General features: G+C 57.3%; 58 protein-coding genes (2 of these 58 cut by a window edge). 32 read left to right on the top strand and 26 right to left on the bottom strand.

All coding sequences use genetic code 11. The annotated features are described in order from the left end of the window. Nucleotides 1–197, bottom strand: partial view of a phospholipase effector Tle1 domain-containing protein gene (locus tag N879_RS13555; RefSeq protein ID WP_021447117.1) — the 5' portion only. Its footprint begins 3,559 nt before the window's first position; only the first 197 of its 3,756 coding nucleotides appear in the window; its start codon is at nt 195–197; the stop codon falls past the left edge of the window. 97 nt (nt 198–294) lie between these two features. On the opposite strand from N879_RS13555, the gene N879_RS13550 reads away from it, so the two are divergent. The 3 genes from N879_RS13550 to N879_RS13540 all read left to right on the top strand — a co-directional run bounded on the left by N879_RS13550 (nt 295) and on the right by N879_RS13540 (nt 1,949). Next, on the top strand, nt 295–642 hold the full coding sequence (locus tag N879_RS13550) for a DUF1840 domain-containing protein (RefSeq protein ID WP_009463576.1): 348 nt from the start codon (nt 295–297) through the stop codon (nt 640–642). Between the two features lie 86 nt (nt 643–728). Next, on the top strand, nt 729–1,049 hold the full coding sequence (locus N879_RS13545; RefSeq protein ID WP_009463574.1) for a hypothetical protein: 321 nt from the start codon (nt 729–731) through the stop codon (nt 1,047–1,049). Nucleotides 1,050–1,184: 135 nt separating this feature from the next. Then, nucleotides 1,185–1,949, top strand: a complete 765-nt coding sequence (locus N879_RS13540; protein ID WP_021447116.1) for a YwqG family protein — start codon at nt 1,185–1,187, stop codon at nt 1,947–1,949. 427 nt (nt 1,950–2,376) lie between these two features. Here N879_RS13540 and leuA read toward each other — a convergent pair whose 3' ends face one another. From leuA to N879_RS13530, 3 genes are all read right to left on the bottom strand, one after another. Beyond that, complete coding sequence (gene leuA, locus N879_RS13535) at nt 2,377–4,071, bottom strand: 2-isopropylmalate synthase (protein ID WP_031232806.1); 1,695 nt, start codon at nt 4,069–4,071, stop codon at nt 2,377–2,379. Nucleotides 4,072–4,209: 138 nt separating this feature from the next. After that, nucleotides 4,210–4,362, bottom strand: a complete 153-nt coding sequence (locus N879_RS20580; protein ID WP_155624357.1) for a hypothetical protein — start codon at nt 4,360–4,362, stop codon at nt 4,210–4,212. 39 nt (nt 4,363–4,401) lie between these two features. Further along, the gene (locus tag N879_RS13530) at nt 4,402–4,956 is read right to left on the bottom strand and encodes a hypothetical protein (RefSeq protein ID WP_009460264.1); all 555 of its coding nucleotides are present in this window, start codon (nt 4,954–4,956) and stop codon (nt 4,402–4,404) included. Between the two features lie 16 nt (nt 4,957–4,972). On the opposite strand from N879_RS13530, the gene rpoN reads away from it, so the two are divergent. After that, on the top strand, nt 4,973–6,358 hold the full coding sequence (gene rpoN, locus N879_RS13525) for an RNA polymerase factor sigma-54 (protein ID WP_009460262.1): 1,386 nt from the start codon (nt 4,973–4,975) through the stop codon (nt 6,356–6,358). 147 nt (nt 6,359–6,505) lie between these two features. Here the strand turns inward: rpoN and leuD are convergent, their stop codons facing one another. The 8 genes from leuD to N879_RS13485 form a co-directional block, all read right to left on the bottom strand. Next, nucleotides 6,506–7,144, bottom strand: a complete 639-nt coding sequence (leuD, locus tag N879_RS13520; RefSeq protein ID WP_009460261.1) for a 3-isopropylmalate dehydratase small subunit — start codon at nt 7,142–7,144, stop codon at nt 6,506–6,508. Next, entirely contained in the window at nt 7,141–8,553 is a 1,413-nt protein-coding gene (gene leuC, locus N879_RS13515) for a 3-isopropylmalate dehydratase large subunit (protein WP_009460260.1), read from the bottom strand. The genes leuD and leuC overlap by 4 nt, the downstream gene beginning before the upstream one ends. Continuing rightward, nucleotides 8,550–9,455 (bottom strand): hydroxymethylglutaryl-CoA lyase, encoded by a 906-nt coding sequence (locus tag N879_RS13510; protein ID WP_021447115.1) that lies wholly within the window; start codon nt 9,453–9,455, stop codon nt 8,550–8,552. The genes leuC and N879_RS13510 overlap by 4 nt, the downstream gene beginning before the upstream one ends. Continuing rightward, nucleotides 9,452–10,663 carry a CaiB/BaiF CoA transferase family protein gene (locus N879_RS13505; protein ID WP_009460258.1) on the bottom strand — a complete coding sequence of 404 codons (1,212 nt, stop codon included), beginning with the start codon at nt 10,661–10,663 and terminating at the stop codon, nt 9,452–9,454. Before N879_RS13505 ends, N879_RS13510 begins: the two co-directional genes overlap by 4 nt. A 128-nt stretch (nt 10,664–10,791) precedes the next feature. Next, on the bottom strand, nt 10,792–12,090 hold the full coding sequence (locus N879_RS13500; RefSeq protein WP_021447114.1) for a TRAP transporter large permease: 1,299 nt from the start codon (nt 12,088–12,090) through the stop codon (nt 10,792–10,794). 1 nt (nt 12,091) lies between these two features. Beyond that, a complete protein-coding gene (locus tag N879_RS13495; protein WP_009460257.1) occupies nt 12,092–12,610 on the bottom strand; it encodes a TRAP transporter small permease in 519 nt (172 codons plus the stop codon). Nucleotides 12,611–12,668: 58 nt separating this feature from the next. Further along, on the bottom strand, nt 12,669–13,670 hold the full coding sequence (locus N879_RS13490) for a TRAP transporter substrate-binding protein (RefSeq protein ID WP_009460256.1): 1,002 nt from the start codon (nt 13,668–13,670) through the stop codon (nt 12,669–12,671). A 35-nt stretch (nt 13,671–13,705) separates the two neighbouring features. Continuing rightward, on the bottom strand, nt 13,706–14,326 hold the full coding sequence (locus N879_RS13485) for an isochorismatase family protein (RefSeq protein ID WP_009460255.1): 621 nt from the start codon (nt 14,324–14,326) through the stop codon (nt 13,706–13,708). A 173-nt stretch (nt 14,327–14,499) separates the two neighbouring features. On the opposite strand from N879_RS13485, the gene N879_RS13480 reads away from it, so the two are divergent. The 3 genes from N879_RS13480 (at nt 14,500) to bfr (ending at nt 16,532) form a co-directional block, all read left to right on the top strand. After that, entirely contained in the window at nt 14,500–15,384 is an 885-nt protein-coding gene (locus N879_RS13480; RefSeq protein WP_009460254.1) for a LysR family transcriptional regulator, read from the top strand. 131 nt (nt 15,385–15,515) lie between these two features. Next, nucleotides 15,516–15,785 carry a (2Fe-2S)-binding protein gene (locus N879_RS13475; RefSeq protein ID WP_009460253.1) on the top strand — a complete coding sequence of 90 codons (270 nt, stop codon included), beginning with the start codon at nt 15,516–15,518 and terminating at the stop codon, nt 15,783–15,785. A gap of 270 nt (nt 15,786–16,055) precedes the next feature. Continuing rightward, on the top strand, nt 16,056–16,532 hold the full coding sequence (bfr, locus tag N879_RS13470) for a bacterioferritin (RefSeq protein WP_009460252.1): 477 nt from the start codon (nt 16,056–16,058) through the stop codon (nt 16,530–16,532). Nucleotides 16,533–16,667: 135 nt separating this feature from the next. Here the strand turns inward: bfr and N879_RS13465 are convergent, their stop codons facing one another. The 4 genes from N879_RS13465 to N879_RS13450 all read right to left on the bottom strand — a co-directional run bounded on the left by N879_RS13465 (nt 16,668) and on the right by N879_RS13450 (nt 21,262). After that, the gene (locus tag N879_RS13465; RefSeq protein ID WP_009460251.1) at nt 16,668–17,291 is read right to left on the bottom strand and encodes a hypothetical protein; all 624 of its coding nucleotides are present in this window, start codon (nt 17,289–17,291) and stop codon (nt 16,668–16,670) included. 108 nt (nt 17,292–17,399) lie between these two features. Continuing rightward, on the bottom strand, nt 17,400–19,013 hold the full coding sequence (locus N879_RS13460; protein ID WP_009460250.1) for a peptide chain release factor 3: 1,614 nt from the start codon (nt 19,011–19,013) through the stop codon (nt 17,400–17,402). 97 nt (nt 19,014–19,110) lie between these two features. After that, complete coding sequence (locus N879_RS13455) at nt 19,111–19,734, bottom strand: LysE family transporter (RefSeq protein WP_009460249.1); 624 nt, start codon at nt 19,732–19,734, stop codon at nt 19,111–19,113. A gap of 64 nt (nt 19,735–19,798) precedes the next feature. After that, nucleotides 19,799–21,262 (bottom strand): DEAD/DEAH box helicase, encoded by a 1,464-nt coding sequence (locus N879_RS13450; protein ID WP_009460248.1) that lies wholly within the window; start codon nt 21,260–21,262, stop codon nt 19,799–19,801. A 426-nt stretch (nt 21,263–21,688) separates the two neighbouring features. Between N879_RS13450 and N879_RS13445 the strand changes: the two genes are divergently transcribed. Genes N879_RS13445 through N879_RS13425 form a run of 5 tightly spaced genes read left to right on the top strand, consistent with a single transcriptional unit; the run spans nt 21,689 to nt 26,671 of the window. Next, the gene (locus tag N879_RS13445) at nt 21,689–22,309 is read left to right on the top strand and encodes a LemA family protein (RefSeq protein WP_009460247.1); all 621 of its coding nucleotides are present in this window, start codon (nt 21,689–21,691) and stop codon (nt 22,307–22,309) included. Between the two features lie 20 nt (nt 22,310–22,329). Further along, nucleotides 22,330–23,289 (top strand): TPM domain-containing protein, encoded by a 960-nt coding sequence (locus N879_RS13440; protein ID WP_009460245.1) that lies wholly within the window; start codon nt 22,330–22,332, stop codon nt 23,287–23,289. 17 nt (nt 23,290–23,306) lie between these two features. Then, nucleotides 23,307–23,804, top strand: coding sequence for a TPM domain-containing protein (locus tag N879_RS13435; protein ID WP_021447113.1), 498 nt, complete (start codon nt 23,307–23,309; stop codon nt 23,802–23,804). Between the two features lie 15 nt (nt 23,805–23,819). Further along, nucleotides 23,820–25,226, top strand: coding sequence for a DUF2868 domain-containing protein (locus N879_RS13430; RefSeq protein WP_021447112.1), 1,407 nt, complete (start codon nt 23,820–23,822; stop codon nt 25,224–25,226). Next, nucleotides 25,223–26,671, top strand: coding sequence for a DUF3482 domain-containing protein (locus N879_RS13425; RefSeq protein WP_021447111.1), 1,449 nt, complete (start codon nt 25,223–25,225; stop codon nt 26,669–26,671). The genes N879_RS13430 and N879_RS13425 overlap by 4 nt, the downstream gene beginning before the upstream one ends. 11 nt (nt 26,672–26,682) lie before the next feature. Here N879_RS13425 and N879_RS13420 read toward each other — a convergent pair whose 3' ends face one another. From N879_RS13420 to N879_RS13410, 3 genes are all read right to left on the bottom strand, one after another. Next, nucleotides 26,683–27,126, bottom strand: coding sequence for a DUF488 domain-containing protein (locus N879_RS13420; protein WP_009460227.1), 444 nt, complete (start codon nt 27,124–27,126; stop codon nt 26,683–26,685). Nucleotides 27,127–27,352: 226 nt separating this feature from the next. Then, on the bottom strand, nt 27,353–27,601 hold the full coding sequence (locus N879_RS13415; protein ID WP_009460226.1) for a GlsB/YeaQ/YmgE family stress response membrane protein: 249 nt from the start codon (nt 27,599–27,601) through the stop codon (nt 27,353–27,355). A 150-nt stretch (nt 27,602–27,751) separates the two neighbouring features. After that, entirely contained in the window at nt 27,752–29,320 is a 1,569-nt protein-coding gene (locus tag N879_RS13410; protein ID WP_009460225.1) for an amidase, read from the bottom strand. A 142-nt stretch (nt 29,321–29,462) separates the two neighbouring features. Here N879_RS13410 and N879_RS13405 point away from each other — a divergent pair, with 142 nt between their 5' ends. From N879_RS13405 to N879_RS13370, 8 genes are all read left to right on the top strand, one after another. Further along, the gene (locus N879_RS13405; RefSeq protein ID WP_009460224.1) at nt 29,463–30,359 is read left to right on the top strand and encodes a LysR family transcriptional regulator; all 897 of its coding nucleotides are present in this window, start codon (nt 29,463–29,465) and stop codon (nt 30,357–30,359) included. A 45-nt stretch (nt 30,360–30,404) separates the two neighbouring features. Next, the gene (thpR, locus tag N879_RS13400; RefSeq protein ID WP_022983394.1) at nt 30,405–31,004 is read left to right on the top strand and encodes an RNA 2',3'-cyclic phosphodiesterase; all 600 of its coding nucleotides are present in this window, start codon (nt 30,405–30,407) and stop codon (nt 31,002–31,004) included. Then, nucleotides 31,001–31,939 carry a LysR family transcriptional regulator gene (locus N879_RS13395; protein WP_009460222.1) on the top strand — a complete coding sequence of 313 codons (939 nt, stop codon included), beginning with the start codon at nt 31,001–31,003 and terminating at the stop codon, nt 31,937–31,939. The genes thpR and N879_RS13395 overlap by 4 nt, the downstream gene beginning before the upstream one ends. Nucleotides 31,940–32,136: 197 nt before the next feature. Continuing rightward, a complete protein-coding gene (locus N879_RS13390; protein ID WP_009460221.1) occupies nt 32,137–32,811 on the top strand; it encodes a DUF4286 family protein in 675 nt (224 codons plus the stop codon). A gap of 37 nt (nt 32,812–32,848) precedes the next feature. Next, entirely contained in the window at nt 32,849–33,817 is a 969-nt protein-coding gene (locus N879_RS13385) for a TRAP transporter substrate-binding protein (RefSeq protein ID WP_009460211.1), read from the top strand. A 15-nt stretch (nt 33,818–33,832) separates the two neighbouring features. Next, nucleotides 33,833–34,324 carry a TRAP transporter small permease gene (locus N879_RS13380; protein ID WP_009460209.1) on the top strand — a complete coding sequence of 164 codons (492 nt, stop codon included), beginning with the start codon at nt 33,833–33,835 and terminating at the stop codon, nt 34,322–34,324. Next, complete coding sequence (locus tag N879_RS13375; protein ID WP_009460207.1) at nt 34,317–35,612, top strand: TRAP transporter large permease; 1,296 nt, start codon at nt 34,317–34,319, stop codon at nt 35,610–35,612. Before N879_RS13380 ends, N879_RS13375 begins: the two co-directional genes overlap by 8 nt. An 18-nt stretch (nt 35,613–35,630) precedes the next feature. After that, nucleotides 35,631–36,449, top strand: coding sequence for an outer membrane protein assembly factor BamB family protein (locus N879_RS13370; protein ID WP_009460205.1), 819 nt, complete (start codon nt 35,631–35,633; stop codon nt 36,447–36,449). A 42-nt stretch (nt 36,450–36,491) separates the two neighbouring features. On the opposite strand, the gene N879_RS13365 is transcribed toward N879_RS13370, so the two are convergent. Then, on the bottom strand, nt 36,492–38,126 hold the full coding sequence (locus N879_RS13365; RefSeq protein ID WP_009460203.1) for a DNA cytosine methyltransferase: 1,635 nt from the start codon (nt 38,124–38,126) through the stop codon (nt 36,492–36,494). A gap of 56 nt (nt 38,127–38,182) precedes the next feature. Between N879_RS13365 and N879_RS13360 the strand changes: the two genes are divergently transcribed. The 6 genes from N879_RS13360 (at nt 38,183) to N879_RS13335 (ending at nt 42,528) form a co-directional block, all read left to right on the top strand. Continuing rightward, nucleotides 38,183–38,608, top strand: coding sequence for a very short patch repair endonuclease (locus tag N879_RS13360; RefSeq protein WP_021447110.1), 426 nt, complete (start codon nt 38,183–38,185; stop codon nt 38,606–38,608). A 97-nt stretch (nt 38,609–38,705) separates the two neighbouring features. Continuing rightward, nucleotides 38,706–39,842 (top strand): ABC transporter permease, encoded by a 1,137-nt coding sequence (locus N879_RS13355; protein WP_009460199.1) that lies wholly within the window; start codon nt 38,706–38,708, stop codon nt 39,840–39,842. Then, nucleotides 39,836–40,633 (top strand): ABC transporter ATP-binding protein, encoded by a 798-nt coding sequence (locus N879_RS13350; RefSeq protein ID WP_009460197.1) that lies wholly within the window; start codon nt 39,836–39,838, stop codon nt 40,631–40,633. The genes N879_RS13355 and N879_RS13350 overlap by 7 nt, the downstream gene beginning before the upstream one ends. Beyond that, nucleotides 40,633–41,550 carry an MlaD family protein gene (locus tag N879_RS13345; protein WP_009460195.1) on the top strand — a complete coding sequence of 306 codons (918 nt, stop codon included), beginning with the start codon at nt 40,633–40,635 and terminating at the stop codon, nt 41,548–41,550. The genes N879_RS13350 and N879_RS13345 overlap by 1 nt, the downstream gene beginning before the upstream one ends. Further along, the gene (locus N879_RS13340; RefSeq protein ID WP_009460193.1) at nt 41,547–42,182 is read left to right on the top strand and encodes an ABC-type transport auxiliary lipoprotein family protein; all 636 of its coding nucleotides are present in this window, start codon (nt 41,547–41,549) and stop codon (nt 42,180–42,182) included. Before N879_RS13345 ends, N879_RS13340 begins: the two co-directional genes overlap by 4 nt. A gap of 4 nt (nt 42,183–42,186) precedes the next feature. Then, nucleotides 42,187–42,528, top strand: a complete 342-nt coding sequence (locus tag N879_RS13335; protein WP_009460191.1) for a hypothetical protein — start codon at nt 42,187–42,189, stop codon at nt 42,526–42,528. A gap of 77 nt (nt 42,529–42,605) precedes the next feature. Here the strand turns inward: N879_RS13335 and N879_RS13330 are convergent, their stop codons facing one another. Then, entirely contained in the window at nt 42,606–43,286 is a 681-nt protein-coding gene (locus N879_RS13330; protein WP_009460180.1) for an HAD family hydrolase, read from the bottom strand. 206 nt (nt 43,287–43,492) lie between these two features. Here N879_RS13330 and dctP point away from each other — a divergent pair, with 206 nt between their 5' ends. The 3 genes from dctP (at nt 43,493) to N879_RS13315 (ending at nt 46,449) form a co-directional block, all read left to right on the top strand. Then, nucleotides 43,493–44,467 (top strand): TRAP transporter substrate-binding protein DctP, encoded by a 975-nt coding sequence (gene dctP, locus N879_RS13325; protein WP_009460179.1) that lies wholly within the window; start codon nt 43,493–43,495, stop codon nt 44,465–44,467. Nucleotides 44,468–44,599: 132 nt separating this feature from the next. Continuing rightward, entirely contained in the window at nt 44,600–45,124 is a 525-nt protein-coding gene (locus N879_RS13320) for a TRAP transporter small permease (RefSeq protein WP_009460178.1), read from the top strand. Nucleotides 45,125–45,126: 2 nt separating this feature from the next. Beyond that, nucleotides 45,127–46,449, top strand: a complete 1,323-nt coding sequence (locus N879_RS13315; RefSeq protein WP_009460177.1) for a TRAP transporter large permease — start codon at nt 45,127–45,129, stop codon at nt 46,447–46,449. Between the two features lie 892 nt (nt 46,450–47,341). Here the strand turns inward: N879_RS13315 and N879_RS20450 are convergent. From N879_RS20450 to N879_RS13300, 3 genes are read right to left on the bottom strand one after another with little or no spacing between them, the layout of a single operon-like run. Next, nucleotides 47,342–47,644, bottom strand: a complete 303-nt coding sequence (locus N879_RS20450) for a rubredoxin (RefSeq protein WP_128831671.1) — start codon at nt 47,642–47,644, stop codon at nt 47,342–47,344. Further along, nucleotides 47,644–48,804 (bottom strand): thiolase family protein, encoded by a 1,161-nt coding sequence (locus N879_RS13305; RefSeq protein WP_021447106.1) that lies wholly within the window; start codon nt 48,802–48,804, stop codon nt 47,644–47,646. Before N879_RS13305 ends, N879_RS20450 begins: the two co-directional genes overlap by 1 nt. 21 nt (nt 48,805–48,825) lie before the next feature. Next, the gene (locus N879_RS13300) at nt 48,826–50,442 is read right to left on the bottom strand and encodes an ATP-dependent acyl-CoA ligase (RefSeq protein WP_021447105.1); all 1,617 of its coding nucleotides are present in this window, start codon (nt 50,440–50,442) and stop codon (nt 48,826–48,828) included. Between the two features lie 356 nt (nt 50,443–50,798). Here N879_RS13300 and N879_RS13295 point away from each other — a divergent pair, with 356 nt between their 5' ends. Beyond that, the gene (locus N879_RS13295) at nt 50,799–51,755 is read left to right on the top strand and encodes a Bug family tripartite tricarboxylate transporter substrate binding protein (RefSeq protein ID WP_031232798.1); all 957 of its coding nucleotides are present in this window, start codon (nt 50,799–50,801) and stop codon (nt 51,753–51,755) included. A gap of 234 nt (nt 51,756–51,989) precedes the next feature. Here N879_RS13295 and N879_RS13290 read toward each other — a convergent pair whose 3' ends face one another. Next, on the bottom strand, nt 51,990–52,658 hold the full coding sequence (locus tag N879_RS13290) for a GntR family transcriptional regulator (protein ID WP_009460173.1): 669 nt from the start codon (nt 52,656–52,658) through the stop codon (nt 51,990–51,992). Nucleotides 52,659–52,805: 147 nt separating this feature from the next. Between N879_RS13290 and N879_RS13285 the strand changes: the two genes are divergently transcribed. Then, a complete protein-coding gene (locus N879_RS13285; protein WP_009460171.1) occupies nt 52,806–53,690 on the top strand; it encodes a LysR family transcriptional regulator in 885 nt (294 codons plus the stop codon). 106 nt (nt 53,691–53,796) lie between these two features. Beyond that, complete coding sequence (locus N879_RS13280) at nt 53,797–55,044, top strand: D-amino acid dehydrogenase (RefSeq protein ID WP_009460169.1); 1,248 nt, start codon at nt 53,797–53,799, stop codon at nt 55,042–55,044. A gap of 197 nt (nt 55,045–55,241) precedes the next feature. Here the strand turns inward: N879_RS13280 and N879_RS13275 are convergent, their stop codons facing one another. Then, nucleotides 55,242–55,837, bottom strand: partial view of an acyltransferase gene (locus N879_RS13275; RefSeq protein ID WP_021447103.1) — the 3' portion only. It continues 415 nt past the right edge of the window; only the last 596 of its 1,011 coding nucleotides appear in the window; its start codon lies beyond the right edge, outside the window — the gene reads right to left on this strand; its stop codon occupies nt 55,242–55,244.

Raw genomic sequence — 55,837 nt, 5'->3', positions numbered from 1 at the left:
TTTTGTCCGCTGAGCAAATCCACGGGATTGAGCAAACCCATATCCGTTGCGGGCTCGGCCTGTTCTCCCAAGGCGGCCGCTGGTGCGCAGCGGGTGGAAGATGGAGGCAATGGGCATTCAAGCGAGCTTTGTGACCAGACCAGGGACGGCAAGGTGGTCAAGAGCAAGATTAACCATGGCAGAAACGCGGCAGGCATGAAGGACTCTCCAAGACGGGGAAAATCCTGCTATCTTGCAGGGGTGTGTATCCTGAAAGTCGAATCGGAAACACAAAGATCCATAAGGAGAAACCGTATGCTAGTCGTCTTTAAAAGCAAAGCCGCTGCCGATGTTCTGATGTTCTCTGAACATGCCATGCCTATTCTCCGGGCCGCGGGGCGTTCCTATCCTGATGGTTTGCCCGAGCGTGGCGTGTTCACGGCAGAGCAACTGTCCGAAGCTATTGGCAATATTGAGCGAGCGATCGGGCAGGACCGGGAAAACAAGCATTCGCCCCACGAGGACGAAGACGATGAAAAGGAACACCCGATTTCACAGGCCGTGAGTTTCAGCCAACGCGCCTATCCTTTGCTGGATATGTTGCGCCAGGCGAATAACACTGGCGTGCCGGTGATGTGGGAACCGGCTGATAGCTCCTGGTAGTCCCTGGAATGTCGGCCTGCCGACAATTTGGCAGGCCTTCTTTGCTTAAGCTCCAAAGTTGATCTATTTTTTTTCGGAGATCGTCTATGAGCGCTATGGTGCTTGTGATCTTTAGTCCTCGCCAGCACATAGAGCTGGTCACTCCTATACAAACCATTGACGCGGACAGCGGCAAGCAATCGCGTGACTGGTTTGATCGCACCTGGCAAGAGCTTGGCTGTGAACCCCTGCGGGCCAGCGGCAAAGTGCTGTTGCTGGACAAGATTATGGGCGTGGCCGATGCCCTGGGTTACACGCTGCTGTCGCAAGACGATGAGCGCGCCCAGGAATTTGCACGCCATTGCTTGCAAGCGGTGGGCTCCATGCAAGTTACTGTGGATTTGCCGGGTTTGGCGGTCACGTACTGATCTGCGGCAAGGCAAACAAAAACCGGCTCTTGGGCCGGTTTTTTTTCTTTCTGATTCTTCGGCAAGGGTTGCCGTGTGTGCTGTGACACCCTTATCCTTGCCTGCACCATCTTCAACTTCTTCCTTCCCAGCGCCATGGATCTGAACACGCTAGAAAAGTACCTTGATGCCTCGCCTGCGCTGCAAGCGCATAAACAGTATTTCCTGGACCTGGCGCAACCGGCGGTTGCCATCCGTTTGGGGAAAGACCAGGGTCAGCCTTTGCAAAGCCGCTTTGGTGGCCAACCTATGGTTCCTCCAAGCTTTACTTGGCCCGAGCATCCGGACGGTGAATATTTATTTGTCGGCCAGATCAATTTTGCGGAGCTGCCGGAAGGACCGGATCGCCCAGCGGACTTGCCCACGAGCGGGCTGCTGTCGCTGTTTTACGGTATGGATCAGGAAGACGTCATTTTCTGGCGCGACGAGGACTATCTGAAGGCTTTTTACTGGCCGGACACCACTGATTTTCAAGAACTTCAGGCCCCTCATGACTGGGGTACAGCAAGTCGGGAAGTGCTGTTCGAAAACTGCATTGATATTCCTCGCCATGAAGAGCTGCGCAAGGATTGGCCAGTGGATATGGACGAGCTGTATGACTGGTTTGAGGAGCTGGAAGAAAGCGGCGACTTGCCGCGCGACTATCTGCTGGGTCGCCCCTCTTGGGACAGCCTGGGCTATGACCCTACGCCAACGCAGGACGAGTATCCCAGTCAGTCGCCATGGCGTTCACTGCTGACCTTGCAGTCCCATGATGAGTTGAACTGGTGCTGGCAGGATGGTGCCCGCTTGATGGCCTTTATTGAGGAGGACAAGCTGCGCGCCAAGGACTTTAGCCGTCTTCAAGTGGATTGCGGCTAAACAGGGGGCAAGCTCCGTGTGGTGAGATTGGCCGTTTAGAGGCATATTGGCACAGCCATTTGTACTGTGCCACGAGCATTGGTTTTACGCTCTGGTGCCGAACAGCCGAACAGCCGAACAGCCGAACAGCCGAACAGCCGAACAGCCGAACAGCCGAACAGCCGAACAGCCGAACAGCCGAACAGCCGAACAGCCGAACCAACCGGGCTATTCAAACTGACCAGGTCCAGTCCGACCTGGCCCAGTCCGGTTTACCTACGGCGGGGGGCCACAATCTAATGGCCCGCCCACGAAAAACCCGCCTTGTGGGCGGGTTGCGGGCAGAGCGACGATAAGCCGGGCTGCGAAAGCGGGTCAGGCGCGGTTATGGTGAACCGGGCGGGCGCTTGGGTGGGATCACCACCCAAGTCGCGACATGAAGACGGTATTAAGCCGTGGTGGCTTCAGCTTCTTGCTGGGCGATGGTGTGGCGGTTAACCGCACTCAAGATCGCCAGGAAGGAGGAAGTCACGATGTCGGCGTGGATGCCCACACCAAAGCCCGATGGGCTGTCGCCGATACGCATTTCCACGTAAGCGGCAGCGCGGGTTTCAGCACCGGAACCGATGGCGTGCTCGTTGTAGTCCATGATCTTGATAGACAGATCCAAGGCATTCACAAAAGCAGAGATCGCACCTTCGCCCGAACCCTTCAGGGTGCGAACCTGGCCGTCGTGCTCCACATCCACTTCAATCGTGAATTGCTGGCCGCTGTCGGCGTGAGGCTGGCTGATGATGTTGTGCTTGAGCAGCTTGTAGTGCTTCTTGCAGTTCAGGTATTCGGATTCGAAAATGCCGTACACATCTGCAGGCGTCACTTCCTTGCCGGAAGAGTCGGTGACGCGCTGAATGGCGCGGCTGAATTCGATTTGCATGCGGCGTGGCAAGACCAGACCGTGCTCTTGTTCCAGCAAGTAGGACACACCGCCCTTGCCCGACTGGCTGTTGACGCGGATCACCGCATCGTAGCTGCGGCCCAGATCGGCCGGGTCGATAGGCAGGTAAGGGACTTCCCAGATTTCGTCGGCTTTTTGTTGAGCCAAACCTTTCTTGATGGCGTCCTGGTGGGAGCCGGAGAACGCGGTAAAGACCAGGTCGCCTGCGTAAGGGTGGCGTGGGTGCACGGGCAACTGGTTGCAGTACTCGGCGGTGCGACGCACTTCGTCGATGTCCGAGAAGTCCAGTTCAGGGTCCACGCCCTGGGTGTACAAGTTCAGGGCCAAGGTCACCAGGCAAACGTTGCCGGTGCGCTCGCCGCTACCGAACAAGCAGCCTTCGATACGGTCCGCGCCAGCCATCACAGCCAGTTCAGCGGCAGCGACCGCAGTGCCACGGTCGTTGTGCGGGTGCACGCTCAAGGTGACGTTGTTGCGCTGTTCCAGATTGTTGTGCATCCATTCGATCTGGTCGGCGTACATATTGGGCGTGGTGGCCTCAATCGTAGCGGGCAAGTTCAGGATGACACGTTCGTCAGCGGCTGGGCCCCATGCTTTCACGACGGCGTTGCACACCTCCAGAGCAAATTCGGGCTCGGTAGTGCTGAACACTTCGGGCGAGTATTCGTAACCCCATTGGGTTTGCGGATACTTGGCCACTTCGTTCTTGACCAAGCGTGTACCGGTCAAGGCAATTTCCTTGATCTCGTCCTTGCTCAAGTTGAAAACAATCTTGCGAAAGGCGGGGGCACAAGCGTTGTACAAGTGAATGATGGCGCGTTTGGCACCGGCAGCCGCTTCAGCCGTGCGCTTGATCAGGTCTTCGCGCGACTGCGTCAGGACGATGATGGTGACATCTTCAGGAATGCGGTTTTCGTCGATCAGCTTGCGAACGAAATCGAAGTCGGTCTGCGATGCGGATGGGAAACCGACCTCGATTTCCTTGAAACCGATTTTGACGAGTTGCTCGAAAAAGCGCAGTTTGCGAGCCACGTTCATGGGCTCGATCAGGGACTGATTGCCGTCACGCAAGTCCGTGCTCATCCAGATAGGCGCTTTGGTAATGCGCTTGGAAGGCCAGGTGCGTTCAGCGAAGTCGCGATCAAAGGCGACAAAAGGACGATACTTTTGAGAGGGGTTTTTCAGCATTGCCATGGGGATACCTGTCGGACAAAAAGTGTTGATTACTTCTTGCCGTCACCAGCGATTGCAGCATTTACGTAGGCCGGTGGCGGCACAAATGACGTAGATGTGGCTGAGTATTGGCTGCCGAACTGCCACGGGACACTAGGCCCGGCAACCGGACGCTAGTAGTAGCAGCTGGGATAGGCTGGAGGCAGGGGCCGAAGAACGGCCTTCACGCACGGAACGCGACAAGGCTGCTTCAGCGGCGGGGCTGAAACCTTGGCAGGCGTAGGAGAATTGGCGTGCGTGAGTCATGACCGTTAGTCAAACACAAAAAAAACAGGAAGGCAAGCTTTAGGCTTGTGGCTCGTGACGTTCGTAGTCGGCTTGCAGCAGGCGGCTTTGCTGCTCGGCCAGTTCGATTTTGCTAAAACGTCCGGAGCGCAACTCGCTATGGGCTCGTTGTAAATCGCCCACAGTCAACGGGCTGCGCTGGTCGGGCCAGCACCACAAAATCACTTCACGGGCCGGACGGCTGAGTGATCGGGCCAGTTGAGCCACCGTGGACTCGTCGATAATGCGTTGCTGGTTGCGTCGCATGACCCCTTGTACGAAGCCATACAAAAGATAGGCAATAATGAGGGTTATGACGCCCACTACCGTCCACCAGAAAAACGGGTTGTACTGCTTGATCAGCGCCAGGTTTTGAATGCTCAAGGCCTGCAGGCCGGAGTAATCCAGGCCACGCCCAAAGCTGATAAGACGGTTGAGCAGGTCCCACCAGATAATGGCGACCACGATAGTGACTACGGTGCAGATAATAGTGGCCGTGGCGCACAGCTTGAACAGTGTGCTGCGCAGAGCCTGACTATCGTTGGCGGTGGGTGTCTGGGCGTTGTCAGTTTTCATGGAAACGATTGTACCTATGCTTACGCGTCAGTCACTAGATTTACGCCAGCAGCAAACGCTGGTTTTGACGCCGCAATTGCAACAGTCTATTAAAGTGTTGCAGCTATCGGGGGCCGAGCTGGAGCAGGAGTTGGCTCAAGCTTTGCTGGATAACCCCTTGCTGGAACGTCTGGACGTGCAGACGGATGTCGCCGCCGAGCCATTGCCCGAAGCCGCTTCGGGCGAGGCGGAATCCTCGTGGGCGAGCCTTGAGTTTCCCAAACATCAGGGGGATTCGGACGACCCTGACTGGACTCCCGAATCGGCCATTGCCCAGGACCTGGCTGCTTATTTAAGCGAGCAGCTGGGACTGTTGCGTTTGAGCGACCGTGACCGCGCTTTGGCGCAGTTATTGATCGATGAACTGGACGATAACGGCTACCTGCCCGTCTCGCTGGAAGAGGTGCTGGACTGCCTGCCCGACGAGCTGGATATTGATGAAAGTGACTTGCGCTGTGCGCTGGCCCAGGTGCAGTCCCTGGACCCGGCCGGTGTCGGTGCGCGGGATCTGGCCGAGTGCCTGGACTTGCAACTGATGCAACAGGCTCAGCAATTGGAACCTGCCTTGCTCGACTGCGCCCGCTATCTGGTGCGCGAGCATGTCGGAATTCTGGCCTCTCCCAGTCAGTTGCGTCAGCGCTGTGCCGGCCGCTATTCGGCCGAGCTGGTCGAGCGCGCCCATCATCTGGTCTTGAAGCTGGACCCCAAGCCGGGGCGGGCCTGGACGCAGGACGTCTCGGCTTATGTGGTACCCGATGTGCTGTTGATTCGCGGCAAGGACAATTGGCAGGCGGCCTTGAATCCCCTGGCTGTGCCACGCCTGCAATTGGTGAATCTGCACGATTACGAAATTGAAGCGCACCCTGCCTTGCTGGCAGAGCGCCAAAAAGCGACCGGCTTGCTGCGCAGCGTTAACAGCCGTTTCGTGACGATTTTGCGGGTGGCTCAAGCGATTGTGCAGATGCAGCAGGACTTCTTCACGCAAGGTGTGTCGGCGCTCAAACCCATGCAATTGGCCGATCTGGCAGCCGAGCTGGATTTGCACGAGTCCACGATTTCTCGTGCAACGCGGCAAAAGTACATGCAAACACCGCATGGGGTGATGGAGCTTAAACAGTTCTTTACCGTGGCCTTGGCCAGTGCTGATGGCAAGGCTGATCTGTCGGCGGCTTCGGTACGGGCACAGATCGCACAGATGATTCGTGACGAGTCGCCAGCCAAGCCTTTGTCGGATCAGCAGATTACCGATCTCTTGCAGGCTCAGGGCCTGACTTTGGCGCGCCGTACGGTGGCTAAATATCGGGAAGCGGAAGGTTTGGCACCGGCATCCCAGCGCAAGATGCGGGCAGCGGCTGGGGTCTAGGAAAACGGGCTACAGCAGGTCAAAGGTTCCTGGCGAGCCTGGCCGAGCAACTCGCAGCCTTGGACGTCAAAACAATAAACAAACAGGGCCTGCGCGCACATATGAACATGCCCTGCAAAAGCCCTCCTTTGCAGCCATCTGCTCCGCTCAATTAAATAGCCAAGGCTCCTGCTTCTTGCGCTGCTGTTCGTAAGCCCGAATAGTTTCCAGCTTTTGCTCCGTCACGCTGACGTCATCCAGCGCTAGCAGCAAACGGCGTCGGCGTTCCGGTTCTATCTGGAAGTGAATGTGCTGATCGGGGCCGATCAACATGCCCGCCTCCAGATCGACCATCCATTCAGCCCAGGGATGAGTGGTGGCGGTGACAAACAGGGCATCTACCTGGTCGGTGTTGAGTTGTAATGGCAACAGACCGTTTTTAAAGCAGTTATTGCGAAAGATGTCTGCAAATGAAGTGGCGATCAGCACTGAAATACCCAAATCCTTCAGTGCCCAGACGGCGTGTTCACGGCTGGACCCGCAGCCAAAGTTCTCGCGTCCCAGCAGAATCCGGGCTCCTTGTGCATGCGGTTGATGAAGGCAAAAACTGTTGATGGGTTCACGCTCGTCCAGTGGTTTGCCGGGGTAGCCAATGTCCGTGTACCGCCAGTTGTCGAAGGCATATTGACCAAAGCCAGTGCGCGACAAGGATGTCATGTACTGCTTGGGCAAGATAGCGTCGGTGTCTACATTGGCACGGTCCAGCGCAATCAGGCGCGAGCGCACGGAAGTAAAAGGTGTGTTCATGCGGCGTCCCAGTTACGGATATCGACAAGATGGCCCGCAATTGCAGCGGCAGCAGCCATGGCGGGGCTCATCAGGTGTGTACGTCCCAAGGCGCCCTGCCGGCCTTCGAAATTGCGGTTGGAAGTGGAGGCGCAGCGCTCGCCCGGGTTCAGGCGGTCTTCGTTCATGCCCAGGCACATGGAGCAGCCCGGCTCGCGCCATTCAAAGCCGGCTTGCGTGAATATCTGGTCCAGGCCTTCCTGCTCGGCCTGACGGCGTACCAGACCCGAGCCGGGTACGACCAAAGCTTGCAGCACTGTGCTGGCTACGCGTTTGCCTTTGACCATGGCAGCGGCGCTGCGCAGGTCCTCAATACGCGCATTGGTACAGGAACCGATGAACACCCGGTCTATGGTGATGCCTGCCAACGGCTGCCCGGCCTGCAAAGCCATATAGTTCAAGGCGCGTTGGGCATCAGCTTGTTTGCCCGTGGCAGCGGCTAATGGATCAGGTACAAGCTGGTCGATGGCCGCCGCCATATCGGGCGATGTGCCCCAAGTGACTGTGGGGGCAACCTGCGTGGCGTCGATCAGCAAATGCTGATCGTATTGGCAGCCTTCATCGCTGATCAGCGTGCGCCAGTACTGCTCTGCCTTGTCCCATGCCTCTCCTTTTGGTGCCAAGGGGCGGCCGCGCACATAGTCCAGGGTCTTGTCGTCCACAGCGACCAGACCAATACGGGCCCCCGCTTCGATCGCCATATTGCACAAGGTCATGCGCCCTTCCATGGACAAGGCACGGATGGCGGGGCCGGTAAATTCGATGGCACAGTCCCGTCCTCCATCCGCACCCATGCGGGCAATGATGTGCAGGACCAGATCCTTGGCGGTGCTGGTGGCAGGCAATTCACCTTGCACATCGACCTGCAGGCTGCGCATGCGTTTTGCGGCCAAGCATTGCGTGGCCAGAACATGCTCCACTTCGGAGGTGCCAATGCCAAAGGCCAAGGCCGCAAACGCACCATGCGTGCTGGTATGGGAATCTCCTGCCACGATGCTGGAGCCGGGCAAGGTCATGCCCTGCTCGGGTCCGATCACGTGGATGATGCCCTGGCGCTCGTCATCCAGGCCAAAGTAGCGCAGGCCAAACTCCCGGCTATTGATCTCCATCTGGTCGATCTGTGCCTGCGCCAACGGGTCTTCCAGACGCTGATTGCGGCGGTGCGTGGGCACGTTGTGGTCCACCGTGGTCAGCGCAGTTTCCGGGCGACGCACTTGGCGTCCGGCCAAGCGCAAACTCTCGAAGGCTTGCGGACTGGTGACTTCGTACAATAACTGGCGGTCTATGTAGATCAGATCATGCTCATCGTCTACCGTCGCAACGCGATGTGCATCCCAGAGCTTTTGAAAAAGGGTGCGGGCCGTGCTCATGGTTGGCACACCTTCAAGGCGTAGGCTGGTCCTGCTTTGTGCAGGCGACTTTGAACGGGCTCTTGCGTCAGGGCTGCGATTTCTTCGGCCAAGGGCTGGAGCGCTTCCAGACTCAAGCCTGTTTCCACACCGCTGATTTGGAACATATGGGCCAGATCTTCCAGGCTGGCATTGCCGCTGGCACCGGGGGCGTAAGGGCAACCGCCCAAACCGGCCAAGGCTGCGTCAAACCGACGCCCTCCTTCGCGATACGCGGCCCAGGCATTGGCCAGGGCCAGCCCGCGGGTGTCATGGAAATGGGCGGTGACGCCTTGTTCACCATACAAGCTCAAGGCAGCCTGGGTCAGACGTTCCACATCGGCGGGCGAGCCCATGCCGGTGGTATCGCACAGGCTGACGGAGCTGGCTCCCATGCGTTGCACTTGTTGCATCAGTGCAATCACGTGCGCGGGGGCGACGGCGCCGGTAAAGGGGCAGCCAAAAGCGGTGGACAGGGACACGTTGACTGGCGTTTTGCCCGCCGCTTCCAGCACTTGCTCCAGCTGGGCCAGTGATTGCGCAATGTTCATGCGCAGATTGGCCAGGTTATGCGCTTCAGAGGCCGAAAATACAAAGTTCAGCTCGTCCATATTGGCCGCTAAAGCACGCTGTGCACCGCGCAGATTGGGAACCAGGGCGGTGTAGCAGACTTGGGGCGCGCGCGCGGTCAGGCTAGCCAGCTCGTCGGCATCCGCCAGGGATGGGATGGCTTTGGGCGAGGTAAAGGACGTCAGCTCTATCTTGCGCACGCCGCATCGAGGCAGTGCTTGCGCGATACGCAGCTTGTCCGGCGTAGGCACCCAGCGTGGCACAATTTGCAGGCCGTCACGCAAGGTGACATCAGTTAATAACACGGTACTCATTCCACGATTCCTTGTTCACGCAGAGCTTGGCGGCGCTCCGGGCTCATGCCCAGTTCTTGCAGGATGCTGTCTGTGTGTTCACCCAACTCCGGCCCCAACCATTGGGTGGCACCGGGACTGCGGCTTAGCTTGGGGACGATGCCGGGTATGGTCAGTTCCTGGCCGTCCTCCAAGGTGTGTTTCTCCAGCATGCCGCGGGCCTGGTAATGCGGGTCATCAAGAATGTCGGCGGCGGTGTAGATGCTGCCGCTGGGGACTTCAGCCTGATCCAGCACGCTCAACACCTCTTCCAGGCTGCGGGCCCCTGTCCAGTCGCCAATCGTCTGGTCCAGCATGGCGCTGTGTTCCACCCGTCCGGCGTTGTCGGACAGGTGCGGATCGCTGGCCAGATCAGGACGGTTCATGGCCTGCATCAGACGGATGAAAATGGCGTCACTATTGGCGGCAATCACTACCCATTTGCCGTCGCCGGTGGGATAGGTGTTGGAGGGGGAGATGCCGGGCAGGCTGGCCCCGGTACGTTCGCGCTGATGACCGTTCAGTTGATAGTCTGGAATCAGGCTTTCCATGATGGCAAAGACAGATTCATACAAGGCCACATCAATCATCTGCCCCTGCCCGCCTTCCTGACGTAGATGGTGCATGGCCAGCAGCGCGCCAATCGTGCCGTACAGCGAAGCCAGCGTATCGCCCAGGCTGACACCGGCTCGTACAGGGGGCCTATCCGGATAGCCGGTGCCATAACGCAGGCCACCCATACATTCCGCGATGGCGGCAAAGCCGGGGCGACGGTGATAGGGGCCGTCCTGTCCATAACCGGAGACGCGCACCATGATCAGGCGTGGGTTCAGTGCGTGCAGCGTTTCCCAGCCCAGGCCCCAGCGTTCCAGCACGCCGGGGCGGAAATTTTCAATGACGATGTCGCTTTGCAAGGCCAGTTCACGGGCAATTTCCTGGCCCTCGGGCTGGCGCAGATCCAGCGCAATGGAGCGCTTGTTGCGACTTTGTACGCGCCACCACAGGGAGGTGTCCTTGTGCAACTGCCGCCAGCGGCGTAGCGGGTCGCCCTTGCCAGGCGGTTCGATCTTGATGACATCGGCCCCGAATTGGGCTAGCAGGCTACCGGCATAGGGGCCGGCAATCAAGGAACCCAGCTCCAGGACTTTGATGCCTTTGAGCGGGGGTTCGGTAAAGCTGTTCTTATCCATTTCTGTTTCCTCCAGTTATTGATTCTGGGATAGAAAAAGAAAGTAGAAAAGCAATCAAATATTATGCTGCCATCGTAAAAAGCGTGGATGGAAAATAAAAAAAACCCGCATGAAGCGGGTTTTATTTTTTAAAGCGTTCTGGGTAACCAAAGAATGATTTCGGGGAAGATTGTCAAAATCACAATCGCCAAAATTTCCAGTGCCACAAAGGGCAGAGCCCCGCGTGTAATCTGCTGTAGCGATATTTGTGGGGCAATGCCCTTGATCACATACAGGTTCAAACCCACCGGCGGCGTAATGACGGCCATTTCGCAGGCAATAATCATCACAATGCCAAACCATAATGGATCGTAGCCCAGCGCCACAATAACAGGCAGTAAAACAGGTGTGGTGATCAGGATAAGAGAAACAATATCCAGGAACATGCCGATCACAATAAGAAATAGTAGAACGAATATCAGAATGACCCACGCCGGTTGAGACGAAGCCGTAATCAGCGTGACCAGCTTTTGCGGAATCATCAGACGCGTCATGATGTAGCCAAACAGCAGCGCGGCGGCCAGAATCAGCAAAATCATGCCACTGGTGACGGCGGTGGAGCGCAGGATCTGCAAAGCCGTGCGCCAGTTCATTTCCTTGTAGGCAATGGCAATGATGAATGCCCCTGCAGCACCAATGCCGGCCGCTTCTGTCGGAGTAGCAATACCCAGATAGATCGTGCCCAGCACCAGCAGAATCAGCAAGGAAGCGGCCCAGATGTCTTTCAGGGCGGCCAGTTTCTGTGCCCAGGTAACGACTTCCGAATTGCGCGGTGCGGACTTTGGTTTGAATATCGCAACCAGAGCGACATAGATCACCATCATGACGGTGACCATCAAGGCGGGTAGCAAGGCACCAATGAACAGCTTGCCGATGGATTGGTCAGCCATTTCGCCATACAGCACAAAGCCAATGCTGGGTGGAATCAGCAAAGCCAGGGCACCGGCCGCAGCAATCGTGCCGCCAGACAGGCTGGGCGAGTAACCACGCTTGAGCATTTCTGGAATGGCAAAGCGACCAATCGTGGCGGCACCCGCCACGCTGACCCCGCTCATGGCACCGAAAACGGCCGAGCTGCCCACACTGGCTACAGCCAAACCACCGGGCAGGCGGTTCAGCCACAGATAGAACAGCTGATACAACTTGCCGCCGATACTGGTGCGGGCGATGACCTCACCCATCAGAATGAACAGCGGAATGGCGATCAGGGAATAGCTGGCCATGCCGCGGTGCAAGGTGGCGGGAATGACGTCCAGGCCGCCCAGGCCGGATTTCATCAGAATGCCGGAAACACTGGCGACACCCAGTGCGGCAAAAATGGGGGTGCCGATAACCATCAGGATGGCAAAGCAGGCCATCATCAGGCTGAAAATGAGCATGGAATCCATGTCAGAACTCCTTGATGCTGTCGTTGGATTCCACACTGTTCGGGATGAACAGCTGGCGCAGAGCAGCCAGGCCCAGCAAGGTGCCACCCAATGGGATCATGCCGTAGGCAATCCACAGGGGGAAACGCAGCATGGAGGCCGAGCGGTAGTTACGGGAAATCGCGGTTTCCACCACGGAAATACCGGCCCACAGCAGCACCAGGCAGAAGAACAAGATGCACAGCTGCGAAATGCAGGTGGCCAGGCGCTGGCCGCGTGGCGAGAAGCGCATGTGGAAGGCTTCCACGCTGACGTGGCGGTTTTCCAGGTGAACCCAGCCGATGGACAGCCAGGAGCAGACCAGCAGCAAGTACACGCACACTTCGGTGATGTAGATGCTGGGGCTATTAAAGACGTAGCGTGCAATGACGCCGTAGGTGCAGGCAATCATCAGAGCGGCCAGTGCAACTTCGGCCACCAGAATGGCGAGCCGGTTGCTACCGCGCGCAAATGCGCCCAGAAAATGAATAAGTGGATTCATGGTGTCTCCACACGAGGGATGCGCGCCGGCTGGTGGTCCGGCGCGCAGTCACGCGTGATCAGGGCTGGCGGGTTTTTTCGATCAGTTCCAGATAAGCGGGACCGTTTTCAACCTGCTTGCTCCATTCATCAATGGCGGCTTGGGTTTGCTGACGCATTTCGGCCAGTTGAGCGGGCTCAACACGATTGATGGTCACACCGGCTTGCTCGTAGCGTTGCAGGGCCTGGCCTACAAAGGCGTTCACGCGCTCAAACTGTTCTTCGTCGCGCTGGTGGGCGGCCTTGCTGATGATTTCTTGCAGATCAGGTGGCAGGGATTCCCACTTTTTGCGGTTGATGGTCAGCACGGACACATCGATACCGAAGTTGGCGATGGACAGGTACTTGGCCACTTCATACAGGTTGCGGCCAATGCCGGTTAGCAAGGGACGTGGGGTGGCGTCGATCACGCCACGGTCAAAGGCCAGGTACAGCTCGGAAGACGGCATGCCGGTAGGTGAGCCCCCCAGCAGTTGCAGGGCGCGTGCGTCCATGGAGCTGGTCGATGCCCAGACTTTGCCCTTGATGTCCGCGGCCGAGTTGATCGGTGCCTTGCGGCTGTAAAACTCGTACGGGTCCCAAGGGGCCAGGCCCAGCACCACGGCATCGTGGGTGTCACGCAGTTCCTGCTCGGCACCCAGCTTGAACAGACCTTGATCCAGGGCACGCTTCAGGTGGGCCGTGCTGTCAAACAGGAATGGCAGGGTAAAGATGTTCAGCGCTGGCACGGTGCCGCTGGGGTACGTGCTGGTCATGTTGACGATATCCACGTCACCGCGCGACAAGGCTGGCAGCTCCTCGTAGCCATCGAACAGCTGACCGGAGTGGAACACGTTGATCTTGATGCGACCCTGGCTTTCTTTTTCCACGGTCTGAACGAAGTTCTCGATGGGTTTCCAGGCGTATTCGTAGGCCGGGGGCAAATAGGTTGAGAAAGTCAGCTCAACTTCTTGGGCTTGGGCGGGCGAGATGCCCAGCGCCAGGGTGCAGGCGGCCATCGCCGCTGTCAGGGCTTTTTTCATGAGAGTCTCCTGTGGTTTCTTTTTTTGTTGCGCGTTTAAAGCGTGTGTAGATGAGCGATCAAGTCTGCCGAGGGCAGGACTTCGGCGTACTTGCTGGCCATATCGATCAGATTGCTGCGATGTTGGGCTGCCGAGCGGTCAGCCACCGCATCTTCAGCCACGAACGGGGCAAATCCCGACTGCAAGCTGTCCACCACGCTGGCACGCACGCAACCGCTGGTGGTGGCACCGGCCACAATCAGCATGTCGCAGCCCTGATGGGCCAGCAAGGCGGGCAGCGGCGTGCCGTAAAAGGCGGAAGCCTGGGTCTTGTACAGGATGATGTCTTGTTCGGGGTCGTAGTCCAGCCGTGGGTCCAGCTCACAGGCAGTCGAACCACGCAGCAGGCAGCGCAAGGACGAGGCCTTGGTCAGCCACAGATTGGCGTCGGCCAGATGGGCTTCGTAGCCGATGATGGTGAAAATAACGCGACCCTTGCCACGCATGGCGCGAATCAGGGTGTTGGTTTGTTCGATCTGGCTGTCGCAGTTCGAGGCCAGTGGCGTCAAGCCAGGCTCGGTAAAGCCGCGTTGAAAATCGATAACGACCAAAGCCGGCTGTTGCCCCATGGGCAGGGTGCCGTCAAAGCCCCCTTTCAGATTGTCGCTGTCGCGCATCTTGTTTCTCCCCTCACTCTCTATTCCTGACTTAAATAATCAGGTTCCGTATTATGTGCGTAGTCTGTCATCGCTAATGACGTGAGTACAGCGTCAAATTGCGATGGTGCTATCGCAATTGATGATGGCAGAGTGCTTGTCGACCCGCCCTTCCTAGGATGGAATACTGGCTTATGAACATCGATCCCAAATCTTTACGGCTGTTTTTATTGGTGCTGGAACGCGGCACCATCTCGGGGGCGGCCGAGCAGTTTCATATTGCGCCTGCCGCGGTCAGCAAGCGCCTGAGCGATCTGGAGCAGCAACTGGGCGCAGCCCTGATTGAGCGCAGCAACAAGGGTGTGTATCCGACGGCAGCGGGCAAATCATTGGCGGCCATGTCCCAGCGCCTGCTGGACGATATGGATGCCATGGGCGCGCTGATGCGCGACTTTGCCGGCGGGGCTACCGGGCACGTGCGGATTGCGGCCAACCTGTCGTCCATCACGCAGTTTTTGCCGCAGGCTTTGAGCTCCTTTATGGCGCGGCATCCCAAAGTGCGGGTGTCGCTGGAGGAACGTATCAGTGCGGGAGTCGCCCAGGCGGTGGCCGATAATAATGCTGATCTGGGAGTACTGATTCGAGGCGTAGGCAGTGCCGAGGTGGAGTACTACGACTATCGCCAGGACGAGCTGGTGTTGCTGGTGCCTGCTACCCATCCTTTGGCAGGACGGGGGGAGTTGGCCTTTGCCGACACGCTGGATTTCGACTATGTGGGGATGCACACTGGCAGTCACCCCAATTTGCTGCTGTTACGTGCCGCCAGCGAACTGGAGCGCACCTGGCGTTGCCGCGTGCAGGTGACCAGTTACGATGCCCAGTGCCGCATGATTGAGGCGGGGCTTGGAATTGGCATGTTGCCGCGTTCTGTGGCCGAGTCCTATGTACAAAGCCTGGGCCTGGCCTTGTGCGTGATCAAGGAGCCCTGGACCTCACGTCGCGTGGCCTTGTGCGTGCGTAGCCGCTATAGCTTGTCGCCCGCCGCGCGCTTGTTGATGGACCATCTATTGCAGAATTGATGCGACTGTCGTTTTCAGGCCAAGACCGCAAGGGCAGGCTGCAAGCCATTCCTAGGGCTATATCGAGGAAAGACAGTTCTTAATGAGAATGACTCTTGATATTTTCAGGTTTCTTGATAATAATAGTTCTCATGTTTATCTGCATATGTAACGCGATCACCGAGCGTCAAGTACAAGAAGCAGTACGTGGCGGCGCTTCCAGCCTGGCAGACCTGCAAGGTCAGCTTGGCGTGGCGTCTTGCTGTGGCTGTTGCGCGGAGACGGCTCAGGACTATTTGCCCGGCGGACGCTATGCCAATCAGACCATGATTGCCAGTCTTGAAACCGCCCGGGTGGATTACGCTGCCAACGACAGCCTGATCCCTGCCCCTGAGTTCGGCCGTCTTGTTTGTCGCGCCTAAGCGCGTGTTTTTGATCAGGATTTTCCATTCCCGCTATTGTTAGTGGGAATGATTGTTATTGGTCCTGTTACTAACCCAAAAGTGCAACGCTTTCTGGGTGTTTAGCTGTTTTTTAAGCCATGGCACATGCGTGCATGGTAGCCTGTCACATTCATCCCCCATTGTGTTTTTGCCTGCATCGCGCCTGAGTGCGATCTGTGGCGTGAGCAGCATTTGTGGGGGCTCGGCGGCTCCTTGGGGGGAGCGCCGTCAGATTTACAGGAGAACAGCATGTTTGGCGATAAAGTGGTAATTCAGCATCTGAACAAGCAGCTAAAGAACGAACTAACAGCAATCAATCAATACTTCTTGCACGCTCGCATGTTGAACCATTGGGGCTTTAACAAGCTGGGCAAACACGAGTATGACGAGTCCATCGGCGAGATGAAGCACGCCGATATGCTGATCGAACGTATCTTCATGCTGGACGGCCTGCCCAACCTGCAGGACATGCACAAGATCATGATCGGTGAGAACGTGCCTGAACTGCTGGGCTGTGACCTGAAGCTGGAACAGGCTGCCCGTCAGACCGTGGTAGAGGCTATCGAGTACTGTGAGTCCACCCGCGACTACGTGTCGCGTGATTTGTTCTTGAAGATTCTGGACGACACCGAAGAGCACATCGATTGGCTGGGTACACAGCTGGAGCTGATCGAAAAAGTGGGCCTGCAAAACTACCTGCAATCGCAGATGGGCGACCACGAATAAGTCTTTGTTTGGTCAGACCAAAAAAAGCACCCGTTACTAACGGGTGCTTTTTTATTGTCCTTGGCAGCTTCCTGCTCTGGAAACGAAGCCTTCAATTGCAAAGGCAGCGTAGCCTGGGAAGCGACTACAGACAGCTTAGAAGGACTTGCTTGGGCAGCCAGGCACCTTGCCCCAGGCATTGTTCGGACCGCAGTACTTGTTGCGAGCATCCCAGGAACAACTTGGGCGATCGAAAAAGCCTTTTTGGCTACAGGCATTCAACTCTTGCTGCAGTTGTGCCTGCCAGGCACCGTTATTGTTGCCGGCCACTTGAATATCCTGTGGTGGCGGTGGTGGGGGCGTGCCTACATCTACCGGCTGGATAGGCTCGGAGCCACCCAGGTTTACACGAGCAATCCCTTGCAACTCCCGGTTCTGCTCGGTCATGGCAATTTGAATGGCCTGTTCCAGCGAAATGGACGTGGTGGCCAAGGCAATAGGTGGCTTTTCTTCCGTCAGCGTAGACGTGTCAATTTCCCAAGCGATCGGTGTGGGTGCTTGCGGTACTCCCAGGCGACCATTGGGTAAAGGCTGCGGCGGTTGCGCGGTAAAGGGTTTGCCATCGGCATCAAGCGTAGGCAAGTCTGACGGGTCGGGGGTGCTGACCGCCATGGACTTTTCAGGGCCGTGCGCGATTAGCCAGTTCCCCAGTTCCAGGCCGCCCCACACTGAAGCACCTGCGGCCAGCAGCAAGACAGCAATGATAAAACGCCAGGGCATAAGCGATGTCTCGGTTGAATCAGGGGCAATCCGGTCGGCCGGATGCGCGTAATTAAAAGAAAAGAGCCGTCATTGTAGCGAAATGTCGGCCCTGCTCTTGTGACAGAATTAGACGGCATCCCCGAAAACGTGTCCACCATGTTCACGTAATGCGTGGAATTCAATGCCCGGATTCAGCTCCTGAGCCACGCGCAACTGCGCAGGCGAGCTTGCTAAAAAGGCAGTGGCCTCGACCACGTCATAAGCAATATTGCCCGCGTTGGTCTCGATAAACTTCTTCATGTCCTTGGGGTCTTTGGCTGTTACCCAGCGAGCCATATTGAAGCGGCTGGACGACAGGCGCGCTTCCACACCGTACTCCGTTTTCAGGCGGTGGGCCACCACTTCAAACTGCAGTTGTCCAACCGCGCCTAGCAGCATCATGCCGCCTGCCATATGGGGACGGAACACCTGAATGGCACCCTCTTCACCCAGCTGGGTCAGGCCGGTACGCAATTGCTTGGTGCGCAATGGGTCTTTGACCTCAATGGACTGGAACAGTTCGGGGGCGAAGAAAGGCAGCCCGGTAAATTGCAGGTTTTCGCCTTCGGTCAGCACGTCGCCCAATTGCAGGATGCCGTGGTTGGGCACACCGATAATGTCGCCAGCAAAGGCATCATCCAGCAGTTCACGGCGTTGTGACAGGAAGGACACCACGTTATTGGGGCGAATTTCCTTGCCGGTACGAGACACTTTCAGTTTCATCCCGCGCTTGAAATGGCCGGAGCTGACGCGCACAAAGGCCACGCGGTCACGGTGGGCGGGGTCCATATTGGCTTGCACCTTGAACACCACACCACTGAACTTGGGCTCGTCCGGCTGCACTTCACGCTGCAAGGCAGCGCGTGGGCCAGGAGAAGGAGCCAGATCAACCAGTGCGTCCAGCACTTCCTGCACACCAAAGTTGTTGATGGCCGAGCCAAAGAAAACGGGGGTTTGCTTGCCAGCCAGGAACAGGTCCAGATCGAATTCGGGGGCTGCAGCATTGAGCAGCTCGATTTCTTCCTGAGCCTTTGCAAAGGGCTCGCCAAAGCGTTCGGCAATCACAGGGTTGTCCAGGCCAGGGATGATTTCATCCTCGCCATGACGTTCCTGACCGGGCTTGAACACACGCATATGATTGGCGCGCAGATTGAACACACCGCCAAAGCGACGTGCCATCCCGATAGGCCAGGAAAACGGCACCACTTCCATGCCCAGGTGCGATTCGATTTCCGACAGCACATCCAGCGGCTCTTGAACTTCGCGGTCCAGCTTGTTCACGAAAGTGATGATGGGCGTATTGCGGGCCCGGCACACTTGCAAGAGGCGAATGGTTTGCGGTTCCACACCGTTGGCCGCGTCAATCACCATCAAGGCGGCGTCCACGGCGGTCAGCACACGGTAGGTGTCTTCGGAGAAGTCCTGGTGACCGGGGGTGTCCAGCAAGTTGATCACGCAGTCGCGGTATTCCATCTGCATGACCGAGGAGGCCACCGAAATACCACGTTGCTTTTCAATTTCCATCCAGTCCGAGGAGGCGTGACGGCTGGCTTTACGGGCCTTGACGCTACCTGCAATCTGAATCGCACCCGCGAACAACAGCAGTTTTTCTGTCAGTGTGGTCTTACCCGCGTCAGGGTGAGAAATAATGGCAAAGGTGCGGCGTTTCTTGACTTCAGAGCGTATGTCACCGGACGACATTGAAAATCCTTGTGGCAGCGCCAGTCTGGCGCGTGGAAAACAGTGAGCGAATTATCCGTAAAGCAGAGCTTGGGGGCAAGCTGATGCGTGCACAAGGCTAACGCGACACGCTGGCCAATACCGTCCCTGCCAGAATAAATAGCGAACCGAACACGCGGTTCAGCAGCCGGACATGGCTGGCCTGACGCAGCAAATGCAACATGCGAGCGGCCAGCGACGTGTAGCAACCCATGGCCACCAGATCCGTAAAGCACAGGGTCATGGCGATCAGCAGGTATTGCAGCGGCATGGGCCGATTCAAGTCCAGAAACTGGGGCATGATGGCCAGCAAAAATACCAGACCCTTGGGGTTGGTGATATTGATCAGGCAACCCCGTATCAACAAATCGCGAATACGAAAGTCGCTGGGTTCCTGACCTGTGACCTGCACCGGCATGGCGTCGGTGCGCAATTGCTTCCAGCCCAGATAAATCAGGTAGGCGGCACCCAACCATTTAAGCGTGGTGAACGCCAGTTCCGAGCGCGCCAGGACTTGGCCCAATCCCAGGCTGATGATGAATATCTGGATCATGATCCCGATATTCAGGCCTATCGCCATCCAGTAGCCACGCTTGAAGCCGTATTTCAGGCCGGAGGACATGGAGGAAATCGCACCTGGGCCAGGTGAAAACGAAATAACCCAGGAAGCCGCAAAAAAGGCGAGCCAGGTGCTCAGTGCCATGGTGTGCTCGGTTCAAAGGCGGGCGCTGTGCCCGCCTTTGGCAGGCACAGTCCCTTTGCAGGGTTTAGGCTTTGGCTTGTGCGGAACTGCGGTTGCTGCGGTTCGGGCCGCGGCTGTCTTGACGGCCACCGGGGCGACCTTGGCCAGCACGGGCTGCGCCACCGCCTGCACCGCCAGGAGCGGCGCTGCGACGTGGGCGGTTGTCGTTGCCAGGACGGCGCGGACGGCTTTCGCCATTGCCACCACGGCCTTCAGCGGAGCGACCTTGACCACCACCGTTAGGGCGACGGGCACCAGGAGCACGAGCGCCAGGAGCGCTGTTGAAGCGGCGCTCTGCGTAGGTGTCTTCCTTGGCTTCTTCAGCCAGAGCGGCGCGCGAAGGAGGCGTCCAGCCTTCCACCACGATGCGTTCGATAGGATTGCGGGTCATGCGCTCGATCTGCTTGAGTAAACGCATTTCGCTGCGATCCACCAGCGACAGAGCCACGCCTTCGCTACCGGCACGGCCAGTACGGCCAATGCGGTGAACGTAGTCTTCAGGAACGTTAGGCAGTTCGAAGTTGACCACGTAAGGCAGTTGATCAATGTCCAGACCACGTGCGGCGATGTCGGTGGCAACCAGTACCACAACCTTGCCGTTCTTGAAGCCGGCCAGCGCACGGGTACGAGCCGCCTGGCTCTTGTTGCCGTGCAGTGCTTCAGCGGCCATACCGTCCTTGGACAGTTTTTCGGCCAAACGGTTGGCACCGTGCTTGGTGCGGCAGAACACCAGAACCTGGTTCCAGCCGCTTTCGCGAATGATGTGGCTCAGCAGATCACGCTTGTGTGCCTGGTCAGCCAGAATCACTTGCTGGGTAATCAGTTCGTTGGTGGTGTTGCGGGCAGCAACGGCCACTTCGTCAGGGTTGTTCAGCGAACCACGGGCCAGTTCACGGATTTCGTCCGAGAAAGTCGCCGAGAACAGCAGAGTCTGGCGATCAACCGGCATCAGGCTGATGATCTTGCGAATGTCGCGGATAAAGCCCATGTCCAGCATGCGGTCGGCTTCGTCCAGCACCAGGATTTCCACGCCGGTCAGGTCCACGGTGCGTTGACGCACGTGGTCCAGCAAACGGCCAGGAGTGGCTACCAGAATGTCCAGGGGCTTGCGCAGCGCATGGAACTGGGGGTTGATGTTCACGCCACCAAACATGACCATCGAGCGCAGACGGGTGTGCTGGCTGTACAAACGTACCGATTCTTCAACCTGGGCGGCCAGTTCACGGGTAGGGGCCAGGATCAGCGCACGTGGGCGGCCTGGTTTACGGTTTTGCTGAGGGTTGTTCAGCAGACGGTGCAAGATAGGCAGGGTAAAGCCTGCGGTCTTGCCGGTGCCGGTTTGAGCGGCAGCCAACAGGTCGCCACCTTCAATGACCTTGGGGATGGCCTGGGCTTGAATAGGGGTGGGGTGGGTATAGCCTGCGTCGGTTACAGCACGCAACAGAGGTTCTGCCAGCTCAAGAGAGGCAAAAGTGATTTGAGAGTCCAAGAATTTTCCAGTGACTAGCCCAAAAGCCCTCTTTGGGGCCCTACCAATCCAGGCTAAGGTGTTTTGTTATGGCGACAATGCCACGGCAGGGGCAAGAACGCCGCCTGCTGCAAGAGGCGCAGTGATTGGTGCGCTGCGCAATCTGCCATTATAGCGTGAAATTAGTAAAAATCCTCATTGACCATCTTGTATCATTTTGAGCGGTAGCGTTAAAACAACCTGCTTCAAACGTAAACGGTCAGGCGGATTGCCCTGCCGGATTTGACAGAAATTGTTAAGCGCCGCCATAGACGTACTTGTTATGCTGCGGTACGCGGTTTACGCTTGGCGTGCACGCACCGCCGGGCTCTGTTTGGCACGTGCCCGAGCAAATGGGTCGTAACCCGTTTTTGTTGTTTATCTGCTTATTTTTGCAGGAAAAAAATCATGACATCATGGATACGATGGGTCTTTATCAGCAGCGTGGCGGTTTTGCTGTCTGGTTGTGGGTATAACGAGATCCAGCGCCTGGACGAGCAGGTCAAGGCCGCTTGGTCGCAAACCTTGAATCAATACGAGCGCCGCGCCGAACTGGTGCCCAAGCTGGTCAGCTCGGTCAATGCCTATATGGTGAACGAGCGCGCGGTGCTGACGCAGGTTACCGAGGCGCGCGCCAAGGTCGGCACCATTCAGATGAAAGTGGATGATCTGGACAACCCCGAAGTGATGGCTCGCTTCCAGGAAGCCCAGAATCAGTTGTCTTCGGCGCTATCGCGTTTGATCGCCGTGTCGGAAAACTACCCGCAACTGAAAAGCGATGGCCTGTTCCGCGACTTGATGACGCAGCTGGAAGGCACGGAAAACCGTATTGCCACCGAACGCGGCCGTTATGTACAGACGGTGCAGGAATACAACCTGTTCATCCGTCAGTTCCCTACCCTGATTACCGCCAAGCTGTTTGGCTACAAGGTCAAGGAAAACTACGGTGTGGATCGTCAGAGCGAAATCACACGCGACCCCGAGGTCAAGTTTGATATTCCTGCGACCCCCGCTCCTGCTGGGTATTGATTAATTCTGGAGGTGGAGTCATGAACGTGCACGATCTTGCACTGACTGCTGGGCCTGGGTCTGCACGTTCTGGCAGGCTGGTCTGGGCCTGTGGTTTGTTGATGGCCTTGTTATTGCTGTGCTGGCCCTGGACGCAGGCGCAGGCCAAACCTGAACCGATCCCCGCCATTGCGGGGTGGGTAACGGATACCACGGGCACCCTTAGCCCGGATCAAAAAGACGCCCTGAACCAGCAGCTCAAAGCCGTGGAACAGGAAAAGGGCGCGCAGGTCGTGATTCTGATGGTACCTACCACAGGCGAAGAAACCATCGAACAATACGCGTTGCGTGTCTTTGATCAGTGGGAAATTGGCCGCAAGAAAGTGGACGATGGCATCTTGCTGCTAGTGGCCAAGGATGATCGCCGTATGCGTATCCAGACCGGCTATGGTCTGGAAGGCGCGGTCACGGACTTGCAGGCGGGGCGCATCATCCGCGAACAGATGACGCCTCGTTTTATCGAAGGCAACTTCTATGCCGGTATCCAGGCCGCAGCCGATAGTCTGGTGGGTCTGGTCAACGGCGAAGAGCTTCCCCCTCCTCCTAAAAATGCACCTGTCACCTCGTCGGGTGAAGAAGGTGTGTTCTGGGAGCCTTTGCTGGCTGTAGGCGCGATTGTATTTTTTGCTTCGCCTTTGTTTGCCGCCTTTGCTGCTGGTGTGTTCACGCTGGTGGTGTCGGGCAGTATTGGCCTGGCCCTGCTTGCCGCTGTTGTCGGTGCAGGCTTGAGCATGATTGGCCGACTCTTTGGGGCAGGCGGCAAGTCCAGTTCCGGGCGTGCCTCGCGCCGGGGTGGTGTCATTGGCGGCTTGGGCGGTTATTCCTCCGGTGGTTTTGGCGGGAATGGTGGCAGCAGTGGTGGTGGCTTCGGCGGTTTTGGCGGAGGCAGCGGCGGCGGTGGTGGCGGTAGCGGAGGCGGTGGCGCTTCCGGTAGTTGGTAAGGCCACAGGGGAGCGACATGAGTGTGAATTGGAAAGAATTGTCGGGTTGGGCATCGGTGCAAGGCCAATGGCTGCGCCGTCGTCATTTCAATGCCGAAATGTTGGGCCATCTGGCTGAGCAGATCCGCAAGGGTGAAGAGAACCATAGTGGTGAACTGGTCGTGGCGATTGAAGCGGTTTTGCCCGCCCATGAAGCCGATAGCGCCCAGCGTGCCCTTGAGGTCTTCGGTCGTTTGCGTGTCTGGGACACGCCCTTGAACTCCGGCGTCTTGCTGTATCTGGCCTTGGGTCAGCGCCGTATCCACATCATTGCAGACCGGGGTATCAAGGCCGATCAGGCTCAATGGGCGCAGATCTGTCAGCAGTTGGAAAAAGATCTGGCCTCGCGTGAGTATTTGTCTGGTTTGCTGGCCGCTGTCAGCGCGATTGAAACCGTCTTGCAGCAAGGAGCTCCAGCGCAGACTCCGGGCGCGGCGGCAGTCAATGCCTTGCCTGACGAACCTGTACTTCTTTAAGTGATGGCCAGTGCCATGAAACCGTCTGAATCCGTCGGCTCCTGGCAGCAGCAAACTCTGGTTGAAGCCATACGTTTGCGCGAGACCCTGTGGGGGCCTGTTGAAGACCTGTCTGAATCGCGCCGTGCGCGGGCTGCAGGCGGCCCCTTTGCCCAACGTGTGTCGGCTCGGGCCTTGGCGCTGGCGCGACGCGATGGGCTGGAACAAGCCTGGACGCGCTGGTGGCGTGTTGCCCGCCTTCTATTGATTGCCATGGCGGTGCTGGCTTTGCTGGCCGGGGCTGGTACAGCTGCGGGTGCATTGGGCGATGGCAGCCGAGCCGTGAATGTAGTGACGGCTTTGGGGGCGTTGCTGGGTCTGCACGTACTGACTTTTATTTTCTGGCTGTTCAGCCTGGCCTGGTCGGGCAAAAGTAGCGGCACAGGCAGTTGGGCCGGTGATGCCTGGTGGTGGCTCAGTCGCCGCTTCGTCAAAGGCGACGCCAGTCTGGTTCCCCAGGCTTTTGCCGCCGTGCTGGCGCGCCGGGGCAGCCAATCCTGGTTGGCCGGTCTGATCAGCCATAGCTTGTGGGTGCTGGCCTTTTTGTCGGCCCTGAGTACCCTGCTGCTACTGCTGGCCTCACGCCGCTATCACTTCAATTGGGAAACCACGCTTTTGACGCCGGATACCTTTGTCTGGCTGGTTGAAGGCCTGGGCGCCCTGCCATCCTTGTTGGGCTTTGCCCTGCCCGATACCCTCACCATACGTAGCAGCGATGGCCTGCAAATGCTCGATGCCCAGGCTCAGGCCCTGTGGTCCAGCTGGCTGTTGGGCGCGGTGGTGACTTACGGTTTGCTGCCTCGTGTGCTGGCTTTGGCCTGGAGCCTGTGGCAATGGCGTAAGCACACGGCTCGTCTGAGTCTGGACGACAGCTTGCCGGGTTTGGCAGAGCTGCGTCCTCGTTTGATGCCCGTTAGCGAGCCGACGGGTGTGGATGAATTGGCGTCGCCCGACAGAGTGGCGCGCATTCAAAACCAGCCAAGCACGCCTTTGGCGGCCAATGCACTGTGTGTGGTGGGGTTGGAGTTGCCACCAGAACATAGCTGGCCCCCTGCTTTCATGCAGGCGCAGATGCAGGATCTGGGGCGGGTGGACTCGCGGGCCGAGCGTCTGGATATTCTGGGCCGCTTGCAGTCTGCCAGCCCTCGTCATTTGCTGATGGTCTGTGATGCCGCTCAGACGCCGGATCGCGGGGTGGTGGCAACGCTGGTTGAATGGGCACAATTGGCCCAGCAGTCCGATGTGGTGTTGCTGGATGAAGCCATGGCCGATCCGGATCAAACGCGCCGTCGTAGCTGGCATGAGCGTTTGGTGGCGGCAGGCTTTGCGCCTGGGCAGATTCACGATCAATGGCCTGACTTGTCTTTGAAGGAGCCATCATGAGTGCTGCGGCTTTGACGCTGGCGGTGGTGGGTCACACCAATACGGGCAAGACCTCTTTGCTGCGTACCCTGACACGGGACACGGAGTTCGGTCAGGTCAGCAATAGCCCTGGCACCACACGGCATGTGGAAGGCGCCAGGCTGACGGTGGACGGCGAGGCTTTGGTGGAGTTGTTCGACACTCCTGGTCTGGAAGACAGCATGGCCTTGCTGGACTTCATGGATCAGCTCAGCCAAGCCGGTGAACGTATTGATGGGCCAGAGCGGGTACGTCGTTTTCTGGAATCCCCAGCGGCACAGGGCCGTTTCGAGCAAGAAGCGCGCGTGTTGCGCAAGCTGCAATCCTGCGATGCAGGCTTGTATGTGGTGGATGCGCGCGATCCGGTCTTGAGCAAGCATAAGGACGAACTGACCTTGCTGGCCTATAGCGGGCGGCCGTTGCTGCCTGTTCTCAATTTCGTTCGTAGCCCGCAGGCGCGGGTGCAGGAATGGCGCAGTGCCTTGGCGCGCTTGGGTCTTCATGCCTTGGCGGAATTCGATACAGTGGCACCGGCTTTGGATGGCGAGGCCTTGCTGTACGACAAGCTGGCGGTGCTGCTGGAGACGCATGCTGGGGTGTTGCAGCAGTTGAAGGTGGATTTGGCGCAGCAGGCAGTATTGCGGCGTCGGGATGCCTTGCGCTTGCTGGCAGAGCTGTTGATTGATGTGGCGGCCTGGCGTGTCAGTACACCCTCGGACAAGGAGTCCATGGAGCTGGCGGCACAGCAGCTAAGGGAGCCGGTGTTGGCGCGCGAAGCCAAGAGCGTGCAGGCTTTGCTCAAGCGCTACAGCTTTGGCCGTCAGGATGTGGTGGCGGATTTGCTGCATTTCGAGGGCGGCCGTTGGGGCATGGACTTGTTTGATCCCCAGGCTTTGAAGGAATTTGGCGTGCAGTTGGGCAAGGGTGTGGCTGCAGGTGCCATGGCAGGCGCCACGCTGGATGTGATGACAGGTGGCCTGAGCCTGGGAACCGGGACGGTTCTGGGCGCCTTGGCCGGTGGTTTGTGGCAAGGCGCGGATAAGTGGGGCCAGCGTTTGATGGGCAAGTTGCGGGGCGAGACGGAACTTAGCGTGGATGATGCCGTGCTGCGTTTGCTGGCTGTGCGGCAGCTAAGCTTGATTGCGGCTTTGGAGCGGCGCGGTCATGCCGCACAGACGCCGATTCGCCTGGGCGAGATTGATGCCGAGAATTTCGATCAGGCCTTGCAGCGGGAATTGAATGTCTGGCGGGCGCAAGGCCTGCCGGAGGAACTAGCGCAGGCACGGATACATCCGACCTGGTCTACCTTGCGTTCAGACTATGCGCCGGATTCGCGGCGGGAGACGTGTGTGCAGAGTTTGGTGCAGCGTTTGCTGGGGGCGCGCAATGCGCCGAATGCTAACGCTGTCGGGCAGGCGCAGGAATAACAAACCCCGGCTTATTTCTTTTCATCTTTCATTAAGTGCGCATAGCAAACCGGCGAGCTGGGTTCATTGCCGTCGTGTATGCGATCTTCTTCAAGCAAAGCCTGAATCACAGTCTGTTTGAGCACCGTCAGGTACGAGGTTTGCGGGTCGTGGGTGGCGGTTAGCAATTGCAGTTCGCCTTTGCGGGCCAGCTTCATCAAGGAGAGCAAGGAATCAGGGTCGTGCTTGAGCTGTTCCTGATAGCGACGCTGGAATTGCTCGGGCGAAATATCGTCCTTATGAAAGCTTTTGCGTAATTCACTTGTGGGGCTGGCCTCGTGCAGCCACTGGATGTCGCCCAATTCGTCTTTGCTCAGGCCGCGTGGCCAGAGGCGGTCTGTGAGTACACGGGCCGCTTTGCCAGCAGGCTCATGGACGGCGTCGTAAATGCGACTCAAGGTGATGGTGTAGGGCATGACTGGCTCCGGGAGCGTCAGGCTTTTTGTGTTCACGCGCTGGCGGTCAATGACTTATTGTCTATTTTTTCTGTGAGTCAGAGTCGCGTATCGACAGGTATCGGCGAATCGAGCCTCATGCAGACTAGCAAATGGTTGTGTAGCAGCCTTGCAGCCGTGTGTGGTGATGTTTCGGATCGCCAATCACATTAGCTGCAAGGCTGCCGTTTTGTATTTATACGGCGTTTTACGCTTTCTTGCTGACCAGTCCGTAGATAAACAGGACGATGATGGCACCCACAATGGAACCGATCCAGCCTGCGCCTTCACCAGGCACGTACCAGCCCATGGTTTGTCCCAAGTAGCCTGCGACAAAGGAGCCGACAATACCCAGGATGGTGGTCATTATCCATCCCATTTTTTGATCGCCAGGCATGATGGCTCGTGCCAGCAAGCCTACGATAAAGCCCACAATAATCATGGAGATAATACCCATCGTGCTACTCCTGTTCTGTGTTTGCCGGTCTGGGATTCGGACCGCTCTGCTTATCTTAGGTATGGAGTTTTTAGGCGTCTATCGTTTTGCGTTTTTGAAACAGTTAAAAACGTCAGGTTTTGTAAATGGAGGGTGTGTAATCAGATTTGCTTAAGTCAGCAAGGCAGGTTTACGTTTTTGCACCCACTGTGTGGCCTGCTCATAGGCGTAGGACAGCTGCAGCACCGCCATGTCGGCCTGTGCAGGGCCCATGATCTGCAAGCCCATGGGCAATCCGGCTTCGTTAAAGCCGGCAGGCACGTTCATGACGGGCAGCCCTGCCAGAGAGCCGCCGATCACGATTTCCATCCAGCGGTGGTAGGTGTCCATTCTGCGCCCGGCGATTTCGCCAGGCCAGTGGGTGGTGCCAGCAAAGGGGAAGACCTGGGCGGTAGGCAGCACCAGATAGTCGTAGGTCTGGAACAGCTTGCGCAGGCTTTCGTACCATTTGCTGCGGTTGATGGAGGCTTGATAGACCTGCGCCCCGCTCAGGCTCAGGCCCCCCGCTACTTCCCAGATCGCCTCAGGCTTCATTTGGGCGCGCAGTTCCGGTTTGGCGTACAGGCCCTGTGCGCTTCCGGCTACGGTGAAGTGGCGCAGCGTCAGCCAGGTTTGCCATAGCTGCTCCATGGAGTAGTCGGGCTGGGCCGCTTCAACGGTGCAGCCTATGGCTTCAAAGCTCTTCAATGCGTTTTGGCACAGGTCCATGATGCCGGCTTCCATAGGCAGGTAACCGTTGTAGTCGCCCAGCCAGCCAATGCGGGTGCCTTTGAAGTCGCGTTGCAGTTTCCCGGCGAATTGTTGTGGGTCTTGACCGATGCTAAGCGGGGCGCGAGCATCGAAACCGGCCTGGGTGGACAGCAGCATGGCCAGGTCGGACACGGTACGGCCCATGGGGCCTTCGTAGCCCATTTGCTGGAAGAACACTTCGGAGGACGGGCCATAGGGCACGCGGCCTTGGGAGGGGCGAAAGCCGTAGACGTTGTTGAAAGCACCGGGGTTGCGCAGGGAGCCCATCATGTCGCTGCCATCAGCGACGGGCAACATGCGGGTGGCCAGGGCCACGGCGGCCCCGCCACTGCTGCCGCCAGCACACAGATCGGGCTGGTAGGCATTGCCGGTGGTACCGAACACGGAGTTGTAGGTGTGCGACCCCAGGCCAAATTCCGGGGTATTGGTTTTACCGATCAGAATGGCACCGGATTGCCGCACGCGCTCCACGACAATGGCATCTTGTTTGGGCAGATAGTCCTTGAAAATCGGTGAACCGCTGGTGGTGACAATATCGATCGTGGCCGCCAGATCTTTGGGTGCCTGGGGCATGCCGTGCATCCAGCCCATGTACTGACCTGCTTTCAGTTGCTGATCGCGCTTGTCGGCCTGGGCCAGCAGGCCGCTGCGTTCTTGCAGGGACACAATGGCATTGACCTTGGGGTTCACACGGTCGATGTGGTCCAGATAGGCCACCATCACTTCGTGGCAGGAGACTTGGCGTTTTGCGATCCAGCCCGACAGAGTCAACGCGTCGGCCATGATGATATCTTGAGCCGTGCCCGGACCGGGAGCGGTTTTTGCGAAGGCCTGACGTCCCAGGGAAGGGGCCATACCCGCCAGCGACAGCAGTCCGGTGGTTTTCAAAAAGCGGCGGCGTGTACCCAGCGGCGTTGGGGAATCAGTCATGTTTGTCTCCGGTGTTTTTGTAGGGCCATCCAAGTGGCCAAGCCATTCTATGCAGGTACAATGCGCGGCTCAAACGCCAAAAAATCATCAAGTTGATGCGGTCTGTGCATAAGCCGACTCAAGCGTCAGCAAGGGGACAAGCATGGACTTTCGCAAGCTGCGGCACTTTGTGGCCGTTTGCGAACACGGTACGTTTCACCGGGCCGCGCAAGCTGTCCACTTAAGCCAGTCTGCCTTGAGCCGTAGCATTCAGGCTCTGGAGCAGGAGCTGGGTGTGCCGCTGTTTGATCGCAGCAGTCAGCGCATTTTCTTGACGCCTTATGGTCGGGTACTGCTGGAGCGAGCCCCCCGGGTTTTGCAGGAAGGCCGTGCCTTGCAGCGCGAGCTGGCCTTGCTTCAGGGCGAGGACGCAGGCAGCCTGCGTTTAGGCTTAAGTTCGACCCCCGCTGCGGTCTTGCTGCATCCGTGCATGGTGGCGCTGCTCGACGAGTACCCGCGTTTGCGTGTGGACGCGGTGATTGGCCGCACGCTGGAACTGATCGAAGGTTTGCGCCGGGAACGCTACGATATGGTGGTGCTGGACGTCAGCGCGGTGACCGATGTGCGTGGCCTGGATATTGAGTATTTGCCCGCCATGCAAGGCGATATGCTGGTACGCAAAGGCCACCCGCTGTTGCAGCTGGAGTCGCTGGACTTTGCTGCGATCAGCCAGTATCCCGTGGCCTGCTCCGTGATCAGTGATGATTTGACCGACCGTCTGATTGCCGAGTTTGGCGCCCAAGGCCATCCCGACAGCTTTGTACGCTTTTGTTGTGATAGCTTCAGCATTCAGCGCGATGTGGTGCTGGATAGCGATATGGTCTTGATGAGTGTGCTGGCGGCGGTACGGCGCGATATTGATGCTGGTGATCTGGTGCCGCTGGGCCTGTTCTCTTCATCCTTGTCCGGTCACTATGCCTTGGTGCGCCTGTCGGGCCGTACGCAATTGCCGGCTCTGGATATTGTGTACGATCTGGCGCGTCGCCTGTGCAGGGCCTAGGCTAGACGCCCCGCTTTCTGATCTGCCTTGTTTGAGGGTTTGCTGATGACGATTCCCTTGCCCATTCTGGACCTGAAGCACTCAGGTGCCGAACACGTTTTTCGCGCTTTCATCGGCTGGTGGCCAGACGCGCAAACCCGCGCCTGGCTGGCGGAGCAGGCGCTGCACGCACATGCGATTTACGGCGGGCGGATGATGCAGCCTGATCACTTTCACTTGACCCTGGCGTTTCTGGACGGCAGCCGTGTGTCGGATCTGCAGACTTTGGCGACACAGATGGCGCAATGGACGGTGCCGCAGATCAAGTTGGATCTGACCATACGGGATGTATTCGAGAAACCAAGGGTAGTGTGGGCCGGGCCGGACGAGTCGCAAACTCAGGCACTGGCGGCCTTGCAGCAGTGGCATGATGAGATCTGGGCCAAGCTGAGTGCTTTGGGCTGGACGCAGCCGCCGCGTCGTTTTCGCCCGCATGTGTCCTTGCTGCGCCATGCGCGGATTGCCGCCGATCAGTCCCATTGCCATGCTTTGCCCACGCAGGCCTTTGTGGGTGCTGGTGCCGGTCTGATCGTGTCCGTTCCCGCAGAGCTGCGTAGCCAATATCATCTGGCCGCCCTGATGAAGCCTGAAAGGACAGGTACATGAATATCCGCTTTTTAGAAACTTTTATCTGGATTGCCCGTTTGGGCAGTTTCCGTGCGGCAGCGAACAAGCAGCATCTGACACAAGCCGCCGTGTCGGGGCGGATTGCAGCCCTGGAAGCCGAGTTCCAGAAAACCCTGTTCGAGCGGGGCCACCGCGATCTACGCCTGACTCCGGCAGGTCGAAAATTGATGCAGTACGCCGAGCAGATGCTGGGCATGGAGCACGATTTACGTGAAGCACTGGCAGGCTCCAGCCGCTTGAGTGGTCGGGTACGCCTGGGCGTGGTCGAGTCCATTGTGCATACCTGGTTCAAGGATTTGATTCGTCAGCTGCATGCGCTCTACCCCGAACTGGAAATTGAGCTGACCGCCGAGTCCACCTTGCGCCTTCACGACTTGCTCAAGCGCGGCACCATTGATGTGGCCTTGCAGACCGACCCCATCATGGGGGACGGCATACGCAACTTGCCCATGGGCTCCATGCGCATGGGCTGGGTATGCATGGCCGATGAGTCCATGCCGGTACGCAGCGGTTTGCAGGAGCTGGTGCAACGCTGGCCTTTGGTGACCTTCCCTCGTGGTTCCCAGCCGCATCTGGCCTTGGTGCAGCTGCTTGAGCCCTTGCCTGTGGATCAGGCCCGGATTCACTACGTTTCTTCAATTGCCGCCAGCACGCAATTGATCGAAGCCCAGCCTTGCATTGCCACCTTGCCCCTGGCGGCAGTCAGCCGTCAGCTGGACAGCGGTCTGTACCAGGAAATTGTTTGCGAACATGCCTTGCCTGATTTGCGCCTGGTCGCCAGTTGGCGGCCCGACCCTTTAACGCAGACCGCTCAAGCGGTGATTGGCGTGGCGCTGGAGCGCATGCACCATTTTGCTGCCCAGCATCCTGGCCTGGCTTTACCCCCGCCAGACACGCGTGTCTTCGCGATTTAGCCTTTGAGGGTTTTCCCCTTGCCTGCGCATGTGTACTGAGCGTGGGCTTGCTTGATAATCTATATACCGCGCCATTCGCTTGATCTGATCGCTTTTTCTTATTGCCCCAGGCTGAAATAAACCGTTTGGAATTTGCTTGGCAGCCGTTGGACACTCCCACAAAGAGTGTGCAATGACCTTGATTCGGGAGGGCTGTCGTGTCTGCTACTTTTCGCACTGATCGTGATGCGCCGGGGGAACTGTTCATCTGGACAGACATCGCCCCAGAGCATGAGCAGGATTTCAATCAATGGTATGAGCGCGAGCACATGGCTGAACGCGCAGCCATACCGGGTTTTCAATGGTCGCGCCGTTATGTGCGCCAAGGCGCCGGGCGCAAGTATCTGGCCTTGTATCGCACCGAGTCCCTGCGGGTTTTTGGGACGGCAGAATACAAGAAGGCCTTTGAGCAGCAAACGGATTGGTCCAATACCAACTTTGCCCGCATGAGCAATACCCAGCGGCGCGTGATGGTGGTGTCCTTGCTGGGAGGGGTTGGCACCGGGGCCGTGGTCTTGCTGGTGCGTTTGCCGGAGGTGGCTCAACGGGAAGCCTTGGCACGTCAATGTGCCGCCTATCTGGAACAGACCGATGGCCTGCTGGCCTTGCGTGTGCTGACGCCAGACCCAGAGCTTTCGACCCCTTTGCCGTCCGAGGATACGCAGCAGCGCAGCCTGGACCCCTACCTGGTGGCGGATCTGACCACCTTGAATGCTGCTCGTACCCTGGCTGCCCGTTTGCAGCAGGATCTGGGGGTGGCGACCAACGATGTATCCGAGTTTTCTTTGTTGTGGGATCTGCAGTCACGGGATCTGAATGCAAGCCGCTCATAAGGCGGCCATCACCTCAATTCTTGGGAGAAGCGACATCATGATCAAAAAACTACTTTCCATGGCTTGCGTTCTGGCGCTGGCTGGCACCGCGCAGGCGGCGACCAACTGGAACATGAGTACCGAGCAGCCTGATAACAACTTCCTGACGCAAAACGCGCGTGAGTTTGCGGCAGACATCAAGGCGGCCACCAACGGGGAACTGAATATCAACGTGCAATCGAACTCGGTGCTGCTCAAGCGCCCCGAGGTCAAGCGCGGTGTACAGCAAGGTGTGGTCCAAGCTGGTGAAATGCTGGTGGCGGCCATTGGCAACGAAGATCCTTTGTTCGAGGTCGATAGTGTGCCGTTCCTGGCCTCGTCCTTTGATCAGTCGGAAAAACTGTGGAAAGCCACTCGCCCCTTCCTGGCCGAGCGTCTGGACAAGCAGGGCATCGTCCTGGTTTATGGTTCGCCCTGGCCACCGCAAGGCATTTACACCAAAAAGCCGGTGGAACAGCTGTCTGATCTGGCCGGTGTCCGTTTCCGTGCCTACAGCCCCGCTACCAGCCGCCTGGTTTCCTTGATGGGAGCAGTGCCCACCACGGTGCAAACACCCGAAGTGCCTCAGGCGTTTTCTACCGGCATTATTGATGCCATGCTGACTTCGCCCGCAACCGGGGTGGATTCGCAGGCTTGGGACTACGTGAAGTACTACTACGACGCCCAGGTCTTCATTCCACAAAGCTTTGTGATCATCAATAAGCGCGCCTTCCAGCGCCTGCCTGAAACTGTGCAAAAAGCCGTGCTGGATGCGGGTGCACGTGCCGAGGAGCGAGGTTGGGCCATGTCGCGCGAGCAAACGTCCAAGTTGACGCAAACCATGGCGGATAAAGGCATGGTAGTGGGTAATCTCAGCGAAAAACTGTCCAGCGAAATGCACGCGATTGGTCAAACCATGACCGAAGAGTGGCTGAAGAAAGCCGGTGCAGATGGTCAGAAGTTGCTTGACGCTTACCGTCAACCATAAGCAAGGGGTGCGTCCATGATCGTTCTGGAGCGTATGGCCAGAGTCTGCGGCGCACTGGCCGCATTCTTCCTGTGTTTGATCGGGGTTGTGGTGACTGCGCAGATTGTGGCGCGCCTGTTTTCCATGCAAATACCCGCCTCGGATGACTTTGCGGGCTGGTTTATGGCGGCGTCTATTTTCCTGGCACTGCCTTATGCCATGTTGCGCGGGGATCATATCCGCGTCACGCTTTTGCTGCAGGTGATCCCCGAGCGTTTGCAGCGTCCTTACGAGCTGCTGGCCACCACGATTGGTTTGGTGCTGGCCGCCTGGTGCACTTGGGAGACGGCTCATTTTGTTTATGAGTCCTTTATCTACAAGGAAGTGGCACAGGGCATGGTGGCGGTACCGCTGTGGATTCCGCAACTGGGTATGCCGATTGGTCTGGGATTGTTGACCCTGATGCTGTTGCGGCGCTTGCTGCACGCGGCGCAAGGTCAAACACTGGAGGCAACTGAACATGGCTGATTTATCTCAGGCAATAGTGCTGTTTGTGGTTCTGCTTGCCTTGCTGGCCAGTGGTGTGTGGGTGGCGCTGGTTCTGATCGCTTGCGGTATTTTGTCTATCTTTCTGTATGCCGATGCACCGGCGGGCATTATCTTTGCCACCAAGGCCTGGGACTCTTCGGCCAGTTGGGCCTTGACGGCCTTGCCCCTGTTTATCTGGATGGGGGAAATTCTGTATCGAACACGGTTGGCTGAAGATATGTTCAGCGGCCTGGGGCCGTGGGTACAGCGTTTGCCTGGGCGACTGGTGCACGTGAACACGTTTGGTTGCGGTATCTTTGCCGCGGTCAGTGGTTCCTCGGCGGCAACGGCTGCGACCATCGGGCGCATCTCCTTGCCCGAGTTGAAAGCGCGCGGCTACGACGACAGCATCAGCATTGGCTCCCTGGCCGGAGCAGGGACCTTGGGCCTGTTGATTCCACCGTCCATTGTGATGATTGTGTATGCCGTTGCTGCTCAGGTTTCCATCATCCGCCTGTTTGTGGCGGGTGTGCTGCCCGGCATCATGCTGATGTGCCTGTTCTCGCTGTACATCGCGATCTGGTCCTTGCGCCACCCGGACCGTGTGCCTGCTGATGTCGAAACCTTGACCTGGGGCGAGAAAATCCGCCGTCTGCGCTTGCTCTTGCCCGTGGTGCTGCTGATCATGGCGGTGATCGGCTCGATCTACGGCGGTATCGCCACCGCCACCGAAGCCGCGGTGCTGGGTGTGATCGGCTCTTTGGTCATCGCTGCGTTTGGACGATCGCTTAACTGGAAGAATTTTGTGGAGAGTTTGCTGGGGGCGGCACGGACCTCCTGCATGATTTCCTTCATCCTGATCGGTGCCGCTTACCTGACCAGTGCCATGAGCTTTACCGGACTGCCTGCGAATCTGGCCGCCTGGATCGGCTCCCTGGGTCTGAGCCAATACGCCTTGATTGCCGTATTGACTGTGTTTTTTGTGATTCTGGGTGCGTTCCTGGATGGCATCTCGATTGTGGTCCTGACCACATCGGTCTTGCTGCCTGCCGTGATTGCGGCGGGTATTGATCCAATCTGGTTCGGTGTCTACCTGATCCTGACAGTGGAAATGGCGCAGATCACCCCGCCTATTGGCTTTAACCTGTTTGTGATTCAGGGCATTACCGGACGCAATCTGTTTGAGCTGGTGCGCATGGCGTTTCCGTTTTTCCTGTTGCTGGTTCTGGCGACAGCCCTGGTGACGATATTCCCGCAAATCGTCATGGTCTTGCCCAACGCCATGTAAGGGGGAAGGGAGATGGCAATGGCTTACGTAACTCTGGGTTCTCAGCGCTACAAGGTAGAGCGCGCCTGGACTCAGGCGGACATCAGCAGTATCACCAGTGTGGCGGTGCTGGCTGATGGGCGCATCGCCGCCTTGCTGCGTCGCCCGGCCTGCGTGCTGGTGCTGGCACCGGATGGGCAGGTGTCGGCGCGCTGGCCCCTGGAGGAAATCCTGTGTCCGCACCATATCAGCGCCCGGCCGCAAGGTGGGGTGCTGGTCACGGATCTGGACGGGCATCAGGTTCTGGCGCTGGACGCCCAAGGCAATGAGCAATGGCGTTTGGGCAAACCCGAGCAGCCTCGCTGGCAAGAGCCCTTCAACCATCCCACGCATGCTGTCGAGTGCGCCGATGGGGGCTTATGGGTCACCGATGGCTACGGCAATACGGTGGTCCATCGCTTTGACCCGCAACGCCAATGGCTGGCGGCATTAGGCGCGCCGGGCTCTGGTCCCTTGCAGTTCAGCACCCCCCATATGCTGGCCTGTGCCGCCGACGGCTCGGTCTGGGTGGCTGACCGTGAGAACAACCGTGTCCAGCACCTGGATGCGCAAGGCCGTTATCTGGGCGAGCTGCGCCCCATGCACAAGCCCATGGCGGTAGCTGTGCAAACAGACGGTACGGTGTTAGTTAGTGACCAAACGGCCAGTCTGTCCTTGTTCGATCCGGATTCGGGCACCTTGGTGGGGCGTTGCCGGGTACAAGGCGTGTACGGGCACGGCCTGTCCGCCGGTTTGGATGGGCGCATTTATATAGCGGAAATGTTGCCGGATTGTTTGACCTGCTTACAGCCTGCTTAATTGTCCACAAAGCAGAAGCAGTAATCGGCGCTATGGAGGCTCTCAGGGTAATTTCCCTTGTTCGTAAGGACGTAGTGTAGAACGCGGCTCTGCTTGCCCGATCTGTTGGAAGAAGGATTGCACTATTTTCGCGATCTTGTTGGCCAGGAGAGGTGGGACTGCATTACCTACCTGATGATATTGCTGAGTCCTGTTGCCCTGGAAGAAGTAGTTATCCGGGAATGTTTGCAGACGGGCTGCTTCCCTGACTGTCAGGCTGCGGCATTGGCTGGGATCGAAATGAATAAAGTAATGCCCGTCTTTAGATATATGGCTGGTTACGGTGGTAGCAGGCAAGTTTCCAAGTTGCACACGGAAGCGATCAGCAAATTTTCCGCTTTCCCAGTTGTCATGATTAGGGCGTAAACCGTCGAGTGTGAAGTCCTTATGTCCTTTTGGCGACCGTCCGACTACCTCAGCAAAAGCAGCAGCGTATACGTATCTGCGCAGATCACTCGTCATATGGCTACGCGCCTCGTGATTGAGCCATACAGTGAGATGCTCGTCCTCATACCAGCGATCGAGTTCTGATCGATCGGTACATGCTGATGAACGTTTGGGCATTCTCAGACCGCCTCGGGGAAGGACCTTGATGGTCTGGGATGTGCGTTTGAGTGCTTCCCTGATCCGGGTCATTTTTGGTCCTTCAATCAAGGACGCTGCATGTTCCAGCTCAACGAGGTGTTGGACGACAGTTTTTTTCCATTGTTCCGCATTATCTGTCTGCCTGCTTAAAGCGCTACGCAAGGGCGGCAAGTTGCCAATCGCATCCGAAACCGAAACGGGAGGTTCGACTACCAAGCAATCTGGCTGTATACCGAGTTTCAGAATATCTTCACGAATTCCCATGAGAATGACGCGATGTCGAGCCTGTGGAATTCCATGCTCTTCTGCCTTGACCACAAAGTCATGAGCGTTGATGGATGCAGGGTCGTCACCTCGACCGAAGGTTGTTTGACAGGACAGGGAGTAAATTCGATAGCCTTGGCCGGAGCATGGGGATTTCAATGCCGAGTCCGGATCCGTCAAGTCTTGCAGGATGGAGTGAAAGATCCGCTGCCCACCAACAGAGGAAGAAAGTATGCCCTTGACATTTTCCATGATGAAGACGGCAGGGCGATGTTTTTGCAGGATCCGCAGGTATTCCTTATAGAGAAAATGACGATGGTCCTCCTCTGGTATGTAGTCTACCTCTCCCCGATTTCGAGCTCTTCCGACAAGCGAGTATGCTTGACAGGGAGGGCCTCCTATCAGGACCCATGGTGTGCGCGAATCAATGCCCGCCTTGCTGATTTGCTCATCTAGCTTTTGATTATCGGCAGGTTTGCCAAGCGTCAGCCGCTGTGCTTCTGTTCCCGCTTCATCCCATATGTCCCGATTGCTAGCATCATAGGGAAGTGGCGTCAGCCCATGACAATATTGATAGTATGACTGCAGAAACTGGTCAGATTGCCGGCGCTTTAATAGACGGAAGAATGCCCTCAGTCTTAGTGTCGAGTGTGCTGCTTCATCCATTTCAGCGGACACCGCAATGCGGAATGGCTCGTCGGGCAGCGATGAAAAGCCTTCGCCCAAGCCGCCCGGGCCAGCAAAAAGGTCAACGATTGGAATTGGTTTTGTAAGTTTTTCGAAGTTCACTACAGTCTGCTTTGCTAAATGGATACCACAAGAATTTATCCAGGATACCAGGAACCATGGATGTAGTCGATGTTGCTACCCGTTCAAGAATGATGGCGGGGATACGCTCAAAAAACACACGGCCGGAAGTTCGCCTGCGGCGATTTCTGCACGGAAGAGGTTTTCGATACCGTTTACATGCCAGGAATCTGCCTGGAAGTCCTGATATTGTGCTCTCCAAGTACCGGGTTGTGATTTTTGTACATGGATGTTTTTGGCACCAGCACTCAGGGTGCAAGTACGCAACAATGCCACACAGTAATAAGGAAAAGTGGCAAAAAAAATTTGCGGACAATGCTGTGCGTGACCAGAGAAATATGGATGACCTGATCGCGGCGGGCTGGCGCCCGATTGTAGTTTGGGAATGCGCGTTGCGAAACAAAGTCCCGGATCAGGATCTAGAGTGGATTATTGCCGAAATTCTGGCTGGACCGTGGAACTGAGCAGCTCCGTGCATGGTATCGATATTGGAAAGCTTTCATGCAAAGCATGAAAAAGTAGTCGGCGCTATGGAAGCTCTCAGAGCAAATCCATTAGACTATGCGCATGAATACGTCCGTGCCTCTGTATGTTCGTACAGATTCCTCCGGCCAGCTGCAATTGCTAGGCGATTGGTCCTTGCGTCACTACGAAGCGCTGCAAAGCAGTTTGCGCTCGCTCAGTGACAAGCAGGGCCGTTGGTCTTTGGATTTCAGCGAATTGAAGTCCCTTGACACCACGGGAGCTCAAGTTCTCTGTGAATGGCTGGGTGCCGAGCGTGTGCAGGCGGCGCTGGACAGTGCTCAAGGCTTGTCCAAAGAGCGCCATCAATTATTGCAAACCGTTGCCAAGGCGATGAGCCGCATGGACCATGAGCAGTTGGTTCCGGCGCGTTGGGGCATTACAGATTTGTTCGAGCGCGTGGGCCTGTCCATGGTCCATATTTCGCGCAATGTGCGCGAGCTGCTGGGCTTTATCGGCCTGACGCTGGAAACCCTGATTCTGAACATGCTGCGGCCCAGCCAGTGGCGCGTTACGTCGATTGTGGCGCAGCTGGAAGAGACGGCCTTTAACGCCGTCCCTATCGTGGCTTTGCTGACTTTCCTGGTGGGCGCGGTGATCGCGTTTCTGGGGGCGACGGTGCTGGCGGACTTTGGTGCCACCATTTACACCGTAAACCTGGTCGGCTTTTCCTTTTTGCGTGAATTTGCGGTGCTCTTGACTGCTATCCTGATGGCAGGTCGCACCGCCAGTGCCTTTACCGCGCAGATCGGCTCCATGAAAGCGAACGAGGAAATCGACGCTTTACGTGCCCAAGGCTTGAATCCCATGCTGATTCTGGTCATTCCGCGTGTACTGGCCATGTTGCTGGCCATGCCTATTTTGACTTTCGTGGGGATGGTGGCCGGGATCTTTGGCGGTGGGCTGGTTTGCGCCCTGATTCTGGATATTTCACCCACCATGTTCATCAATATCTTCAATCAGGATATTGATTTGCGGCACTTTGTGCTGGGCATGGCCAAAGCCCCGATCTTTGCCTTTTTGATTGCCGTCATCGGTTGTCAGGAAGGTTTCAAAGTGACCGGTAGTGCGCAGTCCGTGGGTGAACATACGACCTCGGCAGTGGTGCAGTCCATCTTTATCGTGATCCTGATTGATGCGCTGGCAGCACTGTTTTTCATGGAGATGGGATGGTAGAGGCCACCGCTCGTCCCATTATTCAAGTACGTGACCTGGATAATCGCTTTGGCGATCACGTCGTGCACGAGCATCTGGATATGGATGTGTATCCCGGTGAAATCGTGGGCGTGGTGGGCGGCTCCGGCACGGGCAAGTCCGTGCTGCTGCGCTCCATTCTGGGATTGCGCCCACCTACTGGCGGCACAGTACGCATTTTTGATCAGGAAATAGGCACGCTGTCACCCGAAGCCCGTTCGCGGCTGGAGCGTCGTTTAGGCGTGCTGTTCCAGCAAGGGGCTTTATTCTCCTCGCTGACGGTGGTGGAAAACATTGCCATGCCCCTGATCGAGCATATTGGCTTGTCCCGGTCTTCTGCAGAACATATCGCTGCCATGAAAATGTCTCTGGCGGGTTTGCCGGCCAACGCGGCCACCAAATATCCGGCAGAGCTGTCCGGTGGCATGATCAAGCGTGCCGCTCTGGCACGTGCTCTGGCGCTGGACCCGGAAATTCTGTTTCTGGACGAACCCACTGCCGGGCTGGACCCGGTCGGTGCGGGGGATTTTGACCAGCTTATTTTGACCTTGCGCGATGCGCTGGGATTGACCGTGTTTCTGGTTACACACGATCTGGATACGCTCTACACCATCTGTGATCGAGTGGCCGTGCTGGCGCAAAAGCGTGTGCTGGTTAACGACACATTGGCGCGTGTAGAGCAAGTTGATAACGACTGGATCCGGGAGTATTTCCACGGTCCACGGGGACGAGCCGCCGAACAGGCCCAAAACCGTCGTCAGGAGCATAGTTAATGGAACCGCGTGCCCATCATGTATTGATCGGGGTCTTTACCTTGGTAGTGGCTGTGGCTGCTGTCCTGTTCTCGCTTTGGCTGGCCAAGGCGGGGCAAGATGCCGAGACCCGCGATTACGATATTGTCTTTCTGGAAGGTGTGCGTGGTCTGTCTCGTGGCAGCGCCGTGCAGTACAACGGCTTGCGGGTTGGTGAGGTGCGCTCGCTGCGCCTGGATCCGCACGATTTGCAGCGTGTGCGTGCGCAAGTGTCAATTCAGGCCGCGATCCCTATTCACGAAGATACCCAGGCGCGCCTGGCACTGGCCGGCATTACCGGCCAATCCGTGATCGAACTTAGCGGGGGGACACCCAATAGCCCCTTGCTGGAAGCCACCGGCGATGGCCTGCCCATGATTGTGGCTTCGCCTTCCCCTCTGGCCCAGTTGATGGCCGGTGGTGAAGAGTTGATGACGCAAATTTCCAAGCTGCTGGAGAACGCCAATACCTTCTTGTCGTCCGAAAACTCCAAGTCCCTGTCCGCCAGTTTGCAAAAGCTGGAAGCCTTGATGGGCCAGCTCTCGACCGCTAGCGAAGGCGTGCCATCCCTGGTCAAGGAGTTGTCCCAGGCCAGCCAGCAAGCCACCACCTTGCTGTCGTCTACACAAGGTCTGGTAGACCGCCAGGGCACGCAAGCCATGAATGCCATCCAGAAATCCATGGAGGATTTCAGCCGTGCCACACAAAGCTTGAACAAGCTTTTGGAGCAGAATTCGGCCGCTATTGGCCGGGGTGCTCAGGGTCTGACCGAGATCGAACCCGCCTTGCGTGAATTGCGTCAGGTGCTGGCCGGTTTCCGTGCCGTCACCTCCCGTCTGGAAGATAATCCAGCAGGCTACCTTTTGGGTCGCGACAAATTACAGGAGTTCACACCATGATGCCCACTGTTGTGCGTCGTTTCTTGCAGATATCGCTAGTCGGTCTGGCCGTCTTGTCCACCGCCTGTTCGGTCCTGCCTCAGGCCGAATCCCTGACGTATTATCAGCTTCCCGCTACCAGTTTGAAGGCCCAGCAAGCGCCCGCTTCGCATAAGAGCCTGATTATTCAGGTGAACCGGCCCCACGCCGAGCGCCTGCTGGCCAGCTCGCGCATTACGGTTCTGCCTCAAGGTAACGAGCTAAGTGCCTACAAAGGCGTACGCTGGGGCGACGATGTGCCCGCCTTGTTGCGTAATCGACTGGCCGATGCCTTGCGTGACTCGGCTCAGTTCCGGGCGGTGGTGCTGGATACCGAATCTGTCATCGCTGATGTGGAAGTGGGCGGGACGTTGGGAGCTTTTCAGGTCGAATATATTAAGGGCGCCCCACGGGTACGGATTCAGTTTGATGCGTTAGTGCGCGATCAGCGCTCGGGCCAGTTGATTCAGACCCGTCGCTTTGTCGCTCAACAGGATGTTGTCGGCACGGCCGTGCCACAGGTGGTTGAAGCATTTGGGCAGGCCACGGATGCCTTGTCCTTGCAGGTCAGCCAATGGTTAGCTTCTTTAACGGTCCAGGCTAATACTCTTTAATGACATGTACGAGTCACGTGATGAGCCCCTGATTACGGGGTGGCAATTTGCCAAGCGCCTGTTGGCGCATGCCCTTATCGGCATTGTTTTCGTGGCCTTTTCTCTGATGCTGGGGGCATTGGGCCATATGTGGTTTGAAGAGAATGTGCACTGGCACGATGCCGCCTTGAATGCGGCCATGATGGTCGGTGGGCTGGGGCCGATGGCCTTGCCTGAAACATGGGCTGGCAAGGTGTTCTTTGCCATTTATGGCGCGTATATCAGTCTGGTACTGGCCGCGACTTTTGGTCTGATTATTGCCCCTGTGCTGCATAGAATCTTGCACACCTTCCATCTGGAAGACTAAGCAACAGAAAAAAGGCCCCGCTCTACGCTTTTCGGTTTGCTGCCGCCTGAGGGGGCTTTCTATTGCCTGGCTATGAATCAGCCTTGTACCCGTTCCTGCTCCAACTTGGCGATCAAAGCGGGTAGCTCGTCCATGCGGCGGAAGGTGTCACGCACACCCAGGCGGCGCAAATCCTCCTCCTTATCAGGAACCGGGCAGTAGCCCAGCACCGTGGCGCCTGCGGCCAGGCCTGCACTTGCGCCAGTCACGCTGTCTTCCACGACCAGGCATTGTTGCGGGTCAACGCCCAGCCCTTGAGCGGCGGCCAGATAGACATCCGGGTATGGCTTGTTGCGTGGCGTTTCAGCGCCGCTATAGATATGGGTGCCGAAGTAATCCAGCAGACCAGTCTGGCCCAGTTGCAACACCAGCTTGGCGCGGTCAGCGCCGGACGCGCAGGCAATCATGCCGGGCTTGTCGCGCAAGATCGCATCCAGCGTGTCCTGAATACCGGGAATGGCCATGACTTCATTGGTCAGTGCGTGGTTGCGGCGCATGCGAAAGGCCATCACCCATTCCATATCCAGATCTTTACCTGTCATCTTGCGCACGGTGGGCAGCTCGTCGGGTAGCGCCTTGCCAATGAACCAGTCATAGCACTGCTCATAAGTCATCACCCAGCCTTCTTCTTGCAACATATCCCGCAGTACACGAACCGTGATTGGTTCGCTGTCTACCAGCACACCGTCACAATCAAACAGCACAGCGGAAAATGTCATGGGTAATACCTTTTAAGCCAATAAAACTAGAAGTCTGTGATGATACAGCAGGCCGTCCGCATACAGAATTCAGGTGCAATATCGGCGCCAGACCTTATGGGTCCGTAGCGTGCTTAGTGAAAACCCCGACTTATAAATAATTGATTATTGATATATTTATATCTAAACTAAAATTTCATAACAAACCTTTCTGCGGAAGTTCCGTCATGGTGAATAAAACAACTCGGGTGGTGGCAGCGGCCTTGCTGGCTTTGGGAATGGCTGGCGCGCAGGCAGCGGAAGTAACGCTGAAAGCGGTATCTGTCTTTACGATGGACACCTTCTTTACCAAGCGCTTCAAACAGTTTGTGGACAAGGTCAACGCAGAAGGCAAGGGCCTGGTGCAGATCAACGTGATTGGTGGTCCAGAGGCCATTCCTCCTTTCGAGGTAGGTAACGCGCTACGTTCCGGCGTGATTGATTTTGCCAATACCACAGCCGTATTCCACGCCAATCTGGTGCCTGAAGCATTGGCTTTGACGCTGACAGAAAAACCCATGAGCGAGCTGCGTCAGAACGGCGGCTACGAGCTGATGGACAAGATTCACCGCGAGAAAGCCAACATCACCTGGCTGGCTCGTACGACAGATGGTTTGCAATACCACATCTATACCAACAAGCCTGTGACCTCGGCAGACCTGTCGGGCTTCAAGCTGCGTGGCGTGCCTGTGTACCTGTCCTTCTTCCGCGAAATTGGCGCAACGCCGCTGCAGATTCCACCGGGCGAGGTCTACACCGCGCTGGAGCGCGGCGTGGTGGACGGCTATGGCTGGCCTTCCGTAGGCGTGATGGAAATGGGCTGGCATGAAAAGACCAAATACCGTGTCGAGCCAGGCTTCTACAACGTGGAAGTGGGTTTCTTCATGAACCAGAAGAGTTGGGAAAAACTGGACGAAGACCAGAAAGCCTTCATGCGCAAGCAAATCGAGTGGATGGAGTCGCAGAACGTGACAGAACACCAGATGGCAATTGATGAAAAAGCGGCTACCGAACAAGCCGGTGTGCAAGCCTTGGTTCTGGAACCTGACGTAGCTCGTGCCTTGCGTACCAAGGCTTACGAAGCAGGCTGGGCCGGTATCGATAAATCCAGCCCCAAATACGCCGCGCAACTGCGCGAACTGTTTGGTGGTTATCAGCCTTAAACAAGATTGCTGATTACGTAGTTTTTGACAGTGGACATTGCGCCCTTGGGGACAGTGTCCACTTTTTGATGGTGCCATACGGGCGGCAAGATGCCCGCTCTTTCAGTGACTTTGATCTGCGGAGAAGACGCGATGTCTGCTGCAACTGCCCCGGAAGGCCAGCCTTCCAACACGACCTGGGGGCGTCCTTACGCTCTGTTAATGAACGCTTGCGGAGCCGTTGCGGCGCTGACTTTCGGGCTGATGAGCCTGCTGGTTTGTGCCGACGTGGTGCTGCGCAACCTGGGTTACGACGCGCTGTCCACCAGCGTGGAAGTAACCGAATACATGCTGATCATTGCCACCTTCGTGGCAGCGCCGTGGGTGCTGTACCTGGGCGGCCATATCCGTATCGACGTGCTGTTCAACAATCTGCCCACGTTTGTCCAGCGCTTGCTGGACCTGATCTCCAACCTGCTGGGTCTGGTGGTTTGTGGTGTGTTGGCCTGGCAATGTGCCGTCGTCGCTCTGGATGCTCACGAGCAAGGAGCCATGGTATTTAAAGCCCTGGTGTTCCCGGAGTGGTGGCTGAATCTGCCTTTGCTGTTTGGGGCATCCATGCTGGCGCTGGAATTCCTGCGCCGCCTGATTTCCCGTCCTGTTGAGCAAGGAGTCTGAGCATGGAATGGCACATGGCCTTGATCCTGCTGCTGGGATCACTTTTTCTCTTGATGGCCATCGGCACACCGGTGGTCTTTGCCTTCCTGTCCGTGAACTTGCTGGGCGCGTGGCTGTTTCTGGGTGAAGCGGCTGGTTTGGCCCAATGGGCGCGTAACACCACCGCCTCTATTGGCAGCTTTTCCTTAACGCCCATCCCATTATTCGTCCTGATGGGCGAGGTGTTGTTCCACACCGGATTGGCCTTTAAAGCCATCGACTCCATCGAACGCATGATCTCGCGCGTGCCGGGCAAACTGTCCATCGTCAGTATTTTGGGCGGTACGACCTTCGCTACATTGTCGGGTTCGTCCATTGCCAACACCGCCATGATGGGCGGCGTGATGCTGCCAGAAATGCTGCGTCGCGGTTATCACCCCACCATGGCCATGGGACCCATCATGGCGGTAGGCGGTATCGCCATGCTGATCCCACCTTCGGCTCTGGCCGTCATGCTAGGTAGCCTGGCGGGCATCTCCATTGAACGACTACTGATTGGCGGCATCCTGCCCGGCATGTTGATGGCAGCAGGCTTCCTGGCCTACGTGGTCGTGCGCAGCCGCCTGCGTCCGCAAGACGCGCCCATGAGCGACGAAGATCCAGCCACTCGCCTGAAAGGCTGGGCCTTGTGGAAACCCTTCGTGTTCAACGTCGTGCCATTGCTGGGTATCTTTATTGCGGTGGTTGGCTCGATGCTGGCCGGTTGGGCATCGCCCACTGAATCGGCCGCGATCGGCGTCGTGGCTTCGGTGATCGCCACCATCGCCTACCGTGCCCTGACCCTGAAAGCACTGTGGAAGAGCCTGATCGAAACTGCCAAAGTGTCGGTTGTGATCCTGTTCATCCTGGCCGCCTCCACCACCTTCGCCCAGCTGCTGAGCTTTTCTGGAGCTAGCGCAGGCTTCCTGGGCATGATCAAAGACTACGACCTGTCGCCCTTCGTGCTGGTTATCTGCATGCTCCTGGTGCTGCTGGTCATGGGCATGGTGCTGGACCAAATCTCCATGATGATGATCGCTTTGCCCTTCTTCATGCCTTTGGCTCTGGCCGCAGGTGTGGATACCGTCTGGCTGGGTGTCATGATCCTGATCGCACTGGAAATTGGCCTGCTGACCCCACCGTTCGGCCTGCTGCTGATCGTGATGCAAAGCGTGGCCCCGCCATCTATCCGCTTGCCCCACATCTACAGCGCCGCTGTGCCCTTCCTGGTCATAGAAGTCGGCATCCTGGCCCTGGTCTTGTTCGTTCCCTGGATTGCCGTGGGCTTGCCAGGACTGATCGGCTAAGACAGAGCAGGCAGTCTGAAAGCGGGACAATAAGGATGTTGTCCCGCGAAGAAAGCTGGAGTCTGGAAAAGCTTTCCAAACTAAAAAACCTCAGTTCGGCAGATGCCAAACTGAGGTTTTTTTATGCTCGATAGTGCTGACCATTTTTTGCCGCCTATTTATGTGCAGCAAAGTGATTGATGTGGAAGCGGCGCATAAAAACTTAAATGATTTTTCTGCCTGTTGCTGAGGTCGATTCTGGAGCCGAGCAGGACGCAGGCAGTGTGTGTATCGACAGCGTTCAAGTCAGTTTTTAAGGCTTAAGCGCATAAGCCGCTACGTTTTTAACCTGTGTAGTAAAGCGCACTCAGACATTGGCAAGTACGGGCTTAGGACAGTGACTGTTTACTCCCATCTTTCCAAGCAATTCCTTTCATCCAGCAGCTCCACGATCAACCTTTACTACGATCAGCGATCCCGTTAAGAACACTAAGTCGGAGCATTCAAATCCCGATCAGCAATCGTCCGATAAAAGATGCTGTGAGCTGATTGAGGGGCTGTCCCGGTGTTGGGGCGGATCAGGTGACTTGCCGCCGGCAGATAATTGCGCAGGGGTGCAAGCACCTTGCTGTTTGAGTCCGACGTTTGTGGTTTGTCCGGGGGACAAACCACCGGACGAGTTCAAGGTGCGCCCGTAGCGATTATCTGACCAGGGCACCGGCGCATAGCGCCGGCAGTTGCCAGCCCCAACACCGGGACAGCCCCTTAATCAGCGTCTTATAGCCACCTTCTTCATCGCGTCGAACAGTTGCTGACTCCAAGCCTTGCGTCATCCCGATCTCTACACGCTGGGCATCTAAACCCAACCCCATCCAATCGAGCCATTCCAAAGAAAGCAGTTGAGAAACTGCCTTTACTCTCGCACAGGATCAGCATAGATCCCGCCATCCCGCAAAGCCAAAGCGACCTTATCCCCCCGCTGGACAGCCTTATCCAGCACACGAGCAATCAACACCGGCCCCGCATCGCTGGCAACCGTAGCCAGCATATACACCCCAATCTCCTCGCCAGAGATGGCGCTACGCGTCAATTCTGTGACCACACCAGACGCACACCCCTCAGCCAGAAACTCATCCCCATGACACCTCGGACACAAGAACCGCGCCGGAAACACCCGATGATCACACTGCACACAACGAAATACAGAAGGGCTCATCACAAGGCCTCCAAAACAAGCGCGGTCGAACACATGCCATAGCGATACTCCACCATGCCGTATCCCGTGACCAAACCGTAACGAGCCTGCGCCACCTGACGCTCCCCCGCCTGACCGCTCAACTGACGCATCACCTCCACCAGTCCATGCAGACTGCAAGCAGCCCCGGCCTGCCCAGCCGACAATTGCCCGCCAGAGGTATTCAAAGGCACACGTCCCGTTGCAATCGACTCGTGAATAAACTGCTTGGCGTTATCAGCCCGAAAGAAGCCCAAATCCTGCAATTGCGCCAGAACCATGACGGGGTAGTCATCATAAATACTGAGGACATTCATATCAGCCGGACTCAGCCCCGAATCCGCCCACAAAGCCGGAGCCAAAGCCGCCAAACCCGTGCTCAAGCCATCGCCTTGCTGATCATCAATATTATGAAAACTGCGTAAAGCCTTTACCGTAATCGCCGGCTGATTCTGCGCCGCCGGATGATCCGCGCGCGTCACTATCAAGGCATTGGCTCCATCCACCACCGGCACACAATCCAACCGCGTCAAAGGATCCGCCACTTGAGGCGCATTCAAATAATCATTCAGACTCATGGGACTGCGATACGCAGCACCCGGATTCATGCTGGCCCATAGCCGCTGGCGCATCACCAGAGCTGCGTAGTCCTCTCGCTCCAAACCCAGCTTGCGCATTTGATTCGCCGTCAGCATGGCAAAGCGATGATTCGGACTGCCCGCCCCTAAAGGGCGCAAATGATCGTAAGTTGTCTGGTTGTAGTTCTCGACCAGTTGCTGGAAGTCCTTGGCCTGAAAATGATCCCCGGCCAGAATCGCAATACAGCGGGCATCACCTGCCTGAACCGCACGAATAGCGTGTTGCAGAATATTCAGACCACTGGCGCCGCCATTGCTGTCATCCATGATCCAGCCTACCTTCAAGCCCAGCTTCCAGGCCAGATCAATAGCCCGATCCGGTGCGTGGGTGAAGGAGGCTACCCCCAAGCCATCAATGTCGCTGGCCTTCAGACCTGCTGCGGCAAGAGACTGCTTGAAAGCCTGGGCCAGCAGCTCGGAGGTGCCAAGTTGACCACGCCGGGTGTAGGTGACCTCGGTTGCGCCCAGCAGGCGCACCGTGTCCAGATTGAAATTAGGCGTCATATTGAATTCCTGTGGCAGCCATCAGCGGCGAACCTGATAGCCTGCTTTTTCTCTATCCCAGGTGTCGGGACCAATGCCGCGATCACGCAGGGCAAACTTCTGAATCTTGCCATTTTCCGTGGTGGGCAAGACCTGGGCAAACTCAATAAAGCGCGGCACCGCAAAGTAGGGCAGACGGCGCTCGCAATGCTGCAGCAGCTCCTCGCAGCTGACCGTGCAATCCGGACGCAACACAATCATGGCCATGACCTCATCTTCGGCCAGCTCGGACTTGGCGGCATAGACAGCAACCGTATGGACCGCAGGATGGCTGGCCAAAGCCTGCTCGACTTCGTAGGAGGAAATGTTCTCACCACGACGGCGAATCATGTCCTTCAGGCGGTCCACAAAGCGGTAGTAACCATCCGCATCGCGCACGACGCGGTCACCCGTGTGGAACCACAGGTTTTTCCAGGTTTCGACTGTCTTGTCCGGTTGACCGTAGTATCCCAGCGCGAAGGCGTAGGGTTCATCGGCGCGCAATAACAGCTCGCCCACTTCACCGTCTGGCAAGGGATTGTCGTGCTCATCCACGACCAGAGCCTCAAAACCTTCCGACACACGGCCCATATAGCCATTGCGCTGTTCCTGAATGCCACGGCCCATGACATAGTTAGTCTCGGTAGAACCAAAGCCATCCAGCAGATGCATGCGGCAGCGCTCCAGAAACTGGCTATGAAACTGCTCGGGAACACCCGGGCCTAATGCTATGCGCGTCTTGTGCAGCTTCTCTGCCGCCGTCTCAGGTTTGGACAGCAAGATAGGCACCATTGCGCCTAGCAGATAGGTAATCGTGGCGCCGGTTTCATACAGATTGTCAAAGAAACGGCTGGCCGAGAAACGCTTGTCCACCACCATGCAGGCGTCGCTGACCAGAGCCTGGAAAAACGTGTTCAAGGCATTGGTGTGGAACATGGGCAGGCAGGTGTACAGCACATCATCGGGCTTCATGCCCAGCTTGCTGGCAGTGTAAATGCCCCACCAGTAGAACTGGGCGTGCGGGCACTGAACGCCTTTGGAAGGGCCCGAGGTGCCGGAGGTGTACAGAATGGCCAGCGTATCGCCGGGGCCTATATCGGCAGGCTCGCAGTAATCGCCCAAAGCAGGCAGATCGCAGGTGCTCACCGCCAGTGTTTGTGCCGCTTCCTGGCCTTGAATCAACCAGGCTTGCTGGACGGCGGTAGCGCCAAGGTCCACATCGGCCAGCAGCGGCGTCAGATCCGTTTCCACTACCAGCAAACTGGCTTGGCTATTGCACAAGATGTGCTGCAACTGCGCCCCGCGCGAGGCCGTATTGATAGGCACCACAATCGCGCCCAGCCAGCCGCAACCCAGAACCATATCCAGGAATTCGTGGCGGTTGGTGCACAGCAAGGCAACACGGTCGCCACGTTTGATACCGGCACGGCTCAATCGGCTGGCACTGGCAGCGGCCCTGTGCAAGGTTTGCTGGCCGGTGTAGTGAGTGTTGCGGTCTGAAAACAGCGGAGCATCACCCATGCGCTCTGCGCGCAGGCGCAACAGGGCGGGTACCGTGCGTTGCGTGGCAGGTATTGAAAACAGCGGCAATTCAGAAGCAGGAATGGAATGGGCGTGCATGATCTATCTGTCTCCCGGCCAACGCGCGATTAAGGCGGCAAGCCGATATGCATGGGTGAAATTACTAATATCCTGCAAACAGTATACTGCAATATATTATTTTGAAATTCCTGTCCTTCACCGGAAAAACCCGAAGTAGCAGAGCTCACCAGGCAGTGGTATTTCGCGCAAACCAGGGGCGGAGCAAGGACAGAAAAGGGGGCGTTTTGCAGGCCGGAGCAGGATAGCCAGCAAGACGGTTGATCAGGTTTATGGACGACAGTTGATCAGCAACAAACAGGCCAGGCTCACGTGTTTGAGCCAATGTGCTTCACAATGACTTTGAATAAGCCCACAGGGGCAACGGGGATAGAACAATGAAGGTATGGCTTAAATTAGCAACGTGTTGTGCGCTGATGTTGGGTGCACAGGTCCATGCTCAAAACAAGAATGTGACGCTGGTTGTGCCTTACCCACCGGGCGGTGCGGCTGACCAGTTGGCGCGGGTGATTTCTCAGGAAATGGGCACACGCTTTGATCAGAAAGTCATTGTGGAAAACCGCCCGGGTGCGGGTGCCCAGGTTGCCATGAACGTGGTGAAAAACGCCAACCCCAGCTCCTTGGGTACGGTGTTGTTCCTGGCCGATAGCGGTGCTTACTCCTTGAACCGCCACCTGTACCAACGTCTGAATTACGACGTGGCTACCGACCTGATCCCCATGACGCTGGCTGCCAAGGCGCCGGTGTTCCTGCTGGTCAATAAAGACAGCCCCTTCAAGACGGTTCAGGATCTGGTGGCTGCAGGGCAGAAGCAGGAGCTGACATACGGTTCGCCTGGTATGGGTACGGGCACTCATCTTTTGGGCGAGATGCTGCGCAAAGAAACCGGCGCTCGTCTGGTGCACGTGCCTTACAAGGGCGCAGGCCCCGCTTTGATTGATGCCGTCAGCGGCCAGATCGACTTTATCTTTGACGTGCTGACGGGCAGCCGTGGCTTCCTGGAAGATGGGCGCCTGCGCGCGATTGCCGCGGCGACAACCGAGCGCAGCCCTTTGCGTCCAGACGTGCCTACGATTGCCGAAGCCGGTATCCCCAATGTGGCATTTACCATCTGGTGGGGGATTTCGGCCAAAGCCGGTACGCCTGACGAGGACGTAGCCCGCCTGACCGAGCAACTGACGGCTGTCCTGAAAGAGGATGCAGTGGTCAAGAAATTCGTGGACTTCGGCATTCAGATCGAGCCTTCCACTCCCAAAGAGTTTGCTGATCTGATCGAGCACGATGCTCAGGCCATGGGACCAACCATCAAGGCCCTGGAAATCACGCTGGACTAAAAGACGTGATGGCTTGAAGAAAAAAGGCGCTACGGCGCCTTTTTTTGTTGTGCGTGGGCTGTTCCGGAACCAAGAGGGGACGCTGTCTTCAGCACACAAGGCAATTGCTTGGGCTGATGGGCTAAACCTTGTATATGGGTTATAGCCGGGGCTTTATATTGCCGGTGATTGAGCAGGAAGCATCGACGGCGGCAATCACCGCCTGCCTTGCAGCTTCCTGCTTATGCTGAATCATTAAGCCAGCAGCTCCGCCTGCTTGAGGCAGTAAGCCGAGCAGCAGATGACCAGATTTTCCATGATCAGATGGGCCGCCTGCTCTTCCTGACGCTCGCTGAAAGCCTGACAAATCCCCTTGGCCCGCTGCATGGTTTCCAGACGGAATTGAGGGTCTTGCAAGCAGGCAATCCGGGCCTGATCGGCCTGGTCATGCAGACGCGCCATCGTATCGACCAACTGCTTGTTGGGCACCATGCTGATCCAGGCGCTGCGGAACGCCCAGTTGGCCTGAATATTGTCGATGGGATCGCCTTGCTGATGGGTAGCTTCAATACGGCTCAAGGCCTGTTCCATGGCCTGCATGCCCACTCTGCTTTGATTGACGCAAGCCAGCTTGGCGGCAGGCGGTTCCAGCAAGAGGCGCACCGAGAAAATATCTTCAATATCCTGGGCGGTGTAGACCCGCAATACAAAACCGCGCGATGTTCCTTCCAGCACCCCTTCGTTTTTCAGTTGCAGCAAGGCTTCGCGCACCGGCATGCGCGAGACATTCAAGCTGGCGGCAATTTCGTTATCCACCAGCCGCACATCAAAACCGATTTTGCCCAAGGCAATGTCCTGGCGCAGCATGCCGTAGACTTGTTCACGGATATTGGGTTCGCGTTTTTTATAAGGATTGGCAGCCATAAGCTCGCCCGGCGCCTGGCGCACGGCAAAAGACTCAAAGGGCTATAGGATACCAAGTAAGCACCGGGGACTGACGCGTTTTATGTCAGGCCAAGTTGCAGGATAATAAGTTGTTTTCAGACCAGCACGCAGCAGGAGGGCCAGTCGATGCGGTGGCGGCATGTAGAAATTTTTGATGCGATTTGCCGTGGCGGCTCGTTGACGCAGGCCGCGCAACTGTTGCATATCTCTCAGCCTGCGGCCAGCAAAATGTTGGCGACTGCAGAAATGCAGCTGGGCTTTCGATTGTTCGACCGTGTGCGCGGTCGCCTGATCCCTACGCGTGAGGCCAGCATTCTGGCTCCCTACGTTGCGCGTCTGCATCAGAATCTGGATGACGTCAGCCGCTTGGCGCGTAATCTGCGCTCCCACCATGAAGGCTTGTGGCGTATTGGCAGCAGCCCGGCTTTTGGTTTGGAGCTATTGCCGGTGGCCTTGAGCCGTTGTCGTCGGGCTCACCCGGCCATGAGTTTCGAGCTGCGCACACACCACAGCGGGGAGCTCTTGCAAGCTCTGGAGACGCGCGACCTGGATATGGTGATGAGCTTTGATCAGGGCGAGTCTTCCGGTGTGCAACAGCAGGTGCTGGCCCATACCGAACTGGTGCACGTTACCTTGCCGGGCGTTGCACCCTTACGCCATTGGGAGGAGATGGCCGAGCGTGCTTTCATCGTTTTGGACGCTGACGATCCCGTTGGCGCGATGGTGGAAGATCTGCTGCAAAGCTATGTCCCCGATGTTGCCCCCTTCATGCGTGTGCAGACCCATTACGTGGCTTGTGGCCTGGTTTTACAACAGGTGGGCGAGGCCCTGGTGGATCTGGTTACGGCCCGAGCCATGCAAGGCCGAGGCCTTGCCATACACCGCCTGCCCGAGCCTTTGCTAATTCCAGTCAGCATTTTGACGGCTCACGACGATGCCGGTTCTGGCTCGCGTGAACGTGTGTTGGACCACATCCGGCAGGCTCTGCTGGAATGCCGTTTTCCGGATTGAGTAGAACGCTGATTCCATAACCCAGGGTTATGGAGTGCGCCAACTATTCATTGGCGCTCTGCAGCGACCCCCAAGACAATAGAGGCCAGTTATTGGGGGTATTTCCATGCATGTATGTATTATCGGCGCCGGTGTCATTGGGATGAGCACTGCGTTCATGTTGCGCCAGAAAGGGGTGAAGGTCACGGTACTGGAAGCCGGTTCGCAAGTAGCCGGACAGACCAGCTTTGCCAACGGCGGACAACTGAGCTACAGCTATGTGGCCCCCCTGGCCGATCCCGGTGTGTTCAAGGATTTGCCACGCTGGTTATTGAATAAAGACTCGCCCCTGCGCTTCAAGCCTGCGTTGAGCCCGCAGCAGTGGCGTTGGCTGCTGCATTTTCTGAAAGCTTGCCGAGGCGATGTGGTGCGCCGTACCACCGCGCAGATGTTGACCTTGTCCTATCTGAGCCGCGATATCCTGCACGACTGGCAAGAGCGCTTCAATCTGGAGTTTGCCCATCAAAACAATGGCAAATTGATTGTGTTCCGCAGCCCTGGCCCGTTCCAGCATGCGCGTGAACAGGCGCAATTGCAGGCGGATATGGGATCGTCACAACAAGTGCTGGAAGCGGCCCAAGTGCTGGAGCTGGAACCTTCTTTGCAGGCGTTGGGCTTGCGCTTGCAGGGTGCGATTTACACGCCTAGCGAAGAAGCGGGCGACGCTTATCTGTTTTCCGTGGCCTTGCACGAGCGCATGCAAAACGACAGCGACTACCAGTTGAAGCTGAACACGCCGGTGCAGCGCTTCGTGATGGAAGGGCGCGATATTCGTGCGGTGCAAACCGCTGAAGGCGAGATTCAGGCGGATCAGTTTGTTGTTGCCAGCGGGATGGGTACGGTGCCTTTACTGCGTCAGCTGGGTGGCCGTCCTCTGATCTACCCGCTGAAGGGCTATAGTTTGAGTCTCCCCTTGGAAGGCTTGAATCAGGCCGTGCCGGCTATCAGTGTGACCGACTACGAACAGCGCATTGTGTATGCCCGTTTGGGTGAAGTGCTGCGTATGGCCGCGATGGTAGACATTGGTTTTGATGGCCTGGATATTCCCGCTGCCCGTATGGCAACTTTGAAGCAACAGGTGAAGGATCTGTTCCCTGGCCTGCCGCTGGAGCAGGCGCAGACCTGGGCCGGTTTGCGTCCTGCTACGCCTTCGGGCAAGCCCGTTGTGGGGGCCAGCAAGCTGGCCGGTCGCTTGTGGGTGAATGCAGGCCACGGCGCATTGGGCTTCACCTTGGCTTGCGGCAGCGCGGCGATTCTGGCGGCTCACTTGACAGGCGAGGCTTCGCCTATTGATGATGCTCCATTTCGTCCTTAGATCTTGAAGCGGATGATGGGTACGTGGCAATCAATTGTCCGTGGCCGGTCGTGGGTTTACGGTAGCAGGGCGTGGTATTGAACGTTTGGCGCTGGGTAATTGGCCGTTAGTAATCAGTAGCGATGATTGCGCACCAGTAGATGGAGATGGGCAAGTTTTCCCTTGGAAGCTTGCCCATTTTTTTGACGTATTTGTTTTTAGACGGTTGCCCGCAAAACCGGCGTCGCTTTGAAGCCCGCCGTCAGCAACAGGGATAGCCCATAAATAGCTACCGCCAGCACCGGAATCGACCACAGCGCATTGAAATCCAGTGCCGTGAACAGGTAGCGGTACATCAGGTCGATCAGCCAGGGGTGGATCAAATACACCCCCAAGGTCAGCTCCGCCAGATGGGCACTGATACGCGAGTTGATCAAGGGCTGATCCCAGTCACGCAGCAGCAGAATCAGTGCGATGGACATGGGGATGACGGTGATGCTCAGGTAATCATAAAAGTACGCACCCGTTTGTCTATCGTGCGTGATAGCCAGTGCATAAAAGCCCCAGGCCGTTGCCATGATACTGCCCAGCAGCACCGTGATAGTCAGCCAGCGGGGCACATTCGCCGGCACTTTGCGCAGCAGGTAACCGAGCAGGAAATAGGGCAGATAGGACAGGAACCAGGTAAAGAAGGGCGCAGAGTGGGTGTTCAAGTCCGGATTGCTGAGGGTGCTAAGGGCGGACAGCACAAAGGCCGCTCCGGTCAGCGCAGCCAGCTGCTTCAAGTTGGTGTTCTGAACCATGCGACGCAAAA

Source organism: Alcaligenes sp. EGD-AK7, from assembly GCF_000465875.3.
GTDB lineage: Bacteria > Pseudomonadota > Gammaproteobacteria > Burkholderiales > Burkholderiaceae_B > Alcaligenes > Alcaligenes phenolicus.
The sequence above is the reverse complement of the archived record's forward strand: the minus strand, read 5'-3'. Positions and strand labels throughout refer to the sequence as shown.

Bases quoted from the DNA above. Each gene is read 5' to 3' on its own strand.
- N879_RS13550 (WP_009463576.1), top strand. From the start codon at position 295: ATGCTAGTCGTCTTTAAAAGCAAAGCCGCTGCCGATGTTCTGATGTTC.
- N879_RS13545 (WP_009463574.1), top strand. From the start codon at position 729: ATGAGCGCTATGGTGCTTGTGATCTTTAGTCCTCGCCAGCACATAGAG.
- N879_RS13540 (WP_021447116.1), top strand. From the start codon at position 1,185: ATGGATCTGAACACGCTAGAAAAGTACCTTGATGCCTCGCCTGCGCTG.
- leuA (WP_031232806.1), bottom strand. From the start codon at position 4,071: ATGCTGAAAAACCCCTCTCAAAAGTATCGTCCTTTTGTCGCCTTTGAT.
- N879_RS20580 (WP_155624357.1), bottom strand. From the start codon at position 4,362: ATGACTCACGCACGCCAATTCTCCTACGCCTGCCAAGGTTTCAGCCCC.
- N879_RS13530 (WP_009460264.1), bottom strand. From the start codon at position 4,956: ATGAAAACTGACAACGCCCAGACACCCACCGCCAACGATAGTCAGGCT.
- rpoN (WP_009460262.1), top strand. From the start codon at position 4,973: ATGCTTACGCGTCAGTCACTAGATTTACGCCAGCAGCAAACGCTGGTT.
- leuD (WP_009460261.1), bottom strand. From the start codon at position 7,144: ATGAACACACCTTTTACTTCCGTGCGCTCGCGCCTGATTGCGCTGGAC.
- leuC (WP_009460260.1), bottom strand. From the start codon at position 8,553: ATGAGCACGGCCCGCACCCTTTTTCAAAAGCTCTGGGATGCACATCGC.
- N879_RS13510 (WP_021447115.1), bottom strand. From the start codon at position 9,455: ATGAGTACCGTGTTATTAACTGATGTCACCTTGCGTGACGGCCTGCAA.
- N879_RS13505 (WP_009460258.1), bottom strand. From the start codon at position 10,663: ATGGATAAGAACAGCTTTACCGAACCCCCGCTCAAAGGCATCAAAGTC.
- N879_RS13500 (WP_021447114.1), bottom strand. From the start codon at position 12,090: ATGGATTCCATGCTCATTTTCAGCCTGATGATGGCCTGCTTTGCCATC.
- N879_RS13495 (WP_009460257.1), bottom strand. From the start codon at position 12,610: ATGAATCCACTTATTCATTTTCTGGGCGCATTTGCGCGCGGTAGCAAC.
- N879_RS13490 (WP_009460256.1), bottom strand. From the start codon at position 13,670: ATGAAAAAAGCCCTGACAGCGGCGATGGCCGCCTGCACCCTGGCGCTG.
- N879_RS13485 (WP_009460255.1), bottom strand. From the start codon at position 14,326: ATGCGCGACAGCGACAATCTGAAAGGGGGCTTTGACGGCACCCTGCCC.
- N879_RS13480 (WP_009460254.1), top strand. From the start codon at position 14,500: ATGAACATCGATCCCAAATCTTTACGGCTGTTTTTATTGGTGCTGGAA.
- N879_RS13475 (WP_009460253.1), top strand. From the start codon at position 15,516: ATGTTTATCTGCATATGTAACGCGATCACCGAGCGTCAAGTACAAGAA.
- bfr (WP_009460252.1), top strand. From the start codon at position 16,056: ATGTTTGGCGATAAAGTGGTAATTCAGCATCTGAACAAGCAGCTAAAG.
- N879_RS13465 (WP_009460251.1), bottom strand. From the start codon at position 17,291: ATGCCCTGGCGTTTTATCATTGCTGTCTTGCTGCTGGCCGCAGGTGCT.
- N879_RS13460 (WP_009460250.1), bottom strand. From the start codon at position 19,013: ATGTCGTCCGGTGACATACGCTCTGAAGTCAAGAAACGCCGCACCTTT.
- N879_RS13455 (WP_009460249.1), bottom strand. From the start codon at position 19,734: ATGGCACTGAGCACCTGGCTCGCCTTTTTTGCGGCTTCCTGGGTTATT.
- N879_RS13445 (WP_009460247.1), top strand. From the start codon at position 21,689: ATGACATCATGGATACGATGGGTCTTTATCAGCAGCGTGGCGGTTTTG.
- N879_RS13440 (WP_009460245.1), top strand. From the start codon at position 22,330: ATGAACGTGCACGATCTTGCACTGACTGCTGGGCCTGGGTCTGCACGT.
- N879_RS13435 (WP_021447113.1), top strand. From the start codon at position 23,307: ATGAGTGTGAATTGGAAAGAATTGTCGGGTTGGGCATCGGTGCAAGGC.
- N879_RS13430 (WP_021447112.1), top strand. From the start codon at position 23,820: ATGAAACCGTCTGAATCCGTCGGCTCCTGGCAGCAGCAAACTCTGGTT.
- N879_RS13425 (WP_021447111.1), top strand. From the start codon at position 25,223: ATGAGTGCTGCGGCTTTGACGCTGGCGGTGGTGGGTCACACCAATACG.
- N879_RS13420 (WP_009460227.1), bottom strand. From the start codon at position 27,126: ATGCCCTACACCATCACCTTGAGTCGCATTTACGACGCCGTCCATGAG.
- N879_RS13415 (WP_009460226.1), bottom strand. From the start codon at position 27,601: ATGGGTATTATCTCCATGATTATTGTGGGCTTTATCGTAGGCTTGCTG.
- N879_RS13410 (WP_009460225.1), bottom strand. From the start codon at position 29,320: ATGACTGATTCCCCAACGCCGCTGGGTACACGCCGCCGCTTTTTGAAA.
- N879_RS13405 (WP_009460224.1), top strand. From the start codon at position 29,463: ATGGACTTTCGCAAGCTGCGGCACTTTGTGGCCGTTTGCGAACACGGT.
- thpR (WP_022983394.1), top strand. From the start codon at position 30,405: ATGACGATTCCCTTGCCCATTCTGGACCTGAAGCACTCAGGTGCCGAA.
- N879_RS13395 (WP_009460222.1), top strand. From the start codon at position 31,001: ATGAATATCCGCTTTTTAGAAACTTTTATCTGGATTGCCCGTTTGGGC.
- N879_RS13385 (WP_009460211.1), top strand. From the start codon at position 32,849: ATGATCAAAAAACTACTTTCCATGGCTTGCGTTCTGGCGCTGGCTGGC.
- N879_RS13380 (WP_009460209.1), top strand. From the start codon at position 33,833: ATGATCGTTCTGGAGCGTATGGCCAGAGTCTGCGGCGCACTGGCCGCA.
- N879_RS13375 (WP_009460207.1), top strand. From the start codon at position 34,317: ATGGCTGATTTATCTCAGGCAATAGTGCTGTTTGTGGTTCTGCTTGCC.
- N879_RS13370 (WP_009460205.1), top strand. From the start codon at position 35,631: ATGGCTTACGTAACTCTGGGTTCTCAGCGCTACAAGGTAGAGCGCGCC.
- N879_RS13360 (WP_021447110.1), top strand. From the start codon at position 38,183: ATGGATGTAGTCGATGTTGCTACCCGTTCAAGAATGATGGCGGGGATA.
- N879_RS13355 (WP_009460199.1), top strand. From the start codon at position 38,706: ATGCGCATGAATACGTCCGTGCCTCTGTATGTTCGTACAGATTCCTCC.
- N879_RS13350 (WP_009460197.1), top strand. From the start codon at position 39,836: ATGGTAGAGGCCACCGCTCGTCCCATTATTCAAGTACGTGACCTGGAT.
- N879_RS13345 (WP_009460195.1), top strand. From the start codon at position 40,633: ATGGAACCGCGTGCCCATCATGTATTGATCGGGGTCTTTACCTTGGTA.
- N879_RS13340 (WP_009460193.1), top strand. From the start codon at position 41,547: ATGATGCCCACTGTTGTGCGTCGTTTCTTGCAGATATCGCTAGTCGGT.
- N879_RS13335 (WP_009460191.1), top strand. From the start codon at position 42,187: ATGTACGAGTCACGTGATGAGCCCCTGATTACGGGGTGGCAATTTGCC.
- N879_RS13330 (WP_009460180.1), bottom strand. From the start codon at position 43,286: ATGACATTTTCCGCTGTGCTGTTTGATTGTGACGGTGTGCTGGTAGAC.
- dctP (WP_009460179.1), top strand. From the start codon at position 43,493: ATGGTGAATAAAACAACTCGGGTGGTGGCAGCGGCCTTGCTGGCTTTG.
- N879_RS13320 (WP_009460178.1), top strand. From the start codon at position 44,600: ATGTCTGCTGCAACTGCCCCGGAAGGCCAGCCTTCCAACACGACCTGG.
- N879_RS13315 (WP_009460177.1), top strand. From the start codon at position 45,127: ATGGAATGGCACATGGCCTTGATCCTGCTGCTGGGATCACTTTTTCTC.
- N879_RS20450 (WP_128831671.1), bottom strand. From the start codon at position 47,644: ATGAGCCCTTCTGTATTTCGTTGTGTGCAGTGTGATCATCGGGTGTTT.
- N879_RS13305 (WP_021447106.1), bottom strand. From the start codon at position 48,804: ATGACGCCTAATTTCAATCTGGACACGGTGCGCCTGCTGGGCGCAACC.
- N879_RS13300 (WP_021447105.1), bottom strand. From the start codon at position 50,442: ATGCACGCCCATTCCATTCCTGCTTCTGAATTGCCGCTGTTTTCAATA.
- N879_RS13295 (WP_031232798.1), top strand. From the start codon at position 50,799: ATGAAGGTATGGCTTAAATTAGCAACGTGTTGTGCGCTGATGTTGGGT.
- N879_RS13290 (WP_009460173.1), bottom strand. From the start codon at position 52,658: ATGGCTGCCAATCCTTATAAAAAACGCGAACCCAATATCCGTGAACAA.
- N879_RS13285 (WP_009460171.1), top strand. From the start codon at position 52,806: ATGCGGTGGCGGCATGTAGAAATTTTTGATGCGATTTGCCGTGGCGGC.
- N879_RS13280 (WP_009460169.1), top strand. From the start codon at position 53,797: ATGCATGTATGTATTATCGGCGCCGGTGTCATTGGGATGAGCACTGCG.